This is a genomic window from Sharpea azabuensis DSM 18934, assembly GCF_000702165.1.
Taxonomy (GTDB): domain Bacteria; phylum Bacillota_I; class Bacilli_A; order Erysipelotrichales; family Coprobacillaceae; genus Sharpea; species Sharpea azabuensis.
This window is the reverse complement of sequence record NZ_JNKU01000004.1, coordinates 1-57,671: the sequence shown is the minus strand read 5'-3', so window position 1 is coordinate 57,671 and position 57,671 is coordinate 1. Positions and strand designations below refer to the sequence as shown.

General features: G+C 34.3%; 56 protein-coding genes, 1 other RNA gene, 1 pseudogene and 1 riboswitch. Of the genes and pseudogenes, 30 read left to right on the top strand and 28 right to left on the bottom strand.

Going from position 1 to position 57,671, the window contains the following annotated elements; all coding sequences use genetic code 11:
* Positions 1-419: 419 nt before the first annotated feature.
* The 8 genes from T529_RS0101805 to T529_RS0101770 all read right to left on the bottom strand — a co-directional run bounded on the left by T529_RS0101805 (position 420) and on the right by T529_RS0101770 (position 8,132).
* The gene (locus T529_RS0101805; RefSeq protein WP_033161906.1) at positions 420-1,058 is read right to left on the bottom strand and encodes a hypothetical protein; all 639 of its coding nucleotides are present in this window, start codon (positions 1,056-1,058) and stop codon (positions 420-422) included.
* A gap of 4 nt (positions 1,059-1,062) precedes the next feature.
* Positions 1,063-1,707: an HAD family hydrolase gene (locus T529_RS0101800; RefSeq protein ID WP_033161905.1), complete on the bottom strand. Its 645-nt coding sequence runs from the start codon at positions 1,705-1,707 to the stop codon at positions 1,063-1,065.
* Positions 1,708-1,757: 50 nt separating this feature from the next.
* A complete protein-coding gene (locus T529_RS0101795; RefSeq protein ID WP_033161904.1) occupies positions 1,758-2,753 on the bottom strand; it encodes an SIS domain-containing protein in 996 nt (331 codons plus the stop codon).
* A gap of 34 nt (positions 2,754-2,787) precedes the next feature.
* Positions 2,788-3,636, bottom strand: coding sequence for a PTS system mannose/fructose/sorbose family transporter subunit IID (locus T529_RS0101790; protein WP_051646792.1), 849 nt, complete (start codon positions 3,634-3,636; stop codon positions 2,788-2,790).
* Positions 3,626-4,402 carry a PTS mannose/fructose/sorbose/N-acetylgalactosamine transporter subunit IIC gene (locus T529_RS0101785; protein WP_238560767.1) on the bottom strand — a complete coding sequence of 259 codons (777 nt, stop codon included), beginning with the start codon at positions 4,400-4,402 and terminating at the stop codon, positions 3,626-3,628. Before T529_RS0101785 ends, T529_RS0101790 begins: the two co-directional genes overlap by 11 nt.
* 15 nt (positions 4,403-4,417) lie before the next feature.
* On the bottom strand, positions 4,418-4,885 hold the full coding sequence (locus T529_RS0101780) for a PTS sugar transporter subunit IIB (RefSeq protein ID WP_033161903.1): 468 nt from the start codon (positions 4,883-4,885) through the stop codon (positions 4,418-4,420).
* Positions 4,886-4,902: 17 nt separating this feature from the next.
* Positions 4,903-5,316, bottom strand: a complete 414-nt coding sequence (locus T529_RS0101775; RefSeq protein ID WP_033161902.1) for a PTS sugar transporter subunit IIA — start codon at positions 5,314-5,316, stop codon at positions 4,903-4,905.
* 128 nt (positions 5,317-5,444) lie between these two features.
* Positions 5,445-8,132: a sigma 54-interacting transcriptional regulator gene (locus T529_RS0101770; protein ID WP_238560766.1), complete on the bottom strand. Its 2,688-nt coding sequence runs from the start codon at positions 8,130-8,132 to the stop codon at positions 5,445-5,447.
* Positions 8,133-9,222: 1,090 nt separating this feature from the next.
* On the opposite strand from T529_RS0101770, the gene rpoN reads away from it, so the two are divergent.
* A complete protein-coding gene (rpoN, locus tag T529_RS0101760) occupies positions 9,223-10,446 on the top strand; it encodes an RNA polymerase factor sigma-54 (RefSeq protein ID WP_033161899.1) in 1,224 nt (407 codons plus the stop codon).
* Positions 10,447-10,716: 270 nt separating this feature from the next.
* On the opposite strand, the gene T529_RS0101755 is transcribed toward rpoN, so the two are convergent.
* From T529_RS0101755 to T529_RS0101730, 6 genes are all read right to left on the bottom strand, one after another.
* A complete protein-coding gene (locus T529_RS0101755) occupies positions 10,717-11,463 on the bottom strand; it encodes a DeoR/GlpR family DNA-binding transcription regulator (protein WP_033161898.1) in 747 nt (248 codons plus the stop codon).
* Positions 11,464-11,551: 88 nt separating this feature from the next.
* Positions 11,552-11,755, bottom strand: a complete 204-nt coding sequence (locus T529_RS0101750) for a hypothetical protein (protein ID WP_033161897.1) — start codon at positions 11,753-11,755, stop codon at positions 11,552-11,554.
* 132 nt (positions 11,756-11,887) lie between these two features.
* Positions 11,888-13,201, bottom strand: a complete 1,314-nt coding sequence (gene lysA / locus T529_RS0101745; RefSeq protein WP_033161896.1) for a diaminopimelate decarboxylase — start codon at positions 13,199-13,201, stop codon at positions 11,888-11,890.
* A 21-nt stretch (positions 13,202-13,222) separates the two neighbouring features.
* On the bottom strand, positions 13,223-13,969 hold the full coding sequence (gene dapB / locus T529_RS0101740) for a 4-hydroxy-tetrahydrodipicolinate reductase (RefSeq protein ID WP_033161895.1): 747 nt from the start codon (positions 13,967-13,969) through the stop codon (positions 13,223-13,225).
* Positions 13,970-13,972: 3 nt separating this feature from the next.
* Positions 13,973-14,872, bottom strand: a complete 900-nt coding sequence (dapA, locus tag T529_RS0101735; RefSeq protein ID WP_033161894.1) for a 4-hydroxy-tetrahydrodipicolinate synthase — start codon at positions 14,870-14,872, stop codon at positions 13,973-13,975.
* On the bottom strand, positions 14,872-15,336 hold the full coding sequence (locus T529_RS0101730) for an ACT domain-containing protein (protein WP_033161893.1): 465 nt from the start codon (positions 15,334-15,336) through the stop codon (positions 14,872-14,874). The genes dapA and T529_RS0101730 overlap by 1 nt, the downstream gene beginning before the upstream one ends.
* A 65-nt stretch (positions 15,337-15,401) precedes the next feature.
* Positions 15,402-15,568: riboswitch (Lysine riboswitch) on the bottom strand.
* 91 nt (positions 15,569-15,659) lie between these two features.
* Between T529_RS0101730 and T529_RS0101725 the strand changes: the two genes are divergently transcribed.
* Positions 15,660-16,742, top strand: a complete 1,083-nt coding sequence (locus tag T529_RS0101725) for a metallophosphoesterase (protein WP_033161892.1) — start codon at positions 15,660-15,662, stop codon at positions 16,740-16,742.
* Between the two features lie 136 nt (positions 16,743-16,878).
* A complete protein-coding gene (locus T529_RS0101720; protein ID WP_033161891.1) occupies positions 16,879-17,559 on the top strand; it encodes a BglG family transcription antiterminator in 681 nt (226 codons plus the stop codon).
* Between the two features lie 24 nt (positions 17,560-17,583).
* On the opposite strand, the gene T529_RS0101715 is transcribed toward T529_RS0101720, so the two are convergent.
* From T529_RS0101715 to rpmH, 9 genes are all read right to left on the bottom strand, one after another.
* Positions 17,584-17,844: a hypothetical protein gene (locus tag T529_RS0101715; RefSeq protein WP_143122796.1), complete on the bottom strand. Its 261-nt coding sequence runs from the start codon at positions 17,842-17,844 to the stop codon at positions 17,584-17,586.
* Between the two features lie 134 nt (positions 17,845-17,978).
* Complete coding sequence (locus T529_RS0101710) at positions 17,979-18,383, bottom strand: PH domain-containing protein (protein ID WP_033161889.1); 405 nt, start codon at positions 18,381-18,383, stop codon at positions 17,979-17,981.
* A 122-nt stretch (positions 18,384-18,505) separates the two neighbouring features.
* Positions 18,506-18,721 (bottom strand): hypothetical protein, encoded by a 216-nt coding sequence (locus T529_RS0101705; RefSeq protein WP_156032135.1) that lies wholly within the window; start codon positions 18,719-18,721, stop codon positions 18,506-18,508.
* Positions 18,722-18,729: 8 nt separating this feature from the next.
* Positions 18,730-20,064 (bottom strand): tRNA uridine-5-carboxymethylaminomethyl(34) synthesis GTPase MnmE, encoded by a 1,335-nt coding sequence (mnmE, locus tag T529_RS0101700; protein WP_033161887.1) that lies wholly within the window; start codon positions 20,062-20,064, stop codon positions 18,730-18,732.
* Positions 20,057-21,232, bottom strand: a complete 1,176-nt coding sequence (locus T529_RS0101695) for an MFS transporter (protein WP_033161886.1) — start codon at positions 21,230-21,232, stop codon at positions 20,057-20,059. The genes mnmE and T529_RS0101695 overlap by 8 nt, the downstream gene beginning before the upstream one ends.
* 72 nt (positions 21,233-21,304) lie before the next feature.
* The gene (locus tag T529_RS0101690; RefSeq protein WP_033161885.1) at positions 21,305-21,910 is read right to left on the bottom strand and encodes a Jag family protein; all 606 of its coding nucleotides are present in this window, start codon (positions 21,908-21,910) and stop codon (positions 21,305-21,307) included.
* A 12-nt stretch (positions 21,911-21,922) separates the two neighbouring features.
* Positions 21,923-22,804, bottom strand: a complete 882-nt coding sequence (locus T529_RS0101685) for a YidC/Oxa1 family membrane protein insertase (RefSeq protein ID WP_033161884.1) — start codon at positions 22,802-22,804, stop codon at positions 21,923-21,925.
* Between the two features lies 1 nt (position 22,805).
* Positions 22,806-23,141, bottom strand: a complete 336-nt coding sequence (gene rnpA / locus T529_RS0101680) for a ribonuclease P protein component (RefSeq protein WP_033161941.1) — start codon at positions 23,139-23,141, stop codon at positions 22,806-22,808.
* 42 nt (positions 23,142-23,183) lie between these two features.
* Positions 23,184-23,318 (bottom strand): 50S ribosomal protein L34, encoded by a 135-nt coding sequence (gene rpmH / locus T529_RS0101675; protein ID WP_033161883.1) that lies wholly within the window; start codon positions 23,316-23,318, stop codon positions 23,184-23,186.
* 452 nt (positions 23,319-23,770) lie between these two features.
* Here rpmH and dnaA point away from each other — a divergent pair, with 452 nt between their 5' ends.
* The 10 genes and pseudogenes from dnaA to T529_RS13700 all read left to right on the top strand — a co-directional run bounded on the left by dnaA (position 23,771) and on the right by T529_RS13700 (position 35,251).
* Positions 23,771-25,111 carry a chromosomal replication initiator protein DnaA gene (gene dnaA, locus T529_RS0101670; protein WP_033161882.1) on the top strand — a complete coding sequence of 447 codons (1,341 nt, stop codon included), beginning with the start codon at positions 23,771-23,773 and terminating at the stop codon, positions 25,109-25,111.
* A 177-nt stretch (positions 25,112-25,288) separates the two neighbouring features.
* Entirely contained in the window at positions 25,289-26,392 is a 1,104-nt protein-coding gene (gene dnaN / locus T529_RS0101665) for a DNA polymerase III subunit beta (RefSeq protein WP_033161881.1), read from the top strand.
* A 119-nt stretch (positions 26,393-26,511) separates the two neighbouring features.
* A complete protein-coding gene (locus tag T529_RS12440) occupies positions 26,512-27,510 on the top strand; it encodes an endonuclease/exonuclease/phosphatase family protein (protein WP_051646790.1) in 999 nt (332 codons plus the stop codon).
* A 159-nt stretch (positions 27,511-27,669) separates the two neighbouring features.
* The gene (locus tag T529_RS0101655) at positions 27,670-27,882 is read left to right on the top strand and encodes an RNA-binding S4 domain-containing protein (protein WP_033161880.1); all 213 of its coding nucleotides are present in this window, start codon (positions 27,670-27,672) and stop codon (positions 27,880-27,882) included.
* Positions 27,873-28,964 (top strand): DNA replication/repair protein RecF, encoded by a 1,092-nt coding sequence (gene recF / locus T529_RS0101650; protein ID WP_033161879.1) that lies wholly within the window; start codon positions 27,873-27,875, stop codon positions 28,962-28,964. The genes T529_RS0101655 and recF overlap by 10 nt, the downstream gene beginning before the upstream one ends.
* Entirely contained in the window at positions 28,964-30,892 is a 1,929-nt protein-coding gene (gene gyrB, locus T529_RS0101645) for a DNA topoisomerase (ATP-hydrolyzing) subunit B (protein WP_033161878.1), read from the top strand. The genes recF and gyrB overlap by 1 nt, the downstream gene beginning before the upstream one ends.
* Before the next feature lie 14 nt (positions 30,893-30,906).
* Complete coding sequence (gyrA, locus tag T529_RS0101640; RefSeq protein ID WP_033161877.1) at positions 30,907-33,396, top strand: DNA gyrase subunit A; 2,490 nt, start codon at positions 30,907-30,909, stop codon at positions 33,394-33,396.
* A 106-nt stretch (positions 33,397-33,502) separates the two neighbouring features.
* A complete protein-coding gene (serS, locus tag T529_RS0101635) occupies positions 33,503-34,789 on the top strand; it encodes a serine--tRNA ligase (RefSeq protein ID WP_033161876.1) in 1,287 nt (428 codons plus the stop codon).
* Positions 34,790-34,860: 71 nt separating this feature from the next.
* Positions 34,861-34,917, top strand: a pseudogene (locus T529_RS13855) (AAA family ATPase); the annotation flags it as partial.
* Positions 34,918-35,050: 133 nt separating this feature from the next.
* Complete coding sequence (locus T529_RS13700) at positions 35,051-35,251, top strand: AAA family ATPase (protein ID WP_081823033.1); 201 nt, start codon at positions 35,051-35,053, stop codon at positions 35,249-35,251.
* 393 nt (positions 35,252-35,644) lie between these two features.
* On the opposite strand, the gene T529_RS0101630 is transcribed toward T529_RS13700, so the two are convergent.
* Positions 35,645-38,182: a translation factor GTPase family protein gene (locus T529_RS0101630; RefSeq protein ID WP_033161875.1), complete on the bottom strand. Its 2,538-nt coding sequence runs from the start codon at positions 38,180-38,182 to the stop codon at positions 35,645-35,647.
* Between the two features lie 104 nt (positions 38,183-38,286).
* Here T529_RS0101630 and ffs point away from each other — a divergent pair.
* Together ffs and T529_RS0101625 are read left to right on the top strand one after the other, a co-directional pair.
* Positions 38,287-38,374: signal recognition particle sRNA small type (ffs, locus tag T529_RS12700), an RNA gene on the top strand.
* A 14-nt stretch (positions 38,375-38,388) separates the two neighbouring features.
* Positions 38,389-38,826 (top strand): nucleoside deaminase, encoded by a 438-nt coding sequence (locus T529_RS0101625; protein WP_033161874.1) that lies wholly within the window; start codon positions 38,389-38,391, stop codon positions 38,824-38,826.
* Between the two features lie 16 nt (positions 38,827-38,842).
* Here the strand turns inward: T529_RS0101625 and T529_RS0101620 are convergent, their stop codons facing one another.
* Positions 38,843-39,193: a Spx/MgsR family RNA polymerase-binding regulatory protein gene (locus tag T529_RS0101620; protein WP_033161873.1), complete on the bottom strand. Its 351-nt coding sequence runs from the start codon at positions 39,191-39,193 to the stop codon at positions 38,843-38,845.
* Positions 39,193-39,711 carry a flavodoxin gene (locus tag T529_RS0101615; RefSeq protein ID WP_033161872.1) on the bottom strand — a complete coding sequence of 173 codons (519 nt, stop codon included), beginning with the start codon at positions 39,709-39,711 and terminating at the stop codon, positions 39,193-39,195. Before T529_RS0101615 ends, T529_RS0101620 begins: the two co-directional genes overlap by 1 nt.
* Before the next feature lie 123 nt (positions 39,712-39,834).
* Between T529_RS0101615 and T529_RS0101610 the strand changes: the two genes are divergently transcribed.
* The 8 genes from T529_RS0101610 (at position 39,835) to rsmI (ending at position 47,429) form a co-directional block, all read left to right on the top strand.
* The gene (locus T529_RS0101610) at positions 39,835-40,722 is read left to right on the top strand and encodes a LysR family transcriptional regulator (protein WP_033161871.1); all 888 of its coding nucleotides are present in this window, start codon (positions 39,835-39,837) and stop codon (positions 40,720-40,722) included.
* A 37-nt stretch (positions 40,723-40,759) separates the two neighbouring features.
* Positions 40,760-42,598: a DNA polymerase III subunit gamma/tau gene (gene dnaX, locus T529_RS0101605; protein WP_033161870.1), complete on the top strand. Its 1,839-nt coding sequence runs from the start codon at positions 40,760-40,762 to the stop codon at positions 42,596-42,598.
* Positions 42,599-42,609: 11 nt separating this feature from the next.
* Positions 42,610-43,203 (top strand): recombination mediator RecR, encoded by a 594-nt coding sequence (gene recR / locus T529_RS0101600; protein WP_033161869.1) that lies wholly within the window; start codon positions 42,610-42,612, stop codon positions 43,201-43,203.
* 75 nt (positions 43,204-43,278) lie between these two features.
* Entirely contained in the window at positions 43,279-43,899 is a 621-nt protein-coding gene (gene tmk, locus T529_RS0101595) for a dTMP kinase (RefSeq protein WP_033161868.1), read from the top strand.
* A complete protein-coding gene (locus T529_RS0101590; RefSeq protein WP_033161867.1) occupies positions 43,896-44,873 on the top strand; it encodes a hypothetical protein in 978 nt (325 codons plus the stop codon). The genes tmk and T529_RS0101590 overlap by 4 nt, the downstream gene beginning before the upstream one ends.
* Complete coding sequence (locus T529_RS0101585) at positions 44,866-45,873, top strand: PSP1 domain-containing protein (RefSeq protein ID WP_074781716.1); 1,008 nt, start codon at positions 44,866-44,868, stop codon at positions 45,871-45,873. Before T529_RS0101590 ends, T529_RS0101585 begins: the two co-directional genes overlap by 8 nt.
* Positions 45,860-46,588 carry a tRNA1(Val) (adenine(37)-N6)-methyltransferase gene (locus T529_RS0101580; RefSeq protein ID WP_033161866.1) on the top strand — a complete coding sequence of 243 codons (729 nt, stop codon included), beginning with the start codon at positions 45,860-45,862 and terminating at the stop codon, positions 46,586-46,588. The genes T529_RS0101585 and T529_RS0101580 overlap by 14 nt, the downstream gene beginning before the upstream one ends.
* On the top strand, positions 46,581-47,429 hold the full coding sequence (gene rsmI / locus T529_RS0101575; RefSeq protein WP_033161865.1) for a 16S rRNA (cytidine(1402)-2'-O)-methyltransferase: 849 nt from the start codon (positions 46,581-46,583) through the stop codon (positions 47,427-47,429). Before T529_RS0101580 ends, rsmI begins: the two co-directional genes overlap by 8 nt.
* Positions 47,430-48,160: 731 nt before the next feature.
* Here rsmI and T529_RS0101570 read toward each other — a convergent pair.
* Positions 48,161-48,670, bottom strand: coding sequence for a GNAT family N-acetyltransferase (locus T529_RS0101570; protein WP_033161864.1), 510 nt, complete (start codon positions 48,668-48,670; stop codon positions 48,161-48,163).
* Between the two features lie 89 nt (positions 48,671-48,759).
* Between T529_RS0101570 and T529_RS0101565 the strand changes: the two genes are divergently transcribed.
* The 4 genes from T529_RS0101565 to T529_RS0101550 all read left to right on the top strand — a co-directional run bounded on the left by T529_RS0101565 (position 48,760) and on the right by T529_RS0101550 (position 51,522).
* Positions 48,760-48,966: a DUF1146 domain-containing protein gene (locus T529_RS0101565; RefSeq protein WP_033161863.1), complete on the top strand. Its 207-nt coding sequence runs from the start codon at positions 48,760-48,762 to the stop codon at positions 48,964-48,966.
* 72 nt (positions 48,967-49,038) lie between these two features.
* Entirely contained in the window at positions 49,039-50,028 is a 990-nt protein-coding gene (mreB, locus tag T529_RS0101560; protein WP_033161862.1) for a rod shape-determining protein, read from the top strand.
* Positions 50,029-50,084: 56 nt separating this feature from the next.
* Positions 50,085-50,867 carry a Cof-type HAD-IIB family hydrolase gene (locus tag T529_RS0101555; RefSeq protein ID WP_033161861.1) on the top strand — a complete coding sequence of 261 codons (783 nt, stop codon included), beginning with the start codon at positions 50,085-50,087 and terminating at the stop codon, positions 50,865-50,867.
* 49 nt (positions 50,868-50,916) lie between these two features.
* Positions 50,917-51,522, top strand: a complete 606-nt coding sequence (locus tag T529_RS0101550; RefSeq protein WP_033161860.1) for a DUF2812 domain-containing protein — start codon at positions 50,917-50,919, stop codon at positions 51,520-51,522.
* 31 nt (positions 51,523-51,553) lie between these two features.
* Here the strand turns inward: T529_RS0101550 and T529_RS0101545 are convergent, their stop codons facing one another.
* Positions 51,554-52,645, bottom strand: coding sequence for a DUF871 domain-containing protein (locus tag T529_RS0101545; RefSeq protein WP_033161859.1), 1,092 nt, complete (start codon positions 52,643-52,645; stop codon positions 51,554-51,556).
* A gap of 203 nt (positions 52,646-52,848) precedes the next feature.
* Here T529_RS0101545 and T529_RS0101540 point away from each other — a divergent pair, with 203 nt between their 5' ends.
* From T529_RS0101540 to T529_RS0101530, 3 genes are all read left to right on the top strand, one after another.
* Positions 52,849-54,477 (top strand): MraY family glycosyltransferase, encoded by a 1,629-nt coding sequence (locus T529_RS0101540; protein ID WP_238560765.1) that lies wholly within the window; start codon positions 52,849-52,851, stop codon positions 54,475-54,477.
* A 63-nt stretch (positions 54,478-54,540) separates the two neighbouring features.
* Positions 54,541-55,335, top strand: coding sequence for a MerR family transcriptional regulator (locus T529_RS0101535; protein WP_033161857.1), 795 nt, complete (start codon positions 54,541-54,543; stop codon positions 55,333-55,335).
* Between the two features lie 141 nt (positions 55,336-55,476).
* Positions 55,477-57,408 carry an oxidoreductase gene (locus tag T529_RS0101530; RefSeq protein WP_033161856.1) on the top strand — a complete coding sequence of 644 codons (1,932 nt, stop codon included), beginning with the start codon at positions 55,477-55,479 and terminating at the stop codon, positions 57,406-57,408.
* The last annotated feature ends 263 nt before the right edge of the window (positions 57,409-57,671 follow it).

Genomic DNA, 57,671 nt, shown 5'->3' with positions numbered 1-57,671 from the left:
ATGTTTGTTTTGTCACTCACATTTTATCATTGAACCCATGAACTTTTTTATTCTTATAGGTTGTTGCACTTATTATCTACGCAAAAAAGCTATAAGGTTCATTTTATTGAATTCTTATAGCTTTGCTATAAATGATGTTAAATTGTATTTCTAATCATCAATTATTTCTCAGAGTCCATTGAAACCACGACCAATAAATCGGACAATACCCATATTTTTAATGTGACGTTTTATAGTCTTGGAACTTACTCCTAACGTCATTGACATTTTTTGTACTGATTTTATTATCCTTTTTTATCATATTCAATATTTGAATTTCCAACGGATTGGTATCTTTTTTCTGAGGGATATTGTAATTTAAATTTGGCATCACAACTGTAATTAGGCTGTCTTTCCGGTAAGGAATCTTTTCAATCATCCTAATAATTTTGATAATGAATTAAAGATTCATATATAGTTCCTTTACTATCTTCTAAAGCTTTATTCTTATATTCCTTACTCTTTGATTCATTACCCATATTCTTATAGATAACTGATAATAAGAATTCAAGATAGGGAGTATCTTCATTGTTTTTAGTATATTCTACATCTGCAAGATTAGATTTTAGTTCGTCATAATACTTATTTCCACCCTTAATTAAAGTATCATTGACCATATCCATCTGTCTACATAGGGCATGATTATTTGTTGTGCTAACCATTTCCAACAAATAATCAATCATAGATGCATTTTTCTTATCTACATATCTATAGAATACTGATTGTGCAAGAGCAGACTTCTGCTTAGAATTCATAGGAACATGATCCATTATATTGTTTACTAGAGTATCTATTTGTTTGTCATCATTTATCTTTAGATAAACATTTAAAAGTAAGTATTCTCTATTAAATTGGGGAATACATATCTTAGCTAGTTTAGTTGCCATTAAGTCTTCTATTGCCTTAATATCATTGTTTTGGAGTAATGTTAGATAATTATTTAGGAGTTTCTTTCTGATGATTACTGGAATAGTACCAATAATAGCAATCACTATAACGACAATTAACATAGCATTCATACTTTTATGACCCTTTCTCTATAAACTTTATAATATCATTTAATTCATCAATAATTATATCTGCCTGGCTCTGATCCAAGCCAAACTTATCATCTTTTAAAGCTAATACCTTAATACCAGCTTTATTTGCAGCTAATATTCCTTTAGGTGAATCCTCAATAATAACAGCTTCATCTTTATTCACATTTAACTCTTTGATTGTATGTAAATATATTTCTGGATTTGGTTTACTTTCTTTGAATTGTTCACCACTTACTATAAGTGAAAAGTACTTTCTTAAACCAGCCTGATCCAATGCATTATTAATAGTATATAACCTAGAAGAGGACGCTAATGCTATTTTATAATGTTTGCTTAAGTGTTCTAAAACGGAATAGATCTGAGGTCTAACTACCGCTTTATAATCACGATCTAATGAACGAAAATATTCTTGAAGCATATTTTTAAATGTCATGAAATCAATTTTTCCATTCCACATTGTGTATGCATGTTCATAATATAATTTACTATCAATACCAATGAGAGGAATACAATCACTTACTTGTATTTCTATATCATGCTGTTTAAAAAATCTTATCAAATCATTTATATACATGGTTTCACTATCAAAGATCACACCATCCATATCAAAAATAACAGTTTTAATCATAATTATAAATACGAGCAGGCATTATATAATGCCTTGCCCGTTTTCTCTTTTTAGTATTCTAAGCACTTATAGTATCTTCTGATGTCTAATGGATGACGTCTGTTGTGTTCTAGATGAACATTAAGTCTCATGAATGCTGATCTCATTACGATTGGAGATAAGATACCTCTGAATTCATCTCTGATACCAGGTAATTCAAAGTTCTTAGTATCGATAGTTGTAACATTTGCACAAATTTTACCAACAAAGTTTTCAACACGATCCATTTCTGGTCTAGTCTTATCTTCACCCTTGATTAATAATACTGTAGTATCTCTTTCGATAACTTCTAATAAACCATGGAAGAAGTTAGCTGCTGAAATAGGACGTGTGCGCATCCACTGCATTTCTTCCATAATACACATACCATAACATTGAGCCCAGTTTTCAAGGTTACCTGAAGCTACTAAGTATGTAAGTGATGAATCACAGTATTTATCTGCATATTCTTTCATCTGAGCATCTGCATCTTTATATACCTGAACGATATCTTTTGGTAAGTTCTGCATATCAGATACTAATTCATCATACTTATCGAATTGTCCAGCATTCTTCATGAATCTTAAGACAACTGTATACCACCAGTAATATTCTCCACCTACTGTTGTAACTAATTCATCAACTTTGTTTGCGATTGGAGTATCAACTACTTCTACATAACCAATAACTCTAGCACCTACTTCATGTGCTTTATCAATAGCCTGTTCTACTTCTACTGTATGACCAGATAATGAAGCAACAACTACTACTGAATCTTTTGTAAAGTTTGCATCACCTTCATATAAGAAGTCTGTAGCATTAGTTAAATATAATGGTAAAGAGCATCCTAACTGTCTAGCTGTATGGAAAATTTGTCCTGCATATAATAGTGTTCCACCAATACCAACTAAGAAGATATTCTTATATCCATCTTCACAAATTTTATCTACTACCTTTTCTACCTGAGGAATCATATTTACCCCATTCAAATGATCTGTATAAACTTTCTTTTCATCAAAATTAAACATAAAATTTTCTCCTTTTTTATTTATAAATATTTTTTTAAGCTGCTAAGATTCCAAATTGTGCACAGATAATGCCAAAGATGGCTGTACCAATAATCATAAGAATGACATTTGTCTTTTTCTGTAACAACTTATAATAGATTGCAGTTGCCGCTAAAGGTAATAAGCCTGGCATAATACCATCTAATACACTTTGAATCTGTGTAGCTGACTTACCACTACCGATTTTTAATGCTGTTTTAGCTACAACTAGTTCGTTTGTCATACCACCAATGACCATAACCCCTAAAATTGCAGCTGCTAACATGAATTTTTCCATCAAACCAGAGGCCTGAACTTTTTCTAAATAGTTAGCTCCTAATTCATATCCTTTAATTGCACATACATAACGTAAGATGAAAGTAGGAATATTGAAAATTAAGAAGAATAGGATTGGTCCAAGAATATTACCCTTAATAGCAAGAGATGTACCAATACCTACTGCTAATACACGAAGAGTTCCTAAGATAAGTGAATCACCAATACCACTTAAAGGACCCATTAACGCAGCTTTTACTGCATTGATAGATGATGCATCAAAATCATCATTTGCTCTATTCATCTCTTCCATAGCTAGTGTGATACCACCAATGAAAGGTGTGACATGAGCTGTACAGTTAAAGAATTCCAAGTTTCTATGTAATGCTTCTTTTAATCCTTCAGGATCATCTTTATAAATCTTTTTAAGAGCTGGACCTACCATGAATTCAAATCCCATATGCATCTGTCTTTCATAGTGCCATGAGAATTCCATTGGTAATGATCTCCAGAACATTCTAACTAAATCTTTTTCTGTAATAACGCCACCGTTTTCAGCATTGATTGGTGTGCCTACTTTAGAAGTCATCGTCATCATCCTCCTCTACTACATCTGTTGCTAACTGTGTTTTTTTACCTGTGAAATCAATTGTTGTAAAAATGATAATAAGACCTAAGAGTGCGATACCAACTACTGGTAATTTGAAGTATGCTGATAATACAAATCCTAAGAAGAAGAATGGTACGACCTTCTTATTCATGATCATCTGAGCTAACATAGCAAACCCAATGCCTGGTAATAAACCTGTTGCGATAGTTAATCCGTTAGTAATAACAGCTGGAATAGCTTCTACAAATTTCTTCATTGCATCTGAGCCAACTGAGAATCCAATGAACACCATTAAAAATAGTACTGTGCATGTTAAGAACCCTGTAGCCATATGAATGACACTTACCATATGTACATTACCTTTTTCAGCATAGTTATCAGCTACTTTACCAAGCAATGGTCTAACTAATGAGAAGAAGATATTATCAATTGCTACTGCAAGTAAAGCGATTGGGAACGCCATTGTAAATGCAACTGCAGGTCCCTTACCTGTAACAATCGCAAATGCTGTTCCTAATACACCACCAACAATAACGTTTGGCGGAATAAATGCACCAACTGAATAAGAACCTAAGAATGCTAGTTCAAGCGTTGCACCAATCTTAATTCCTGCATCAAGATCACCTAACACTAACCCTACTAATGGGCCCAAAATAATAGGTCTTTGTAACTGATTTGTACCTGTAGCTAAATCACATTTCCCTAAGAATGCGATACAGCCTAGTAAAAACGCCTTCAACATCATAATCTTTTTCCTCCTTTATAGAACGTTTTTAGCTAACATCTTTTTATCTGTTGGAACCATTCGAATTTCAACTTCGTCACCTCTCTCGATTAGTTCCTTTACTAATGAAATTTCTTCATCAGTTAGATTCACTGCTTTAGAAATATTCTTTGTTTCATTTGTAGCCTTTGTTCCACCAAGTGTTACAGAATGAATATCTGCTTTTGTCATCAATTCGTAAGCATCTTTTACGCTTTCAACAATAATAAATAACTTGTATTTATCTGTTACTCCTGAATTTAATGCTTTGATTGAATCTTCAATATTCTTAATAACTAATTTTGTTCCTGCTGGCTTTGCCATTTTAATAGCTGTTTTTCTAAGATTATCATTAGTAACTGCTGTATTTGCAATCAGGATGCAATCAGCTCCTAATGCACTTGTCCAAGAAAATGCTACCTGACCATGCAATAAACGATGATCAACTCTTAACCCTACTAACATAAATCCACCTTCCTTTTTTAGAAATCTTCGTCTTCTGTATTAACGACAATATTATCTTTATTTTTTAATTGAATTCCTTCTTTTCCTTCTTTTAAGGCATTATCAACATCAATACATCCGCTACTGTTTTTAATAACTAATTCTAAAATTATATTCATGTTCATTCCTGAAATAATTTCTACATTATCCATATCCAGCAACTGGATTAAAGCGTTATAAACGCTACCCCCTTTGATATCACATACAATTATGAATTCTTCTAAAGAAGTACTGATCCTTTCTTTTAATTCATTGACATATTCGTTAGGATTGCGTCCTGGTAACAAACTATATGTTTCTACATCAGCAGCTAATTCCCCAACAATCATTTTTACTGAATCAAGCATTCCTGAAGATAATCCTCCATGTGATGCAAGTATGATTTTTGCCATGATTTACACTCCTTTCCACTCATCTTAGTTCAAGCAAACTTCGTGCCAGTTTATAGATTAGTTACGCTTAATCTGTAGAACTAGCTTCCACTTTTAAACAAGCAAAAAGTGTGCCAATTAATGGCACACTAATCATTAATAATATAGTTGTATATATATTCTATTTCTTCATCTGGAATCTCAACGTTGTAGTATGTCTTAACTTCTTTCATTGAGATATTTACTTGATCTATAAATTCTTGATGCTTTTCTTTAAAGTCAAGATCAGTAAAGTTTGAAATAGGTTGTCTTGTCACTAATCTTTCTACAAGACAACAAATATGAACATATAACCCAAAGCATGTTCTATTCTTAAATCTCTTATGTAGGATATTCTGTAAATAATCAATTGCTTTCGCAACATGTTCAAGTAGTTTATCTGGATTTAATATAGTCAAGTTATTCATGACATTGGATAATGTGAAATTACGCAAGATATTCTTTTCGAATATCTCCATCTGAACTTGAGTCATATACTTTCCAAAATATACTTCTATGGCATTCTGACTTTCGTTAATAATCAATTCTTGTATGCCTATATATTTCATAGATTCAATGTTTGGATCAAGTGTTCCAATGACACATACAACCTCATAATCATTCATTAACTGATCATATACCTGTTTACGTATTAAAGCAGGATAATCATAAGTAATAATCTTTAGATTAGAATCTTCAGGTAAAGAATTGAATAAGATTTCTTTGATCTTATCAGCTGTTCCAAGACCTGATGCACAAGAACAAATCACAATAGGTTCTTTCTTTTTCTTAAGTTCTACATGCGTTTTATAGATGTTTTCCTTAAGAATAGAATCGATTACTTCAGTCACTGTTTTATTGAGTTTAATTCCCTGTCCTATTTCTAGCGCACATTTAGTATTAATATTGTTTACTAAGGCAATATCCGCATTACTTGTATCTAATCCCTGATATATTTCTTCAAGAGAACCCATATCAACCAATAAATAAAGCTTTGAGATATTACCAACATATGCAATGTAATCATTGATCTTTCTTGTAATGGTTTGAACATCCACATCTAACGGCATATCAATCGCATCAAATATATAACTATTCAACATTCTATTGGCTGCTTCTGCAATAGAACTTGCAGTTGAATAACCATGTGCAATAATAATCGCAATTGTGAGATCTTCACCAGAATGTACAAAATACTTAATCATACAAATACAGATAATACATTCTACAAAGTCATCAATACCCTGATTCATATTATTCTTTAAGTAATGAGAAACATCCTGTCCTATTTTATATTCACGATGAAGTTCAAGTTTTAGATATTTCTTTAAGTTTTTTACTTCATCATAATTCTCATTGATCCAGTTATTTGTGAGATATGTATTTTTAGAGAATTCTGAGACATATGTAGCCAATGCAATCAACTCATTATGTGAAGTCCTAAAGCCATAATGTTCAGTGATATTATTAAATATCTTTTCTAGATAGTTTGTAAGATAATCAATTGAACCAGCACGATTATCATTAAATATAAGTTTCTCAAAATATCTATCTACAGTATTCTGTGCATTTACTGCAAATGACTGATCTCTTTTAAGATTAATTAATGATTGATAAAAATCTTTAACAATACCCTGATCTGATACAGGAAGAAGTGTGTTAAGAGAGACAAGCTTATGCTTCTTCATAATCATAGAGGAAACATCCATACTATTTCTAATATTTTCAGGTAAATCATAAGCATGAATTTCTAACGTATTTGAATTACTTTTATATAATGCACTCACACAGCTTGCCTGAATAGTATTAGTCAGTTCACCAATATTACCTACAAATGTGTGATTCAATAACAACTCATAAACGTTAGATGAAATAAGAATTGTTTTATTCACACGCTTCTCTTCGTTCTTCAAAAAGCTATACATGAGTTCTAGCTTTTCATTTTCTCCTCTTTGTGCAAGAGATGGAATTGTAAGAATAACTGGAATACGTCTAAGGAATGTTTTTAATAATGCTTTTTGTGGCTCTTCTGTTGTCGCAAATATAATTCTACATTTTGATTTATACCATTTATTGTTGTCACCTACTAAATGATAGATTCCCTGGTCCATATAAAGAAATAATTTTTCTTGACATTCTGCATTTAAACAATGCACTTCATCTAAGAATAATACACCACCATCCGCAAAATGTAATAAACCTAAGTTATCACTATCTGCACCTGTAAAAGCACCTTTTTTATAGCCAAACAGATTAGCTGTGAGTAATTCTGGGTTATTTGCATATTCTGAACAGTTCACCTGTACAAAATTCTTAGATGCATCAATTAGGCCTGTATCTACACAATACTCATACGTAAGTTTAGCCATAAATGATTTACCAGTACCAGTCTGTCCATAAAACAACATAGGTAATCCTACTGGTGGGTAAGATACTGTTGCCTTAATCTTCTCTACAATCTGATACATGCTTTCATTAGACCCAATAAGCTTTTCAAAGTTCTTTAATTCTGTCTGATTGTTTAATTCAGCTTCCAATTCATCTAATGATTTGTATTCATCTGATAAAAGCTTCTTCTTATATTTACTTTCAAGAGAACCTCTTGAAAGATATAAAACAGGGCTTGTTTTGATTTTAATAAGCTTCTTGTCATTAAATAGTTCATTTAATAGTTTTGTTACTTGGTTTCTGCTTAGTTTCAATTCTTTTGATAATTGTACAGATTGACATTCTTCATATGAATTTTGATCCATTCTTCCAATGATCAACAACATGATTTTTTCTTTCAATGAAATCACCTCATAGTTCATGATAAAACAAATAAAACATGTGAGCAACAATAGTTATTCGGTATACTATTTTGATAAATATCTAGATAATAATTGGCACGAATTTTGCTATATAATCGGTAGAGTAAACAGTTTATGAAAACCAGGTTCAGGTGCCTGTTTCATGACTAAATTCACTCAGATAGTTCTTCCAAAACTGGTTTCAACTTGATTTTGAAAATTGCTAAATTCAATGCATCTGCTGAAAAGATAAAAAGCGTCCGAAACAGGGCATAATGAAGGTATCGTCTGTCCGGAGGCTATTTCCGGCAAGCATATGTTCAGGAAATCTTCATGCTAGAACTCCATTGCATAGTCAGTGCCATTGATATGGTAGAAGAGCTGATCTGCATTGTAGATGGGGTTCCCATCGGTTATGAACACCAGGTCGTCAGGAATCTCATCGTAGTGCATGAGTACGTCGTGAATGGACTTGACGGCATTGAGGGTGTCACGCTGAGGCGTCTGACTTCTCTTATTGGCTCTCCGTGCTTTTCAATGTGCTCCCTGTTGTAGTCATCGAAGCTCATCTGCCTGTATGTCTGGGATTCAGGTTTTCTGAACACAGGAGGCCTGCTGTCAACGGTAAAGTCGGCATACTCCTGCATGCGTTCCTTAGATCCAAGTGACCGTGCCCAGATCTTACGGCAGGATTGATTTTTCTGTCGAAGTAATCGATGATCCATGAGATATGATTGTGCGCTTCATCAATGTGATAGATGAGGTCAGTGTCCTTGAGAGCGTTACTGACGTTTTCAGGAATGTTCTTCACGAGAAGCAGAAGCTCAATGAACTTAAGGAACTTGAAATTCTGCTTAGAGAATTTATCAATTACTTTCTTAATCTGTGTTTTACTAGCCATGTGGGTTATCCGTCTTTCTTGATGGTTTAGTTGCTAACAAGTATAGCACGGATAATCCATTTTTGTTTTGGAAAAACATAAACCTGACAGGATAAGTACAGTTAACAGCTGCTTATATAGAGAACATTGAGGGGTAGTGAATGTTCATTGCATCATGCAAACTTTTGACACTACCTATAATAGTGAGGGTGGATGAATATGAAACAAAAAATGCAATATATTCAAACATTAAAGCAAACATTAAAATTAAATCAAAAACTATTAAAATCGTTAGATTTCCTTACTGACAACATTGATGATATCAATAAAGTTGTTCAACAAGTATTAGAAACCAATCCTTTTTTAGAACTGAAATCACCTAAAAACTATGATACACAGCAGTTTATTGAAAGTATTTCTAATAAACGTTCTTTAAAAGATGATCTCTATTTACAATTAAGTGCATGTACTCGTCCATATAATGAAGATTTGATGGATTATTTGATTGAATCATTAGACGATAGTGGGTTCTTATCCTACCCTATTGATCAATATATCACTGACTTGAATATAGATAGAGAAATTCTTAATGCTCATTTAGATATATTACATTCTTTTGAACCAAATGGTGTTGGTGCAGCTGATGCGATTGATTCAATTATCATTCAATTAAAAAATAATAATAAAACAAAAAGCTATACACTATTTAGAGATTATCAGGATGTGATCTTAACTCAGAACTATTCACTCATTAAACAGAAAACAGGATTGAAAAAAGAAGAAATAGACCATTTATTTTATGAAATACGTTCTTGTAATCCTTTCCCATGTAATATGTATAGTTCATCCCAGGATGATTATATCTCACCAGATATTTTAATAGAGGTAGAAGATTCCAATATCATGATTACCCCTATCAATCAACCTGAACTCATAGTAAATAATCTTCTTTATGAGAAGGTAAAGAATGATGAGAATATGAAAGCTTATTTTAATGATGCACATTTCTTAATTGAAAATCTTACAAAGAGAAATCAAACAATATTATTTGTCGCAAATGCTTTAGTTCATATCCAAAGTGGTTATTTCTTATACGATGATGAGTTATATCCATGTACTTTATCACAACTTGCAAGTGAAACAGGATTCCATGAATCTACTATTTCACGTACATTAAATAATAAGTACTACAGCTATAATGGTGAGGTTTATCCTCTTAAACAACTTCTTGTTTCTCAAACTGCCTCAGGGGATAGTAGTGATTCTATTAAAAAGGCTATTGTGGAATTAGTTGATAGTGAAGATAAAGAACATCCACTTTCGGATAATCAGATTCTTAAAAAACTAGAAGAATTAGAACTACATTGTTCACGTCGAGTAATTGTCAAGTATAGACAACAATTGAATATTCCTTCGTCTACTAAACGTAAGGCTATTAAATAAGTCAGTGGCTTATCTAAACTGGTTCAAAAGTCAAGGACAGAATGTTGAAAGTCCCTGCTAAATGAGCATCACCGTAAGGTATTACTCATTTTTTCGCGCCCTCTATCACGCTTTTTCCACAAGATAAATTATCACAATAAGTGCAACAGCCTATAAGAATAAAAAAAGCTATTATTGAATAGGCTTTGAACAAACAACATTCTTATTAAACAAAAGTAAAATTTAGATTGCTTAAAATGTATGAAAAAAGTGCTACTTTATATAGCACTCTTAGTCAACTTTGATGACTTCTACATTCATTTCATTGAGATAGATTTCATCTTCTTGAGGAATATGGGTATCCGTGTAAACCTTAGCGACATTTTTTGTATCCAGGAGATTGACTGTACCGATATGGCCAAACTTCTCACTTTCTGTCACGATTATAACCTGGGTTGCCTGTTTTGCCATTTCTCTGACAGTCTCAGCGCGTAAATAGTCCTTTCCTGTAAAGCCTGATTTCTCTGAAAAGCCATCTGCACCAATAAAGTACTTATCGACAAAGAAATTCTTGGCATTATTTATTGTGATTGGTCCAACAAGAACCTGGGATGATGCTTGATATTCACCACCAAGCAAGATAACTTTAACTTCTTCATTACGTATGTAATCAGCAATGAAAGCTGAGTTAGTAATAATGGTGATGTTTTTCTTGCTTTGGGCAATCTCTAATGCAACGAGTGCACAACAAGAACCTGATTCTATCATGATGGTTTCACCATCATGGATATCTTCACATACTTTCTTAGCTATGCGCTGTTTCATTTCATAGTGATACGCTAATCTATTATTCATATCATCACTGTTATTTAATGTCGCATAGCCATGATTACGGATAATGAGACCTTGTTGTGTTAGGGCATCTAAGTCTTTACGAATAGTGACTTGGGAAACTTCCATCATTTCTGCAAGTTCTTTGACTTCTAGTTTTTCATGCTTTGTAAGAGCGTCAAGAATACGATTTTGTCTTTCTTTCATATTGTTTTACCTCTTTTGTATTCTAACACATTTAGTTTCATTTGAAATATGTATAAAAGAAAAAGTCCATAATTTGGACTTTCTGTTATTATTTTTGATTCAGTTCTTCTTTAATCTTTTTAAACTGCCTGTCTACAAAGATTAAGATTGGGATAAGGATCAGAAGTGTAATAATGACTTCTACCTCTAAAGACCAAGATAGCTTTTCACCTAATGTACGCATTAGAACCAATACTAATGGATAGGCAAACATAATGACGGATAAGATATTAGCTCTTGTTTTCCCTTTCAATATAATGACCTCCTCCCATAGCTAATACTTTCTTACTTATAGTATATATGATAATTATTGATTCTATGTTGTCTTTTTTGCTTTTATTTTTGCATTTTTCAACACAAAAAGGTCGATTGCTCGACCTTAAGCTTACTCATATGCCTGATCTTCATCATATTCAACAAGATCATCAAATGTCTGTCTTCTAATGACAACTTTACTTTTACCTTTATACGTAAAGACAACAGCTGGCTTAGGTAACTGGTTGTAGTTAGATGACATTGTATAGTTATAAGCACCTGTTGAGAAGACGGCAAAGATATCACCTGCTTCAATATTGCCTGTGACATGGAGATCCTTACAAATCAGGTCCCCAGACTCACAGCACTTACCGGCAATTGTGACAACTTTTGTCTTTGTCTCACCAGCTTTATTAGCTACAACGCCATCATACTTTGCATCATAGAGTGGGGTACGAATATTATCAGCCATACCACCATCAATGGATACATATGTACGTACATCAGGAATTTCCTTAATCGCACCAACAGTATAAAGTGTAATACCGGCATTGCCGACAACCCAGCGACCTGGTTCAATTAAGACCATTGGTCTTTCCCAGCCACGTTTTTCATAAGCTTCACTGATGACATTCATGATTTCTTCTGTAATAGTTTCAAAGTCAAGAGGGTGGTCTAGCTTATTGTAGGCAATACCATAACCACCACCAGCATTGATCTTCCTAACAACAACCCCAAATGTCTTATAGATTTCATCAACAAATCCCATAAATGTACGCATCGCTGAAATATAAGCATAGAGGTCAAAGACCTGAGAACCAATATGGGCATGTAAGCCTTCAAATTCCATATTCTTACTATCAAGAATCTTTTTGATCGCTTTGAGATAAATACCATAATGACTAGAGAAGCCAAATTTTGTATCAACATGGCCAGTCTGAATGAAGTTATGTCCACCTGCTTTAATACCTGGAACAACACGTACTGTTGCTTTAACTACAGTATCTAATTCACCTGCAATCTTGTCACATAATTCTAGTTCATAGAAGTTATCAACGACAAAGTGTGTAACCCCGTGTTTTAAAGCATATTCGATTTCACTAGGTAATTTGTTGTTGCCATGGAAATAGATTTTATCAGGATCAAAGCCTGCTCTTAGGGCAATGCTGATTTCACCTGCAGAGACACAATCAATTCCAATGCCATATTCACTTGCAAGTTTATAGATGGCAAGACAGCTAAATGATTTGGATGCAAATAATGGTAATGTGTTTTCATATTTGTCCATGAACTTCTCTTTGAGTTCATTCATTTGATGTCTGATATGTCCTTCACTCATAACATAGAGTGGAGTACCATATTTTTTCGCTAAGTCTGTGGCTTTAACGCCATCGATATAGAGGTCGTTACCTCTTATATCCGCAAATTGTGTTTGTAATACCATTTTTGCATTTCCTCTCATGTATTAATTATATAGTGTTTCTAAGTTATAGAATCCAACTTCTTTTTGTGATAAAGCTTTCAAGGCGCTAACTGCACCTTTTGCAAAGATGTCTCTGCTTAAGGCAGTATGTTTAATTTCGATCAGTTCATCATCGCCACCATAGAGAACAGTATGTTCACCATAAATTGTCCCCGCACGAATAGACTGAATACCAATTTCATTATGTTCTCTTGCGACATGTTTAGATTGACGATCATAAACAGGATGAGCACCATCAATAGAGCTAGCTGCGGTATTGTAAAGCATTACAGCTGTACCACTAGGGGCATCAATCTTACGATGATGATGAGCTTCAGTAATCTCGACATCAAAATTGTGATTGTAGAAATCCTGTGTAAATTCTTTGACCATCTTGTTAAGCATGGCAACACCATAAGATGTGTTATAGCTCTGGAAGACAGGAACTTCTTTAGCTAAGTCATGAATAGCTTGAAGCTGTTCTTCACTAAAGCCCGTTGTCGCAAGAACTACAGGAATCTTATGTGCACGGACATAAGTCATAATGCTTTCTAAATTAGCAGGATGTGAGAAGTCAATAACAGCATCAGCTTCTTCTTTCACATCATTGATATTTGTATAATAAGGGACTTCTGGTGTTTGATCAAAAACAGGAGATACAACTGCTGCAAGTGTTAATGTCTCATCTTCATTAACAGCCTTACATACCTTCTTTCCCATCACACCATATCCAACAACAATAACTCTCATAAACTACCATCCTTTACTTTCAAAAGATTTCATCGCATCAAACAACAACTGTTTATTCTCATTTGTCGTAGGAATAAGTGGTTTTCTTAATGCTTCTGATTCAATATAACCCATATGTTTTAATGCAGCCTTAGGCATAATTGGGTTTGTATCAATAAATAAGTACTTAGAAACATCATTGAAATCTAAAGCCATTTCTCTTGCTTTTTCTAAGTCTCCCTTTAATGCATATTGGGCAAACATTTCTGTTTCTCTTGGATAAAGGTTAGCAAGAACTGAGATCACACCTTTTCCTCCAGCAGCAATAAATGGCAAGATATTGTCATCACAGCCAGAATATAAATTAAAGTCCATGTCTCTTGTACGTGTTAAGACTTCCATGGCATAAGCAATATCATCTGTAGCATCCTTCATAGCGACAATATTAGGAACTTTCGCTAATTCAACAACTGTATCAACACTAATCTTCATGCCTGTTCTACCTGGTACATTGTACATAATGAGTGGTAATTCAGGGGCTGCTGCGGCCACTGTCTTATAGTGATCAATTAAGCCACGCTGGCTTGTCTTATTGTAGTATGGTGTAACGACCAAGTTGGCATCAGCACCAACAGCGGCATTAAATTTTGCCTTTTCTACAGCCACAGCTGTATTATTTGAACCACCACCAGCAATAACCTTAGTCTTTGTACCTTTACACATATCAACAGCAATCTTCGTTAATTCCTGTTCATCTTCCCATGTAATCGTTGCTGGTTCACCTGTTGTCCCATTGACAAGAACAGCCTGCTGTCCACCATCAATCATACGTTGTACATGTTTCTTAAATCCTTCAAAATCAATACTGCCATCATCATGCATAGGCAAAATCATAGCAACTGCACTACCTTCAAATAATGCCATTATTCAATTCCCTCCTTGATTTCTTTTTGTGCCTTCTTGAGATATTTCTTATCAATAACTAAAGAAATAGAGATTTCACTTGTCGTGATCTGATAGAAAGGAATCTGGGCTTTACCGAGAATCTGGAAGACTCTTGCAGCTACACCGGATTCATCCTTCATATCTTCACCCTCAACTACTAGTTTACCAGTATTCTTGCTGGAATACACTTCCATTCGTGGGTGATCCTCTAAAATCTGTTTTATGGCCTGATTAAGTTTGGACTGGTCTTTAGCTTCACAGGTGAAATCAATCTGCATTTCATTTTCTAAGTTTGCACTAGAAATCATATCGATATTAATATCATGACTTGCTAGTACACCAAAGATCTGTCCGACAAATAATGAATTCTTTTCAACATTCTTCATTCTTACCTGAATAATGTCTTCATCAATTTCAACACGTGTAATAACCTTCTTATCCATTGTCATTCCTCCTGATATATAAAAAAGTACAATAGATGAGGGCTACTGTACTTGAAAAAACATATAAGTTCAATAGCACTCCACATTCCTGTGACAGTGAAGTAGATATTCTCTAAATCACCAGGAAAAACAAGTTTACAGCCTCATTCAACCTTCGGCGGTTTCTCCTCCAACAATACCTGTCTGTAAACATTGATACTGTCTTCTTAGCACCCGCGCCTCTATTTAGGCAAATACTAACACAAAGCGTATGAAAATACAATGAAGCATTTCAAATATCTTGAATAAGTGCTGATTTTATATTGTATAATAGGAGTGAGGTGATGATCTTGAAACTTGTACAAATCATACTCTATATCTTACTTGTCATTATTCCAATGCTTTACTTTTTACATCTCTTAAAAAGAGAAAGCCTGTTCTATAAATGTCTTGTTGTATTGATTGCCTTATTTTCTGGCAATGGCATATGGCTGAAGTTCTACTTTCATCCCAATAATCTTCTCTTTGAATATTTTGTCATTGCGACCCAGGTACAGCTCTGGTTCCTCTATATTCTCTTCTTGATTATTGTTCTTTACCGCTTTCTCTTTACATTTATTCGTCATAAACCATTTCGTAAAGGCCATATCTTAATCATCATTCTAACAATTACTTTAACTGCTTCAGGCTTCACTGAACACTATATGAAAAGGCGTCATCACTATGATGTCACCATCAATAAACAAAGCAGTATGAAAAACTTAAAGCTCTGTGTTGTTTCTGATTTTCATATTGGTACTGGTTCTTATCTCAAGACAGTTGATAACTTTGTCAATCGTGTCAATGGTGAACATTATGATGCCATCTTGATGGTGGGGGATATCTTTGATGAAAATACACCGGATGCACTAATTCCACAATGTCTTAAATCCTTCAGTCATCTTAAAAGCACCTATGGCACATATGCGATTGCCGGCAACCATGAGTACTACCGCAAGAATACAAACTTCCTGAACGACCTCAACAAGTATCATATTCATTACTTACGTAATCAGTATGTTGAGGTTGATGGAAAATTTAATATTGTTGGCTTTAATGACCATACAAGTCATGACCACTACAACATCAATCAAGTTATCGCCAACATGAACAAGAGCCTCCCAACAATCACCCTTGATCATAACCCCGATCGTTATAAAAAATACCATGACTTTACAGACTTACAGCTTTCTGGTCATACCCATAATGGTCAGATCTTCCCCGGCAATATCTTCATGAACCTTTACTTTGATTATTCTTATGGACAACATCAATATGGTCATGAAGATATCATTGTCACTAGTGGGATGGGGAGCTGGGGATTCCCATTCAGACTTGGTACCCAAGCTGAATATTGTGATATTAACCTTCAATTTAGTAAAAAGTAAGTGACACATTCAAATAAGTGTGTGAACGCTTACAAAAAGACGCCCTTTTTACGAAAAAGCTATAGACAACCTCTCTAAAAATCGTTATAGTACTAGCGAAGTTAATCAATACATACTTCAAAAGAGAGGGTATTATATGACTATCACAGTACAGAAAGAATTCGAAAATATCGAAAAAGATGTCACAAAAAAAATAGATAAATATATAGAAGAATATAATCTGTCCGTTGAACAAAATGCCAAAGAAAATCTAGCCATCCACCTCGCACTCTCAATCACAAGAGAATTATCAGGTAACTATATTCAGACAAGTCATTCACAGTTAGAAAGCTGTAAAGACTTACCTACATATCCTATCGCTAAGAAATTAGTGATGGAATTGGCAGATGATTATAATACAGGCGCAAGTGAACTTGACTTCTATACCGCAGCTATGTATTTATCCAATCTTGATCAATGGGATTTAGAATTTAATTCTACATTTGATATTATTGATGATGAAATGGGTTCTATTATGGATGAGGCTCTTGATGAAATTAAAGATAAGCTTGGTGTTGATCTTAAGCTTAATGACACATTCTATAAAGGCATGACATTACATTTCTATCCTGCATTAGAGAGATTAAAACATAATAATCAGTTAATGGACAACCCATTAGTAGATATGGTATCAGCCAGTCATGAAAAGGAATATCAGTGTGCTGAAATTCTGAATAATATTGTCAAAAAGCATTACAACAAAGATTTCAATGAAAATGAACTTGGCTATATCACACTACATTTCGGAACAGCATTCTATAGTCCAGAAAGTCATTAGAGGATTCCTGACGGAATCCTCTTTTTATTTAATGAGATAGGCAAAAATATTTAAGAAGATAACCACACACCCTACAATAAAACTATTCTGGATGATTTCATGACGATCCTGTTTATAGGTATAGTAGATTGTGCCTAAGCCAAAGAATATCTCCATAAAAGCAAGCCTTTGAATATAATGTGCTATAAAATGATATTTATTCGTATTCAAGAAATAAACCATGACAAAAAAGATTACAAGTATAATACTAAAACAGTTCTTGAAGAAACCTAACTTATTCTTCACAATCATCACTCCCTGTATGTATTGTGACATTATTTCTACCACAAATTCAATATCTATTACAATGCAATATTGCCATAATCCATTAGTACCTATATTAATGTTATAATGCTATTTCTATTGAATTAATTCTACTTTCATTTTAATTGTTTTATTTTTGAAAATACTTCGTTTGTTTTTAAATTAAATATAAATATTTTATCATTTGACTTTATATATAAATACCTACTATCTTCCACATCATTACATGATATCAAATAATAATCTCCATATTCGGCATTATTGAACCATCCTGCTGTGTAATTTTTATTAAATACTCCCTTTATTTTCTCACCATAATCCAAATCATTGATATATTTTATCTCACTAATGTCTGAATAATAAATACTTTCTTCGCTACATAATGGTGCCTTCATTGAAATTTTTTCATTATCATAGTTAACAACTGGTTCTGACTGAAAATCTACTATAGTAAATACAATTATCATAAAAGGAAAAAAAAGAATAAAAATAGAAATTAGTATATTATTTTTTTTTGACATTTTATAGTCCCCCTTTATATTTTCTATTATCTTTTTGTTAAACCTCTTTCATATCTATAATTGATATTTCATTAAAGGTATCTTTTATAACACATCACATGAAAAACTGGGAATAGTCCCAGTTAATGGACAATCTTAGAGAGGATAAAGAGAATGGTGGCTTCAATACCTGTCGCCACTGAGAGAAAGAGCGTGAGTAAGCTAATATAGTAGAGATAGGGGTTGTTTCCTGTATTGATGGCTGTAGAAATGAGAAAAACAAGTAGTGCTGGAATGAAAACAAAGAGCACTTTCTTACTATAATCCTTATAGCGTTCTCCTGGTGTTTTATACTGCATATTCATACCTACTTTCCGATACAGAAACGGGCAAAGAGCTCATCTAGTAAATCTTCTTTTGCCTGTTCGCCTAAGATTTCTTTGAGTTTTTCCCATGAATCATAGAGATCAGTGACAACTAGATCAGGTGGTACCTGCATGTTCATGGCGCTAATCGCACGGTTAAGTGCTTGTGATGCTTGTTCTAAGAGCAGTAGCTGGCGTTGATTGGCGAGGACTTTGGCATCACTTCCTGATAATGCTGAAAAGTCAAATGTATGCTTGATATAATCTGTTAAGGCATCAATGTTGTTGTCTTTTGCTGAGATATGAATGCCTTCTAAATCTACAACACAGCCCTTGTCTGCTTTATTGATAATGATAATACGATGAGTATCCTGTGTTTTCTCTAGAATAAGCTCATCTTCATGATCTAATGGCTGACTGCCATCTACAACAACCAATACTAAGTCAGCTTGATCAATAAGGGATAGAGATTTCTCTACACCCATTCTTTCAATCTTTTCATCTGTTTCATGAATACCTGCTGTATCAATCATGTTAAGTACAATGTTATCTAAACGTATTGATCCTTCCACAACATCTCTTGTTGTACCGGCAATATCTGTTACAATCGCCTTATCTTCCTCAAGTAATGCATTCAATAAAGAACTCTTACCGACATTAGGTTTACCGACAATAACTGTTGAAATACCATCTTTCACAAGACGAATATTCTTACTTTTAGTGATAATCTTATCCATCTTACTTCTCAGTGTTGTACTCATGGGAATGAGTTTCTCGTTTGTCATGACTTCAATATCTTCATATTCTGGATAATCAATATTGACTTCAATATTGGTAATAATCTGAATCAGATCTTCTTTCAAATCTTTGATAAAATGCGAAATGTTGCCCTGAATGCCACGTAAGGCGAGTTTGCTGGCTTCATCATTGGTTGCTGTGACCATATCGGAGATGGCTTCGGCCTGGGATAAGTCAATCCGTCCATTTAAGAATGCACGCTTGGAGAATTCGCCATGTTCAGCCATTCTTGCGCCTTTTCTTAAAATGAGGGAGAGCACTTTATTGGTGATGAAAACACCCCCATGGCAATCAATCTCAACCATTTCTTCACCTGTAAATGTATGTGTTCCACGATAGATGGCAACCATCACTTCATCAACTTTTTCATCACCATCCATAATATAACCATAGTTGATGGTATTGGATTTCTTGTTTGTCAGATTGCCTGAGAAGAAGGACTGTACAAAGGCAATACAGTCTTTTCCTGAGACACGTATAATGGAAATAGCGGCTTCTAAACGACTTGTCGCTACTGCTGCAATAATATCATCATTCATGAATAGACCTCCTTAAATATATCATTGAAAGTATAAGTGCTAAGGCAAAAGTCACTGCCCCTAAGATAAATGGATTCATCACATTAATAGAATAAATCATTCCGGCAATATAAGCCCCTAAAATCATACCAAGAGACTTTGTCGCTTGATAGAAACCAAGGACCTGATTACGGGTCTTTTTTTCTCCCTGATTGGTAATAAGTGTTTGGGTAAGTGGGATCATGATGGCATAAAAGCCATAGAAAATCATAATGGCGATAATGAAGTGAAGAGGGGACTTCATGACTAATGAAGCACTCACACTTAACATGCCCAAGAAAAGGATCACAATATTGCTTTTACGAATATCTGTTTTCTTCATCAGATAAATACAGATTGTCATATTGAATATTAATGAAACAAGACCAACCGTTCCCTTAATCATACCATTATAACGACTCGTAAACTGAAAAACATCTTTCAGATAATAATTGAATGACTGATCAACAGCTGTATAGCCTAAGAAGATGAGTGTTGAAAGAGTAAAGAGTAAAGCTAAAGACTTGGTCATAAAAAGACGACCATCAATAAAGGCTTTAAAGGGATTTGAAGCTTTAAGCACTTCTGGTAAAGTCATATCATGTTCTTCTAAATCCTCATCTAAGACAAAATAGACAAGTATGCCAGTGAAAATCAATTGAATAACTTGAATGACAAAAGAAAGATAGACACTTATTTCACCAAGCATCCCGCCGACAAAATAACCGATAGCCCCAGCAACAGTCTGAATCGTTGCATTAAGAGTGAGATAACTGCCACGTTCATCTTCAAGCGACATGTTGGCAATATATGTCAAAGCTCCGACAAAGAATGCCCCACAGGACAAGCCAGCGACAAGTCTGGCAATCCCAATAAAGAATGGTATGCGTCCAAAGCCAAAGAAAGCCTGAGCAATCCCATAACCAATCCCACCAATAGCCATGGCACTTTTCGAATTGATCATCCCCGTCATTTTACCCCAGAAAGGCGAAGAGATAAACATCCCTGCTGACATCAAGGCAAATGATATACCAAACATGCTGGCAGGAAATTGCAACATCTTAAATAGAGTAGGGGTGACAGGATGGGCATAGTTTGCCGCCAAATTAAATAATATCATACATAGAAAAAAAGGTATTTTCTTCTTCATAAATATCTCCTTTATGCCATTATAGCGAGAGTGAGATTTTGAGGCAAAAGAAAAACCTCTTGAATAAGAGGTTTAGTCTTCGACATAGTAAATCGTAATGAATCGATCTTTACCTTCGCCCTGTGATTCTGTTCTTAAATGATCCATCTGGGCAATCGTTGAATGAAGGACTTTTCTTTCATCAGCAGGCATTGGATCAAGCTTGACATCGACATGTGTACGCTGTACTTGTTTGCCAAGACGCTTGCCTAAAGCTGCAACTTTCTTGAAACGTTCTTCTTTATAACCATTGATATCAACAGAGATTTCTAATCTTTCACCAAATTCTGTTTGTACGGCATGCTTTGTGACAAAGTTCAAAGTTCTTAAAATCACGCCGCCCTTACCGATGAGAATAGAGTTGTTGTCAGTATCGATATTACAGTAATAACGCTGATCCTGGAAGAATGTTGCCGTTTCGACTGTAAAGCCCATATCTTCAAGAATACGTCTGATATAAGCACTCATATATTCTTCAACCATCTGGTTATCAAAGCATTCAATAACAGTTTTCTTTGAGAAAAGACCTTTCTTTTCTTCAATGACTTTATAATGTAATTCTTCTAAAGTGATTCCTAAATCTAAGCAAGCTAAATCAACAGCTTCTTCTTCTGTTTTTGCTTCAAAAGTTTTTTTCATATCCACGCCACCTTATCTTACAACATTCTTTTCTTTAGCAGCCTGTTCTTTTTCAATGTAATGAATCTGGATATAAACTGTTCTTAAAACAGTGATGATATTTGTCGTAATCCAGTAGAATGACATAGCTGTAGGCATGACTAAACCAAAATAGATAATCATGACAGTCATGACAATATTCATAGACTTCATAGAATTCTGTGTACTTGAAGGTTTATAGTTCTTGTTTCTCTTAAGCATGATGTTGTTGATTTCAATCGCACCAAACTGAGAAAGACCCATAATCGCAACAAGAATCACATAAATAAAGTGCCCTTTAGTAATCTGAGACATAGGTGTTAAACCTAAGTTCATTCCAAATACTGTTGTAGAATAGAGAATTTGTACTCTCTGGACTGCCTGCCACATCGCAAACATAATTGGTAAAGTAATAAATGTGATGAATGAACCAAACATTGACACATTGTTCTTTTTATAAAGTGCCATGATTTCATTTTGCATACGTAACTGACTTGTCTGATCATTCATACCACGATACTTATTCTGGATCTTTTCCATTTCTGGCTGAATAAGCTGCATCTTCTGTGTAGAAACAGTTGATTTAATCATGATTGGCAAAATAATCAAGTTAATGAGAATTGTCATAATAATGACACCCCATAATACATTACCTGTTAACGAATTAATAAATAGAATTCCCTTCGCAATAGGGATTACAAGTAAGAAATCAAAAAATCCAGCATTAATAGACCACTTAGTACTCTCTGTAATTGCTCTATCAGCAATTAGTTTACCTGACTTATCAAGATTGTTAGCACAACCTGCAAGAACAACCATAAAAGCGATCAATGCAAAGACTTTAAGATATTTCTTTGTACGATTGTCTAATACCATCTTATTTACCCATCCTTTTCTTTGTTTTCTCATATAGAGAAAGCAGGGACTGCTTATTTGTCGCATAATCTTGTGTTAAATAATGCTGTCGCACAATAATGACATAATCACAAGCAAGTTCATGATCAAATGCTTCATGAACCATCATTCTTACCTGACGCTTAATCTTATTACGAACAACCGCATGTCCAAGCTTCTTACTGACAGAAATGCCAGCTCTTAAATGACTCTCATTCTTCATGTAATAGAGAACAAAATCTTTATTGGCAACACTTTGGCGTTGATGAATGATTTTCGTAAAATCTTCGTTTTTCTTAACTCTATATGCCTTTTTCATACTTTTTTTTAGAAAAAAAAGCCACATTAAAGTGGACTCTTTTTAAACAGTTAAAGCTTTTCTTCCTCTTTTTCTTCTTCTTGCAATAACTTTTCTGCCACCAACTGTAGCCATTCTTGCTCTGAAGCCATGAGTCTTAGCTCTTTTTCTTTTATTTGGCTGATATGTTCTTTTCATTTTATTCACTCCTTTAGATTGCTTTTTTCATTGCTTTATACTTCGTTAACATATGCTCCATCATTATATTCAAGAATTATTTATTCGTCAACCTCAAATCCCTAAAAATCCCCATCCTAAGCACTTATTCACCGCTTAATCACAACTTACGCACATATGCATAAAGTGATTCACAATGGTGAATAACTCATTTTCCCATCCTTATTATATATAGAGAGGTGTGCATAAGGGTGTGAATAAGAAAGTTATCCACAATTTTTAAAAGTTACGCACAGTGCATTTTTATCTTATGCACATTGAATATTTAGGCACAACTTGTGAATAAGTGAGAAAATGTTGCTATATATACCTCTCAATTGTGCATAACTATGTGAATAAGCTGTGAATAACTTTTTTATTCTTCAATTTTATTCACAATTACTCTATAATAGATGGGAAAGGTAAGGTGCATTATGACTACATTAGAATCGAATTGGGAGAAAACCCTCAATATCTTTGGTCATAACTTTGAAGATAAGGTCATTTTTGAATCTATCATCACCTTATTAAAGGCTCAGGAAGTTAATAGTCATGAGCTTATTGCAACAATAGAAGCTGAATTTAATGTTCCTATCGTCAGTGAGTATGCTGATGAACTTGAAAAGATCTACAATGAAATCACCGATAGCCATATCAAGCTGACAATCATGAGTGAAGAGGCTTATTTAAAGCAACATGCATCAACCAATACACCAGTGCATTTTGAAGATCACTTAAGACCGGATTTCACATTCACGAACTTCGTTGTAGGGAACTCCAACCGTATTGCCCAGAATGCCTCTCTTGCTGTGGCAATGAAACCAGGTGCAGCCTATAGTCCGTTGTTTATTTATTCGAACAGTGGACTTGGTAAAACGCACTTATTGAATGCGATTGGGAATTATATTAAAGAAAAAAAGCCCCATTTACAGGTGCTTTATTCAACTTCTGAACAATTTGTTAATGACTATATTTCATCTTTATCAAATCATACAATCAATGACTTCAACTTTCGCTATCGTAATGTTGATGTCCTTTTGATTGATGACATTCAGTTTATTGCAACAAAAGAATCAAGTAGTGAGATGTTCTTTAATATCTTTAATGCGTTACAAAATGATAATAAACAAATCGTCATATCATCCGATAAACCACCAAAAGATCTTAAAGGTATGGAAAACCGTCTCGTTTCACGTTTTACCAACGGACTAACTGTTTCTATTGATACGCCTGAATTTGAAACTGCCAAAGCTATCTTACGTAAAAAGATTGAAATTGAGAAAGTGGACTATCCGATTGATGAAGAAGTCCTCGATTTTATTGCCTCACACTTCAATCGTGATGTTCGTGAACTAGAAGGCAGTTTAAAGCGTTTATTCTTCTATAAAGTCGTTACAGGTCAGGAATATGATCATATCAATATGGAATGTGCTCTTGAAGCATTCAAAGAGGACTACCATACAACGATCAATACTGCTAAAAATGAAGAACTGAGTGTTGATAAGATTAAGAAAGTGGTTGCCGAGTACTATAATTTATCTGTACAGCAGATTAATTCTAAATCGCGTACATCCAATCTTATTGTGGCAAGACATATTGCCATGTATTTAGTAAGAAATCTTATTGAGAGTATTTCTTATATCCAGATTGGGAAGGAATTTGGTGGTCGTGATCACTCAACTGTTATGAAAGCCTGCGATAAGGTGGAAAAGAATATGAAAAAAGATCCTAATTACCGTAAAGCGGTTGAGGAAATAAAAAGTAAGCTTGTTTAAAACTGTGAATAACTTTTTAAGTTACGCACCGTTATTCACCACTTATTCACACCATAAATCACAGTATTTCTTCTCTATTCATCATGATATTTTGAGTTATGCACATAATTCACACCCTATTATTATGATTATTAAAGTTATAGAGAAATAAATAAAAAAGAAAAAAGGAGATTTGAAATGAAATTTAATATCAAACGAACAGTTTTACTGAATGCCCTGTCTAGAGTATCAAGAGCTGTCTCATTAAAGAGTCCACTTCCTGTACTTACAGGTATCAAATTTGATTTACAAACTGATGGTCTTGTATTAACTGGTAGTGACAGCGATATTTCTATACAGACAAAAGTAACTGATGATATTGAAATTATTGAAACAGGTTCTGTTGTTTTATCATCAAAATATATTTTGGAAATTGTGCGAAAAATCGCAAGTGATACAATTAGCTTTGAAATTTTAGATGGTGCTTTAACACGTATTGATGGAGGAAGCTCTCAATTCAATTTAAATGGAACACCAGCCTTTGATTATCCAAGAATTGATTTTGCGAAAAAGGGGACTTTACTTCAGGCAGATTCAGCTATTCTTAAAAGACTTATTGAAGAAACTTCCTTTGCGACAAGTGAAAATGAAACACGCCCTGTATTGACAGGGGTTAATTTCCATGCTGCCAACAATCAGTTAACATGTATTGCGACAGATTCTTATCGTTTAGCCCAGGCTTCAAGTCCTTTATCTGAAGAAACAGTTTTTAATATTATTATTCCAAAGAAATCTCTTGTCGAAATTTCTCGTATTATTGAAAAAGATGAAACTGTGGATATTTATGTAGAAGACAAGAAAGTATTATTTATTATTGATGATTATATGGTTCTTTCACGTTTAATTGATGGTACATTCCCAGATACTTCACGTCTTATTTCAGATTACTATGATTTTGAAATGACTGTATTGTCAACAGCATTGCTTGGAGCAATCGATAGAACAACACTTTTATCCGATGAAGCAAAGAATCTTGTAACCCTCACAATGAATCCTGATCGAGTTCTTATGACATCTAATAGCCAGGAAGTCGGTTCTGTAGAAGAAGATTTGCCTAAAGCTTTCTATAAAGGTGATCCTCTAAATATCTCATTCTCCGGTAAATATTTATCGGATGCCATTAGATCAATTAACTCTGATAAAGTCAAACTTGAATTCTCTGGACCAATGCGTCCATTCATTGTCAAAGACTTAGAAAAAGATGATAATATTCAGGTAGTTTTACCTGTACGAACTTATTAAAGGTTTCTCCCAAAAGAGGTCTGTTTAAAAGATCTCTTTTTTGCATTTATCCAAGACATATTGCCTATTGATTTTACGTTTGATAATCTATGGATACTACAAAAAAAGAGGTAAACACGATGCATAAGAAATCCATACTAATGCTTATACTCATGACTATCCCGCTCTTAATAGCTCTTCCTTACAGCCTTTTTCCTTCTTCTCCATTTAATCAAAAACTCACAACAACACTTCCATTTACTTATATTTATGCATTTCCATTATTATTTGGTTGTCTTTATATCGCTATTCTCTTTGTATGTGCTATATATGCTTATAAGCATAAGAAGAATATGAGATTTATCATGATGGCCATCATACTCATGATATTCCTTAGCGTAACATCAATGCCTTTTCAAGAATCTAAAACGACGACTTCACAAAAAGGATTACGTATTGTGTCTTATAATGTCGGTAATCACTTAACATATAAGAGCTTAGATAAACTGCTAAAAGGTAATGATGTTGTAGTCTTATGTGAATATGGACAATATGATGCCCAGAATGAAGCTGACTTCACTGCTGTAAAAACATTGATGAAACAGGCAAATATAAACATCAATAACTATGATCTTTTCATGTCAAAGATAGTCCTAGGAACAGCGGATGGTGCTATTGGACCTGTGACAGTCATCACAAGAAAGTCATTGAACTATCAAATGGATGATAACTTCACCTATAGTACAACCTTTGGTACTCTTCATTTAAAGAGTAAGCATGCTCCTGAAATAATTGCCTTGCATACAGCACCACCTTTAGCCATGCTGAAAAATGAATGGCAGAATGATTTACAATTGATCAGTGAGAAATTGATTAAGAAGTATCCTGATGCCATTATTCTTGGTGATTTCAATGCAACCATGCGTCATAGTAGCTTAAGTACTATTAAGACACATAAAGATGTCCTTAATGTTTTACCATTCTGGAAGAGGGGGACTTGGCATACCAAGATGCCTTGTTTTATTCGTTCTTCTATTGATCACATACTTATACCAAGTGATAGTAAAGTGAAAAATGTTTCAGTGATGGATTTAGGAGAGTCTGATCATTGTGCTATATATGTTGAATATAGTTATTAATTTATGAGAATAATGTTTGAAAAACGCTTAAATTTCTTTTTTAAGCGTTTTTTGGGTAAAGTAATGGTGGAATATGGTTTTCATAGAATGCTTTTTCTGTACTAAAATACGCATTTTTGTGCTATAATGGGCGAGTATGAGAAAGGATAGTGTAGTTTCATGAAAGATTTAGAAATATCAACTGAATATATTACATTAGGACAAGCGATGAAGCTTTCTGGTGCTGCTTCTTCTGGCTTTGAGGCTAAGGCACTCATTCAAGAAGGAGAAGTCACTGTGAATGGTGAAGTTGATACTCACCGTGGTAAGAAGCTTCATGATGGTGATGTATTTGGTTATGATGGCGAAACGTATCGTATTGCATGCAAGTAAATGAACTGAAACTTAAACATTTCAGAAACTATGACCAAGAAACATTTATCTTTGATCCCCATATCAATATCTTGATTGGTAATAATGCTCAGGGTAAGACAAATGTTTTAGAAGCCATCTACCTCCTTTCTACAACAAGAAGCTTTCGTACGCATAAAATCAAAGAATTGATTCAATTTGAATCAGAGTTTGGTTTTGTAGAAGGACAGGTTGAAAGTAATAAACACGACTATGATATGCGTGTTGTCGTGAGTAAACAGGGCAAGAAAGCCTTTATTAATCGTAAAGATATTGCAAGAACAAGTGATTATATTGGTTATTTAAATGCGATTCTCTTTGTGCCTGAAGACTTATCTTTAGTTAAAGGAAGTCCAAGCGCAAGAAGACAGCTCTTAGATCAAGAGATTTCTAAGATATCTCCTATCTATATGTATAACATCACCAAATATCACAAGCTTCTTAAAGAACGTAATGCCTTCTTAAAGATGCTCAAAGAACAACATAAAGAGGGTGATCTCTATCTTGATGTGTTATCTGAACAGCTTGCTGAACTATCAGCTGACTTAATCAAGCGGAGAATGGATTTTGTCGCTCTTTTAAATGAGATGAGTGGGACAATGTATGATTATCTCTCAGCTGATGAGAAGCTTACAGTTAGTTATCATACAAGCTATAAAGAAATCTCAAAAGAGGCTATTCTTGCGAAATATCACAAGACTTACAAACGCGATATCATCTATATGTCGACCGTGGATGGTTTACATAAGGATGATTTAAAATTTCAATTGAATAACAATGATGCTTCGCTCTATGCTTCACAAGGCCAACAGCGTTCCATTGTTTTAGCAATCAAGACAGCTTTACTTGAAATCGTTAAGAAGGAAATTGGGGAATATCCAATTCTCTTACTTGATGATGTCTTAAGTGAGCTTGATGATCAACGTAAAATGAAGATGATGAATTTAATAGACCATAAGGTCCAGACATTCATCACCACAACATCAATAGAAGGTATGCAACATGCCTCTATTGCAAAGGCAAAGAAAATCAAAATAAGTCATGGAAATAAGGAGGACATATAATGGACGAAGATACTAAAGTGCATCATTCCTATGGGGATAATGATATTCAGGTTCTTGAAGGTCTTGAACCAGTACGTAAAAGACCAGGTATGTATATTGGTACAACTTCTGGCAGGGGACTTCATCATCTTGTCTGGGAAATTGTCGATAACTCTATTGATGAAGCCTTAGCTGGTTTCTGTACAAAGATTATTGTCAAAATCAAACCCGGTGACATTATTGAAGTTATTGATAATGGTCGTGGTATGCCTACTGGTACAAATGCGAAAACAGGCAAGAGTACGATTGAAACAATCTTTACAGTCCTACATGCCGGAGGTAAGTTTGGTGAAGGTGGCTACAAGGTCTCTGGTGGCCTACATGGTGTAGGTGCTTCGGTCGTTAATGCGCTCTCTAGCTGGCTTGAAGTCTATGTCCATCGTGATGGCCATATTTATCACCAGCGCTTTGAAAATGGTGGTAAGCCAGTTAAGGATCTTGAAGTTGTTGGAACATGTGATGATACAGGTACAACAGTTGTCTTTAAACCAGATCCTACTATTTTCACTGAAACGACAGTTTATGATTTTGAAACATTAAATCAGCGTATTAGAGAATTGGCTTTCCTCAATAAAGGATTACGTCTTGTTTTAATTGATGAACGTGGAGATAAGCCAAGAGAAAATGATTATATGTATGAGGGTGGTATTAGAGAATATGTTGCCTACCTCAATAAGAATAAAACAGCTTTACATGAAGAAATTATTGATTGTGAAGACTCTATTGATGGTATTTCTGTCGAAGTGGCTTTGCAGTATAATGATGGCTTTACAAGTAATATTTATTCTTTTGCAAATAATATTCATACCGTTGAAGGTGGTATGCATGAAGAAGGTTTTCGTGCTGCTTTAACCCGTGTCATCAACAACTATGCAAGAAATAATGGTTTCTTAAAAGAGAAGGATGAGAACTTATCAGGTGAAGACTGTCGTGAAGGTTTAACTGCAATTATCTCAGTGAAGCATCCAGATCCACAGTTTGAAGGCCAGACAAAGACAAAACTTGGTAATGCCGAAGTACGTAAGATTACCCGTACAATTGTCTCTGATGCCCTTGAAAAGTTCTTCTTAGAAAATCCTGATACAGCACGTATCATCATGGATAAAGTAACCCTTGCCTCAAAGGCAAGAATGGCCGCAAAACGTGCCCGTGAAATGACAAGAAGAAAGACAGCTCTTGATATTGCCGATCTTCCAGGTAAGCTAGCCGATTGTTCTTCTAAAGATCCAACAGAATGTGAAATCTATATCGTCGAAGGGGACTCTGCCGGTGGTAGTGCAAAAACTGGTAGAGATCGTCGTACACAGGCTATTCTTCCTTTAAGAGGTAAGATTCTGAACGTTGAAAAAGCGCGTCTTGAAAGAATTCTTGGTAATGCCGAAATTCGTAGTATGATTACAGCTTTTGGCACAGGTATTGGTGATGAATTTGATATTAGTAAGCTGAGATATCATAAGATTGTCATTATGACCGATGCCGATGTCGATGGTGGACATATTAGAATCTTAATGTTGACATTCTTATATCGTTATTTAAGACCATTAATTGAACAGGGTTATGTCTATGCGGCACAGCCACCACTTTACTTATTGAAACATGGTAAAGATGACCATTATCTGTATTCAGATTATGAACTTGACAAGTTAAGAGAAGAACTTGGACCTGATGCGAAGTTTACAATTCAGAGATATAAAGGTCTAGGTGAAATGGATGCAGAACAGTTATGGGAAACAACCATGTCACCTGAAAATAGAGTATTGAATCGTATCAATATTGATGATGCGATGGAAGCAGATCTCTTATTTGATATGTTGATGGGGGAAAAGGTAGAACCTCGTCGTGATTTCATTAGAGAGAATGCGAAATATGTAGAAAATCTTGATATTTAAGGAAGGAGTATGAAATGGACGATCAACACAATATTGAAGAAAAAGGCGTTCGTAATATTAATCTTACGAGCGAAATGCGTAAGTCTTTCCTTGAATACGCAATGTCAGTTATTATCTCTCGTGCCCTTCCCGACGCGAGAGATGGCTTAAAGCCAGTTCAAAGACGTATTATTTATGGCATGAATGAGCTTGGTTGTTATAGTGATAAACCATTTAAGAAGTCGGCAAGAATTGTCGGGGATGTTATGGGTAAATATCACCCTCATGGAGACAGTTCCATCTATGAAGCCCTAGTCCGTATGGCGCAGGATTTCTCTTATCGTTATATGCTTGTCGATGGGCATGGTAACTTTGGCTCAATCGATGGTGATGGTGCAGCCGCTATGCGTTATACCGAATCACGTATGAGCAAGATTTGTATGGAAATGGTCAGAGACATCAACAAAGATACCATTGACTTTGTCCCTAACTATGATGGTGAAGAAAAAGAACCATCCGTACTTCCTTCAAGAATACCAAACTTGCTTATTAATGGAACAACCGGTATTGCCGTCGGTATGGCAACAAATATGGCTCCACATAACCTAGGTGAAGTTGTTGATGGATTACTGGCATATTCAAAAAATAGAGATATGTCAGTAGCTGAACTGATGGAATATATCAAGGGACCTGATTTCCCAACAGGTGCTTATATTCTCGGTAAGTCAGCTATCAAGAAAGCTTTTGAAACAGGTCAAGGCCTCATTGTCATGCGTGCAAGATCTGAGATCGAAGATATTGGTTCAAACAAGAAAGCCATTATTGTCACAGAAATTCCATACATGGTCAATAAAGCAAGACTGATTGAAAAGATAGCTGAACATGTTAAGAATAAAAATATTGATGGTATTACAGAATTACGTGATGAATCAAGTAGAGAAGGTATTCGTATTGTCATTGAACTACGCCGTGACGTACAGCCAGAAGTTATTCTCAACCAGCTCTACAAACTCACTTCACTCCAAACAACATTTGGTGTCAATAACACAGCTATTGTCAATGATGAACCAAAGACATTAACACTTAAAGATATGTTGGATATCTATCTGAATCACCAAGAAGATGTTATTCGTAGAAGAACAGCCTTTGATTTAAAGAAAGCAGAAGACCGTGCACATATCTTAGAAGGCTTAAAACGTGCCATTGATAATATTGATGCCATTATTGCCTTAATTCGTTCTTCTCGTACGACAGAAATCATCCAACAAAGATTAATGGATGAATTCAATATGTCTGATCGTCAGGCTAAAGCTATTCGTGAAATGCAGTTACAGCGTCTAGCAGGTTTGGAAAGAGAAAAGATTGAAAATGAATTAAAGGCGTTATTAGAGCTTATTGCGGACTTAAAGGACATTCTTGCGAATGAAGAACGTGTTCTGGAAATTATTCGTGATGAACTTACTGAAATCAAAAATAAATATGGTGATAAACGTCGTACAGAAATCATTCAAGGTACATTTGATATCGAAGATGAAGATCTTATTCCAGAAGAAGACGTTATTATTTCGATGACGACAAATGGCTATGTCAAGAGAATGCCAGTAGATACTTATAAAGCCCAAAACAGAGGCGGTAAAGGTGTCAAAGGTATGGCTACAAACAATGATGATGTTGTCAAAGATATTATCAACATGTCTACCCATGATGATTTACTTGTCTTTACGAACTTTGGTAAGGTTTATCGTATGAAGGGATATAATATTCCTGAATTTGGACGTACGGCTAAAGGATTACCAATCGTTAACCTTCTCAACATGGATAAAAATGAGAATGTCAAAACTATGATTTCTATTCATCGTGATGAAGTCAGTGAAAAATGCTTCTTATTCTTTGTCACAAAGAATGGTATTGTCAAACGTACAAAGATTACTGAATTTGAGAATATTCGTACATCAGGTAAGATTGCAATTAGCTTAAGAGATGATGATGAGCTTGTTGATGTGAAATTAACGAATGGTGAATCTGAGATTCTCTTAGCTGCCTCAAATGGTAAAGCAATTCGCTTTGATGAGAATGATGTCCGTGAAATGGGCAGAACAGCGAGTGGTGTGCGTGGCATGAATGTTGATGGCGCACATATCGTTGGTGTGACAACATCGCTTGAAGGCAGCAAAGTGCTTGTCGTAACGGAATATGGTTATGGGAAGATTTCACCTGCTGATGAATATCGTCTCGCTCACCGTGGTGGTAAGGGTGTTAAGACACTTAATGTTACAAGTAAGAATGGCGATCTTGTAGCGATTAAGGCTGTTGAAGGTAATGAAGACCTCATGATTATGACAAGTGAAGGTATTGTCATTAGATTACCAATGGAACAGGTCAAAGAAGCAGGTCGAGCAACACAAGGTGTACGCCTCATTCGAGTTAATGGTGGTTCTGTTGTCTCTTCCATTTCTGTTGTTGATAAAACAGATGAGTCTGAAGAAACAGCACAAACAAATGAAACAGAAGAAAGTCAGGGATAATATCTCTGACTTTTCTGTTTATATGAAATTGAGTTCAAGATAACTGTCTTTTTTTTTAGATATGATTGTTGTATAATCATCATGTATATAGTCAAAGGAGAAAGTCATGATTGATATTGCAAGATTAAGAGAAGATCCTGAATCTGTCAGAGAGAATATTCGTAAAAAGTTCCAGGATCATAAATTACCATTAGTAGATGAAGCATTAAAGCTCGATCAGGCTAAAAGAGCTTCAGAAACAGAAGGTTCTGAATTAAGAGCAGAAAAGAATAAGATTTCTAAGTCAATTGGTCAGTTGATGAGAGAAGGCAAGAAAGAAGAAGCTGAAGCTGCCAAGGCTAGAGTTAAGGAAATTAATGAAAAGCTTCCTGAATTAGAAGCAACACAGAAAGAAACAACACAGAAACTTCTTGAAGTGATGTACCAGATTCCTAATTTCATTGATCCATCAGTCCCAATTGGAAAAGATGATTCAGAAAATGTTGAAGTGGAAAGATTTGGTGAACCTGTTGTTCCACCATATGAAATTCCTCATCATGCCGATATTATTCATAGAGTCAATGGTATGGATAAAGAATCTGCAGGTCGTACTTCAGGTGAAGGATTCTATTATTTAATTGGTGATATTGCCCGTTTACATGAAGCCATGATTGCCTATGCAAGAGACTACATGATTGATAAAGGCTTTACTTATTGTGTACCACCATTCATGATCAGAAGTAATGTCGTTAATGGGGTTATGTCTTTTGAAGAAATGGATGCCATGATGTACAAGATTGAAGGAGAAGACCTTTATTTAATTGGTACATCAGAACATTCTATGATTGGCCGTTTCCAAGGACAGATCGTGGATTCAGATAAGCTTCCAATCAGAATGACATCTTATTCACCATGTTTCCGTAAGGAAGGTGGCTCACATGGTCTAGAAGAAAGAGGTCTATACCGTGTTCATCAGTTTGAAAAGGAAGAAATGATTGTTCTTTGTGAACCAGAAAATTCAATGGAAGAATATGAAAAGATGTGGCGTTATACTGTCGATGTCTTTAGAAATATGGACGTCCCAGTTAGACAGTTAGAATGTTGTTCTGGTGATTTAGCTGACTTAAAAGTGAAATCATGTGATGTTGAAGCATGGTCACCACGTCAGCAAAAGTATTTTGAAGTAGGCTCATGTTCTACCCTTGGTGATGCACAAGCAAGAAGACTTGGTATCCGTGCTAAGAACGAAAAGGGCACATATTACTTACATACATTAAATAACACAGTTGTAGCTTCTCCTAGAGGTATGATTGCAGTTATTGAAAACAACTATAATGAAGATGGATCAATCAACATCCCTAAGGTATTACAGCCTTACATGGGTGGTAAGACAAAGATTGTTCCTCAGGATTAATAAAAAAGAAGATTCGCTTGAATCTTCTTTTTATAATGTTTCAGGGTATGATATTAGAGAAATGGTGATTCCTATTTTTTAGTAGACCTAGAAGATTTGGAAAAAGCTTATTTGTATCAAAGCTTTAATCTTACTTTGAATGAAAGAAAGAATTATTCAAAGGGTTTTATATTGATCAGTATGAATATAATTGTGATCAATATCCTATTCTTTTTTTTCATTGTCAGGAGAGGAATATAATATTTCTCATGGGGATTAGCTATTGTACTGAATTATGTCTTAGAGAAAGATATAACCCAATATCACCTTACTTTAATAAATACTGAGAATCAGAATCTTTCTTCCCAATTTTGCAGAGATATTGAAGGATTATATCAGAAGACTTGTAAAAAAATCGTTATTCTTGTCGATGAATATGATAAACCTCTTATCGATACAATGTGTGTAAATGGAGAACAGTAAGAGTTGAATCGAAGACTCTTCTCAACAATGAAAGACATGGATGACTATATTCAATTTAGTTTTTTACAGGCGTAACTACGTATTCTAATCTCTCAATCTTTAGTGATTTCAATACCCTTAAAAACACATACTTGTTTCTAGCATTCTTGGTTGAAAGACTTAGAAAATCTACTGTTGATTTAGAATCAATTTAAACACAAATATATCTTATAACGCATACACTCCTCATTCTACTGATCTTATACCACTCTTATTTTTCTCCGACTATTTAACAATTAATGATTATGATACTATGACAAGAATGTATTCTCTTGGATACCATAATACTGATGTGATGGATAATTTTCGCAATTATTTGAAACTTTATATATATAATGAATAAAAAAGAAGGATTTAGTCCTTCTTAAGATGATCCAATGGTGTATCAGGCACGATTGGATTTTTTCTATGATATTCAGCTTGTTCATAGGCGTTTGTGTGTTCAACAAGTTCCTTGAGTTCTCTTGAAGAGACACGTGTGGCGCCATGTCCTACTACGATTGTTTGTTCGGCATTGTCGCTTGTAGCGACAACAACACGATAGTGATTGGCTATTTCTTTTGTCGCTTTTTCAATATAGGCATCAGCTGTTTGTTGTTCTTTGGTATAGACGACATAGAGATTATGATATTGTGTTTTTGAACCTGGATTTCCAGGAATTTTATACGCATCAAATACAACAATCACAGTATTATCACGATAGCCTTGATAACTACTCATGATATCAAGAAGTTTATCTCTTGCAGCACCAAGGTTTGTCTTTGCAATCTTATTGAGTTCATCCCAGGCGAAGATGATATTATAGCCATCTACCAATAAACATTCAGGCTTTTGTTGGTATGTGTTGCTTGAAACAGTAGGGGTATGTTCTTTCTTTTTTGAACCATAGAAATCTTTCGCAAGTTTTCTTTCCTGCTTTCCATAAGTATTTTCAAATACGCGTTTCACTTCTTCATCGCTAATATGCATTTTACGATGTGTTATAGGAGCAGCTTCTTTTTCTTCTTTGATGAAATAATCAAGATGCATTTTCTCTTCAACCATCTGCCAAGGGACATAATAGCCTGCACCATGCGTGCAGAAAATTGAACCAGTTGGGTTCTCTAAATCTTGTTCTGGATTGTAATGGAATTGTTCAATGATTTCTTCTGGTTCTTTAACTGGAGCATAGTAGGTTTCTTCAATAGAAAGGCTGCCTTCTCCCTTTGTATAATTCAGAACTTCTTGAGTATAGTTTGAAAGCATTTCTATTGGTGCTTGTCCTTTTATTGTGGCTGTTGTGCCATTATCATCTGTGATGATAGGAGGTTGTTCTGAATCAAGATCATAGAATGCTTTAGAGATAAAGGCAGAAGGAATCTTCAAGACATATTTTCCATATGGTTCTAGTAGAATGGACGTTGTACGTATTAATGCATGTCTTACAGCACGATAAGTCGCTTCTCTAAAATCACCACCAACTGTATGTTTATCATGAGCTTTTCCACCTAATAAAACAAAGCGGATATCTGTTAAAGGGGAACCTGTAAGGACACCTAAATGCACTTTCTCTTGTAAATGTGTCATGATTAAACGTTGATAGTTTTCAGGTAAGTTATTCATACAACGATTCTCATATTCAATACCACTTCCAGTTGGTAGTGGTTCAAGAAGAATGTGGACTTCAGCATAATGACGTAATGGTTCAAAATGACCAACACCTTCAACGGAATCCAAGATTGTTTCTTTATAAGAAATTTGTTTAGAATCAATCGTCACTTCTTCATGATATCTTTCTCTAATGATTTCTTTGAGTATTTCTATTTGTATTTCACCCATCAACGAGACTTCTATGTGTTGTGCATCTTGAATCTTCATATTCAATAGAGGTTCTTCCTGAGCTAGTAACTTTAAGTTTTCCAACATTTTGCTTTGGTTCTCATTATCGGCAAGATGTAACTGATAATGCATATAGGGTTGGAGATAGCTCGTATGCGGTTTACCTCTACCAATAATATCTCCAGATTGAGTTTCTTTGAGGCCGGTTAATACGACGACACTTCCTGCTCCTGCTTCTTCTAGTAATGTATATTTGTTTCCTTGATAGAGTCTGATTTGATTGATCTTTTCTTCGTTGATCAATTGTTTCACGTGAAGCATTCCATCATAAATACGTACATACGTTAAGCGTTCACCTTTATCATCATGATCTATCTTGTAGACAGAAGCAGAGAGTTCATTTTGCGTAGAGTGGGGTATTGTATATGTATCCAACATATCCAGTAACTCTTGTACATGATCATTTTTAAGTGCTGAACCAAAGATGACAGGGAAGAGTTTTCTCTCTTGAATAGCCTTTACGAGACTTTCTTTAGAGAGAGCATTTGTCTGCATGTATTCTTCTAATAAAGCATCATCAGCCATAGCCATTTCTTCATAATTCATCTTTTCTATATCAATGATGTTATCGGATAATTCTCGAAGATTATCGAGAAGTTCATGTTTTGTATAAGGACTAATATCCATTTTATTGACAAAGATAAATGTAGGTATTCGATAGTGTGATAGTAGTTTCCAAATTGTCTTTGTATGGGCTTGAAGGCCATCAATACCTGAAACAATTAAAATAGCATAATCAAGAACGGATAAAGCACGTTCCATTTCACCAGAAAAATCGACATGACCTGGGGTATCTAGAAAAGTGAAATGTGTATCCAAATAGTTAATATTGGATATCTTGGAGAAGATAGTAATACCTCTATCTCTTTCTTGTTGATCAAAGTCTAAAAGCGTATCTTTATGATCAACACGTCCTTGATGTCTTGTTGTATGAGTTATATAGAGGAGGCTTTCTGATAATGTTGTCTTACCTGCATCAACATGGGCAACAAAACCTGTTACGATATTTTTCATGATTATATCTCCTTTGAAAGAGTTTGATTATTGATTATTTTAACATAGTCAAATAGGACTTCAAACATCTAATTGACAACACATAAATGTATGTTATAATATTTCTTGCCATTACAACGGACATATCTGAACCGTGTCAGGACCGGAAGGTAGCAGCACTAAGGATCCCTGTTCGTGTGTAGTGGCCTTTTTGTTAGGAGAAGAATATGACTGATGAAGAATATATGCAAGAAGCCATAAAGGAAGCTAAGAAAGCAGCTTCAATCGATGAAGTACCTGTAGGATGTATTATTGTCAAAGATGGCATGATTATTGCGCGTGCTCATAATATGAAAGAACACCACCAAAATGTCATTGCTCATGCCGAAATGCTTGCTATAAAACAAGCCTCTTTAGAACTCCATAACTGGCATTTAGATGGTTGTGATATGTATGTGACATTGGAACCGTGCATGATGTGTAGTGGGGCAATCTACCAAAGTCGTATTCGCCGTGTCATTATTGGGACAAGGGATACGAGATGGCCTGGGCTCATTAATTATATGCGCGATTATGAACTGAACTATATTCCACGTATTGAAATTAGTAAGCTAAGTGCTATTTGTCAGTCATTATTAAAATCATATTTTCATGAAAAAAGATGATCATTTCGATCATCTTTTAACGTGGGATAAAGCTTCTAATTTCTTCTGCATTATAGCCTACCTGGAAACGTCGATCATCAATCATGATAGGTCTTTTGAGTACAGTTGGGTTATCTTTAATAAAATGCATCAATTCATTAAGTGACATTGAATCAATATCGACTTTTGTTTCGTTAATGACTTTAGATCTTGTAGAAATAAAATCTTCAGTACCGTTTTCTGAACGTTTAAAGATCTCAAGGATATCACTATCCTCTAGAGGAGTACTTACAATATTCTTTTCGTTGTATGGAATGTTGTTTTCTTTAAACCAATTAATAGCCTTTCTAGAAGATTGGCTACCGGGACTTGTGTAAATCTTAACCATTAATCATGACTTCCTTTCTTGACCCATGTTTCGATGGCACTTAACTGGCATTTAATGTGTGTACATTTCAAGGATAAAGGCTCAGTTATCGTGGCATGTGGGCATAATGTTTTTATATCGGTAAGACTGTTGCCATAATCACCACCATCATGAGTAATGAAGGGATGAATGACTACGTTGTTATCATCTAGCTCTTTTAGAAAAGAAAATACTGCTCTTGGCATTGTTCCCCAGTAGTTTGGAAAGCCAAGATATATCTCGTCATAATGGTCATGTAGATAGCCTTTTAATTGGGGGTAGGCTTTATTGGCAAGTTCCTGTTGTGTGATATTTAAGTACTCATAGAAATTATCTGGGTAATTTGATTCTGATTCAGGCTCAATTCTAAATAAGGGAAGATGACTTACACAGGCAATCATATGAGCTACTATTTCTGTATTTCCTTTTTCTAAATATTTTACTTTTCCATCTACGCAGTTATAACCACGATGGGAAAAATATGCGATTACTGATTTCATTGTCTTACCTCGTGTCTACAATGTACCATTAAATTGCACACAAGTGAATTTCATAAAAGTTCTTATAGTACTAACCTTTAGGTGTGTACTTATGATATAATACTAAAGAAAGGGTGGGTAGGTATGTATAATCATCATCTTATAACTTTTATAACAGTTGTGGAGGCAGGGAGTTTTATTAAGGCTGCACAAAGACTCTATATTTCTCCTAATGCCGTCACAAAACAAATTAATATTCTTGAAGATCATTTAGGATTAAAGCTCTTGAATAGAAGTCATCGTGGTGTCACTTTAACAGATGAAGGAAGAATTATTTATAATGGTGCAAAACATATTATTGAAGAGAGTAATCGTATTGTTGATGAAGCTAAACGACTTGAAGAAAATAAAAAGAATATTATAAGAGTGGGAGTTTCACTTGGACATTCATATGATATCTTATTAAAACATTGGAATAAAAACGCAGCCTATGCTAAAAACTTTGAATTCTCTTATGTCCCAATTAGTGATAATACTGAGGATTATTATAATTTGCTCAATCATTTAGGAGAGAAGATTGATATTATCTCTGATATTACGGATGCAAGTTATCTAAGAGATAGAGTCAATACCTTCCAGCTTACTCTATTACCTGTATTACTTGCCGTACCAATATCACATCCTTTAGCCAATAAAGATATCATTGATCCTAGTGAACTTATGCATGAGACCATTATTATTCCAAAAAGGGGCTTTAGTCCAACAATTGATAATATCTTTGATACCATAACTACAAAATGTAAGAATACTGTGCAGTTCGAAACAATAGCACATTATAATTATGAGACCTATAATATAGCCATTGCTCAAAATAAGCTGCTCTTTAGTCATGAAGCCTGGAAGCATACCCATCCAATGTTTAAACACATCCCTGTAAAGTGGGAATTTAAACAACCTTATGGCATTCTTTATCCACTTCATCCTACTAAAGAAGTTCTTTCTTTTATTATGGCTCTAGGTAGAAGAGCTTAGCAATATATATTATAATGAAGCAAGGAGCTGATAAAATATGGCATATAAATCATTATATCGCGCCTACCGTCCGCAGGTTTTTGATGATGTATCTGGACAGGAAGCGATCATTACTACATTAAAACATGCTGTTGAAGAAAATAAGATTGCCCACGCTTATCTCTTTTGTGGACCAAGAGGTACAGGGAAGACGACAGTCGCAAAGATATTTGCAAAGGCAGTTAATTGTGATCATGAACCAAAGCCATGTGGTGAATGTGAAAGCTGTAAGGCTATTGAAAATGGTACACACCCAGATGTAATTGAAATCGATGCCGCAAGTAATAATGGTGTTGAACAGGTCAGAGATTTAATTGACAAAGTTAAATATGCCCCAGTACAGGGACGTTATAAAGTTTATATTATTGATGAAGTTCATATGATGTCTTCAGGAGCTTTTAATGCCTTATTAAAGACACTTGAAGAACCTCCAGCTCATGTTATCTTCATACTAGCAACAACTGAACCACAACGTATTTTATCAACGATTATCTCTCGTTGTCAGCGTTTCGACTTTACTTCACTTACGGATGAAGAGATGATTTCACGCATGGAACATGTGATGAAGCAAGAAGGAAAGACTTATGAAGAGGGAGCTCTTGCACAAATCGCAAAACTTGCAAATGGTGGTATGCGTGATGCACTTTCAATACTTGAGCAATGTCTTGCTTATAATGATGATCATTTATCAGTTGATGATGTAAACTCCATCTATGGCATTCTTTCTATGGATGATAAACTGCGCTTTATTAAAGTTATGCTTTCACAAGATATGGAAGAGGCTTTAAAGCTTGTTGATAAAATGGACCATAATGGTACAGATATCAAACGATTAACATATGACCTTATTGATATACTTAAAGACATCATTATTTATAAGAATACCCATAATGATAGTATTCTCTTTAATCTTACAAAGAAACAGGCTGAAAGCTTAGCTCCTTATATTACAAGTGATGAAGCACTAGATTTTATTCATCTTTTTGTTGACGCCTCTGAGAAGTATGTACGAGCAGTTAACCCACATATTTATTTTGAATTAGCAGTTCTCAAGGTATGTAATCAGGACCATGATCATAAAGTTGTCAATATGCCAAAAAAACAAATAGCTCAAGTTAATGAAGACAGTCATGATGATGTGATTGATACTTTAACTACTGAAGAGATAGAACCAGTTACTGAACCTGAAGAAGTAATTGTTAAAGAGGATGTTCAGCCAATCACAAATCAAGCTGACAAACCAATGATAAATTCTATTGATGAAATTGATAGCCAGAAACCACCTGTTTTTCATTATGAAAATGAACAGGAAGATGAGACAACAGACTATTCTGATTTAGATATTCAGGTTGATATCGATGATATTATGAATATTCTCGTTCAGGCAGATAAACATGTCCTCTTAGATGTTCAGGAGAAGTGGCCTGTCATTAGAAACTATATGACACAATTAAAGGTTGCAAAGTATGCCAATATGCTGAGTGTTGGTAAGCCTGTGGCAGCCTGTAGCCAGGCGATTGTCATTGCTTATGAATTCATGCCTGATGTCAATGCAGTCAATTATTATAAGAATTATCGTGCTTTAGAATCATTGTTGGAAGAGGTATTTGGTAAAAAATATCGCTTTGTTGCAATGCAAATGGACCAGTGGTTAGAATTACGAAAACATTTTATTGTCCTAATGCGTCAACATAAACTTCCACAACCAGGACCAATTGCATTAAAGCATATTGATTCCCATAACTTAGATGACACATCCCAATTAAATGAAGCACAGAAGTTTGCTTTAGAGACATTTGGAAAAGAAATCGTTGAATTTACAGATGATGATGAATAGAAAGGAATAAAATGAATTATCCAGAATCTTTTGAAGAACTTATTGAATGTTTTAAGATGTTACCAGGTATTGGTAATAAAGGTGCAGAAAGATTAGTTTATCATGTATTAGAAATGGACAATCAATCTGTTGATCGTTTTTCTAATGCACTCGTGAATTTTAAAAAGAAAATTCATTATTGTAAGACATGCGGACATATATGTGAAGGAGATCAATGTGATATCTGTTCTGATCAAACTCGTGATCGTAGTGCTATATGTGTTGTTGAATCTCCTAGAGATGTCTTTGCGATGGAAAAGCTTAAAGAATACCATGGTCTTTATCATGTTTTGGGAGGAACTGTTTCTATCATGGATGGTAAGAGTATGGAGGATTTAAATATTCAAAGTCTTTTTGATCGTTTAAACGATGAAGTGAAAGAGGTCATCATTGCTACTAATCCAACTAGAGAAGGGGAGACAACAGCACTCTTACTTGCGAAACTTCTAAGTAAGAAGAATGTTACAGTCACAAGAATTGCTAATGGATTGCCGGTTGGAAGTTCACTTGATTATGCTGATGAACTAACATTATTGAGATCTTTTGAAGGTCGTCAAAAGCTTTAGAAGGTGTTACGACCTTCTTTTTCTTTGGCTTTATAGGTGAATTTTAGGTATAATAAGGTATGCGAGGTAGAAAATATGAAGGGAATTTTTATTACATTAGAAGGCGGAGAAGGCAGTGGTAAAACCACTATTGCGAAAATGCTTAAGGAAGCATTGGAACCCCAGAAACATGTTGTCATTACAAGAGAACCTGGTGGTGTAAAAATAGCTGAAGAAATTAGAAATGTAATTGTAGATGTTAATAATACAGAGATGGATGCACGTACAGAAGCATTACTTTATGCTGCAAGTCGAAGACAGCATCTTGTTGAAAAAGTGATGCCAGTGCTTGCTCAAGGCGGTATTGTTATTTGTGATCGTTTCATTGATTCATCACTTGTCTATCAGGGTATTGGTAGAGGATTGGGCATTGAGAATGTCTATAACATGAATCTTTTTGCGACAGAAGGTGTTATGCCTGACTTAACGCTATTCTTTGATATCAAACCTGAAGAAGCACTGAAACGTATCAATATGGATGATGAAAGAGAAGTCAATCGTTTAGATCTTGAAAGTCTTTCATTTCATCAATCAGTTTACAATGGCTATAAAAAAGTAGTGTCCATGTATCCTGATCGCATAAAAACAATTAATGCAGCACAATCTGTTGAAGAAGTGTTACAACAAGCCTTAAAGGAAATAGAGAAGGTTCTATGAAATATCAAGAAATATTAAAATCTACTCAACCTGTCTTCTATCGTATACTAACAAGAAGCTTTACTTCAGGAAATGTACCTCACGCATATCTTCTAGTGGGTAATAACACTGATGATGCTGCAACATTCATTGCTCAATCACTTGTCTGTAGAAAAGAGGTTCTAGCGTGTGAAGAATGTAATGATTGTCGTCGTATAAAAGAACGCTTATATCCTGATATGATAGTATTTGATGGAAATGAAACATCTATAAAGAAAGAAGATATAGAACATATTCAAACGGAATTCTATAAATCGTCATTCGAAAACAAAGCAAAAATCTATATTCTCAAGAGCATAGAAAATGCAAGTAATGTTGCAATGAATGCTTTGTTGAAATTCCTAGAAGAACCAGTTGAAGGTGTTTACGCCATTCTCACTACACGTAATATCAATAAAGTGCTTCCTACGATACAGTCACGATGCCAGGTCATTCACTTATTGCCAGAGTCGAAAGAGTCCATTAGACTATCGCTCATTAAAGATGGTGTGGCAAACGAAGATGCAAAAATCATGTCTCAGCTCTATACTTCTTATCAGGCAGCATCTGAAGCTAAAGATACCGAAGAGTATGCTTATGTAAAATTACAGGTGCTTAATTTTATTGAGGATTTATATGAACATCCTTATAATATAATGATTACCCAGCAAATACACATAGCGAAGGATTATAAGAATGATAAGAATGTTATAAGGCTGTATTTGAACATGCTTGTACTTGCATTGCGAGATGTGTTTCACGTGAAACATTCTGTTCCACTTACATTTGAGGAACACAAGAAGATATTTGATAAATGTCCAGATGACGTGTATATTACAAATAGAATCGATGAAGTACTTAATACACTTTATCTTATCGATACAAATGCAAATATTGGGCTATTGTTAGATGGAATGGCCTATAAAATAACGAGAGGAGAACTAATGAATGGATAGATTAGCAGCTATACGTTTTAATAATAGTGCGAAGAGCTATTATTTTTCTACAACCTTGGATCTCATCAAGGGTGATAAAGTTGTAGTAGAAACAATTAGAGGATTAGAATTAGGCGAAGTTATAGCTGATCTTAAAGATATGTCTGAATTCAATCTGAATACAGAATTAAAAGAAGTTAAGAGAAGAGCTAATAGAGCGGATTTAGAAGTCTATGAAATAAATAAAATAAAGGCGGAAAAATCATTCCAAATCTGTAAAGAAATTGTCAGTGAAAGTGGACTAGATATGCGCATGATTAGTTGTGAGTATACTTTAGATGCTTCAAAAGTTATTTTTATGTATACGGCTGACGAAAGAGTAGACTTTAGAGAGTTGTTGAAAAAATTAGCGGCTGTATTCAAGTGTCGAATTGAGCTTAGACAAATCGGGCCAAGAGATAAAGCAAAGGTTATTGGTGGGTTAGGAACTTGTGGCTTACCATTATGTTGTAATTCATTTCTTGGTGAGTTTGATGGTGTATCTATTAATATGGCAAAGAATCAGCTTTTAGCTATTAACATAGATAAGATTTCAGGTGCTTGTGGGAGATTACTCTGTTGCTTAAAATATGAAGATGAAGCCTATACAGAGTTAAAGAAAAAGTTCCCAAAGATTGGGTCAAGAGTTAATTATGATGGCAAGAGTGTTAAGGTTGTTGGCTTAAATGTCATAAGTGATTTAGTTAAGATTGATGATAATGGTAACATTTCATTTATTGGCTTGGATGAAATTGAAAAAGAAGCAAAGCCTCATAACAATGAAAATAGACATAAGAAGGAAGAAAGAGAATTTAATAAGAAACCTCGTAATAAAGATGCATTAAAGCGAACAGAACAGCCTTTAGAATCACAATCAAAGAAAACTGCATCAACAACAAAACAAAATCCTTCTCATCGTCCACATCACAACAACCACAAAAAACATCATCCAAAAGGTAATAACACAAATGGAAGAAATTAATTATCTTTTAGGCTTTAAGAATATGCATATCATTCAAAGAACTGATATGTTTACATTTTCTCTCGATACAGTATTGCTAGCTAATTTTTGTTCTATTACAAAGGATGTAAAAGAAATAGTAGATTTTGGTACAAATAACGCTGCTATTCCACTTTTATTATCAAGAAGAACAAAAAAGCATATAACTGGAATAGAAATTCAAAAAGAAGCTGTTGAGGTAGCTAAAAAAAGTGTAGCTATCAATAAATTAGAAAACCAGATTTCAATTGTACATGCCGATATAAAAGACTATGCTGAAAATCATAAATCTAGTGTAAAGATGATTGTATGTAACCCACCATTCTTTAAAGTAGATGAGGAAAGCAATGTAAATGATAATGAATATTTACGTATAGCAAGACATGAGATTGCGATCAATCTTGAAGGTATTATCAAAGCAGCGAGTCAGATGTTGTCTTTTGGTGGTAAATTTGCAATGGTACATCGACCTGATCGTATGATTGAAATATTGGATTTCATGAAAAAATATGATTTAGAGCCTAAACGAATAAGATTTGTTTATCCAAAGCCACACAAAGACGCTAATGTTTTCTTAATAGAGAGTGTTTATAAAGGTAATACAGGGCTTAAGATAGAACAGCCACTATATGCTCATAATGAAGATGGAAGTTATACTGATGAAGTAATGAAGTATTTAGGAGATCAAGATGATTAGACAAAAGAGTTTTGAAAATAACATGCCAACGCTATACCTTGTTCCAACACCCATTGGTAATCTATCAGAATTTAGTGAACGTGCTATACAGGTATTGAAAGATGTTGACTATATTGCTGCTGAAGATACAAGAAATACCATAAAACTACTTAATCATTTCGAAATACATACGCCAATGATTTCCCATCATGAGCATAATACCAATGTTGCTATCCCTAAAATAATTAATATGTTGAAAGATGGACATAACGTTGCATTAGTGAGTGATGCTGGTTATCCAGCTATCAGTGACCCTGGTGCTGAACTGGTCAAAGCAGTGATAGATGAAGGGTATAAGGTAGTACCAATATCTGGCTGTAATGCTGCTCTTGATGCATTAGTAGTTTCAGGTATTACACCTCAGCCGTTTGTTTTTTATGGTTTCTTAGCACATGATGACAAGACCAAAAAGAAGGAACTTGAAGCTAATAAAAACATTACTATGACGACAATCTACTATGAAGCACCTCATCGTATAAAAAAGACATTATCACTCATGTTACAAATATTTGGTGATCGTAATATAGCATTATGCCGTGAACTTACAAAAAAACATGAAGAAATCATTAGGGGACATATTAGTGAAATACTTGATATTGTTAATGAACTTAAGGGTGAAATGGTTGTTGTAGTTGAAGGCGGCACAAAAATCGAGGATGAAGTTGTCTTTGAGCAATCTATTACTGAACATGTTAATGAATATATTGCTAAGGGCATGTCAACAAAGGATGCTATCAAAGAAGTAGCAAAAATTAGAAAAGTAGGTAAGAACGAAGTCTATGCAGAGTATCATAAAAAATGATGCTCTTTTTTGTTTCACGTGAAACAATGAAATATAATAAATATGTTATAGAGTTCAATTGTAGAAATTAGGCACTATAAAAATGACCTGTATTTGAAAGATACTGAAAGATTTACTTGCTTTCTTAGTCAAAGAAAAAGGATGAATTTTCAGGCTCATAATAACAACCAGCCATTTCATATGCATATAGAAGTACTAAGGCCATTAATGTAGACTAAGTATAGTAATCATTAGAGATAATGATATTTCATTTAAATTCAATCATTTAAAAATAATAATCAAATTCATTTAGGTTATCTAATTAAACAATCATTTCTGCTTATATAAAAAGATTAACTTTATTGAAGAAATAAATATTGTAAAGTTATAATTCTTAAAAGAATTCTTTCAAGCAATAGGAGGTGAAATTAACACAATTAATAATACGAAAGCCTAAATGAAGTATAAAAATGTCTTTAAATGATATGATGGACAAAGAATAAGAAAAATGCACCTTCTCATTAGATTGACATGATAAATTTCAATAGTCATAGATATATGAGACGTTCCTACTTCTTATAATTGGATAATATTGATACTTATTAACAGATAAATTTGAATAAGATATAAGAGATATGTATGAGTGGGTAGAGCAATACAAAGTATAAAAAAACTGCAAAGATAAGCAATACTACTTATTTTGCAGTTTAATCGAATTCTGTATATAAAATTTAACAAATAGCTGTAAAAAATTAGTCTAGAACGAATTCATAACCAATTCTTGGATCACCATTTGCAAGATAGATTCTGCCACATTGTTTAAATCCATTTTTCGCTAGGAATCTTTGCATAGAAAGGTTATCATCATGAGTATCCATTCTGATAGAATGAATATGTTCTTTATGGCAAATGTCAATGAAATAATTAATGAACATTGCAGCTAAACCTCTACCTTTATAGACGTCTGAGATAACAACGCGATGAATAACAAAATATTGTTCGCTTTTTGTTAGCCACTGACCATTTTCAATATAGTCATAGTTAGCTTCATGCTCATATGCACCATAACAGTAACCAATTACATGATTTTCATCACAAAGAACAAATCCTTTCTCTTGTTCAATGTCATGCATTAAGCTCTCTTTGTTAGGATAGCCATCTTGCCATTGATTAATATCATTTGCTTTAAAATAAGCTTTTGCTGCATCAACAAGCTGAAGTGCTTGATCGATATCTTCCATTTTTGCCTTTCTAATGTCCATATATTCAAATTCTCCTTTTCATTCTTAACTGTAACTAGTATATATGTTAAATTTAAGGTTGTAAAATATTTAGAGGTAGGTGATATGTCATGACATATTATGCAGTTAATTTAATTGTTTATATTATTTCCATTTTTCTAGCCATGATTGCATTGAATTGTTTTCATTTTGATCGTTTTTTAAGAAAAGGAAAACAGAAAGAATTCTATCTATTTTATATAATGGCATCTTGTGTATTTGGGTATTTATTTGCCCAATTTATTTTGAGTTTTGGTACCTTCAGTAGTCATTTGTAACAAGCAAATAATTTGCTTGATTTACAAAAAACATAAGGGTACAATAAGAATGCATTATAGGAGGAAAAAAAGATGAAATTATCAAAAGAAATCGGTATTGACCTTGGTACTGCAAACATCCTAATTTATGTAAAAGGTGAAGGAATTGTAGTTAATGAACCAAGCGTAGTCACAATCAATACTGAGACTAATAGACCGGTTGCTGTTGGTGAAGAAGCACGTGAAATGCTCGGTAAAACTCCTGGTAAGCTTCAAGCCATTCGTCCTTTGAAGGATGGTGTTATTGCAGATTTCCAGATTACTGAAATTATGCTGACTCACTTTATCAATAAATTAAATTTAAAAGGTATCTTCTCAAGACCAACAATCTTGATTTGCTGTCCATCAAATATCACTTCAATTGAAAAGAGTGCCATCCAGGACGTAGCTTTAAGATGTGGAGCAAAGAAAGTATATATCGAAGAAGAACCAAAAGTTGCTGCTATTGGAGCTGGCTTAGATATTTCTAAACCATCTGGTAATATGGTTATTGATATTGGTGGTGGTACTACTGATATCGCAGTATTATCATTAGGTGATATTGTTACATCACAGTCATTAAAGATTGCTGGTGACAAGATGGACCAGGATATTATTAAGTATGTAAAAGATAAGTATAAGTTATTAATCGGTGAATCTACTGCTGAAGAAATCAAGGTTAATATTGGATGTGCTGTAGATGCTGATGAATCTAATACTTTCGAAGTTCGCGGTAGAGACTTAGTTACTGGTTTACCTAAGACAATCACAATGAATGAAACTGAAACACAGGAAGCATTAAAGGAAACTTGTGAAACAATCTTAATCTCATCTAAACAGGTTCTTGAACAGACACCTCCAGAATTATCAGCTGATATCGTCAACAAGGGTATCTTCTTAACTGGTGGTGGAGCATTATTAAAGAACTTAGATAAGTTCATGGAAAGACGTTTATTAGTACCTGTATTTGTAGCTGATGAACCTCTTGATTGTGTCGCTGAAGGTTGCGGCGTAATGCTTGAAAACACAGAATACTTACAGTAATATAAAAGATGACTTTCGGGTCATCTTTTTGTTTATTTTCATTTTAGGAGATTATTATGAGCGCAATATTTTTTGATATAGATGGAACGATTTTTGATGGCACAAAGATTCATCAAGAAGTCATAGATGCAATTAAAGAAACACAAAAAAGAGGACATTATTGCTTTATTGCCAGTGGAAGACCAATTAGCTTTTTGAATCAGGATGTTCTAGATATTAGCTTTGATGGATATATACTTGCGAATGGCGCAACGGTAGTTTTCGAAGATAAAATGATAACCAATAAGTATTTGCCTATAGATCCAGTTAAACAACTTCTTCACTATTGTGATTCACATCATATTGAATATATCTTATTGACTGAAAATGAAGGTTATTTACGTAAGGACTGTTCTTACTTACGTAAATTTTATCCGATGGCTCATGTTGATCCTACACACTTCATAACTGATTTTCATAATGAAGATGTCATTGATCATATCGTTAAGATTGAACTACATCCAGAATCAGAAGAGCAATACAAAACCTTTGTAGAAATATTAGGTGATGAATTTTTCATAATGTTGCCTAGTGGAAGTGGTGTAGCAGAGATTTCAAGAAGAGATGTAAATAAGGGGACTGCTATTAAAAATGTAATACAGTATTTGCATTTATCATTAAATGACAGTTATGCATTTGGTGATGGAGCAAATGATATTGGAATGTTTGAAGCAGTTGCTCATCCAATAGCAATGAAAAATGCTAGTGAAGATTTAAAGAGACAAGCTGAATTTATTTGTGAATCTGTTTATGATAATGGTGTTGCGAAAGAACTAAAGCGTCTGTTTTTATTAGATTGAAGATAGACAGTTTTAATGATATTATCATAGAGTACTGGAGGTAATAGCAATGTTTAGAATGATTCTAGTTCCAGAGGATGATTATAAAACATTACAGGATCGATTAAATAAAATAGGTGAGAAGGGATATATGCTGGAAGATATCTACTTCACACGTCTATTTAAATTTTCCAAGACAGATAAACCTGTTCATTATTTAGTTGATTTTAATTTAGAAGAGTTTAAGAAAAAAACACCTTATAGCATGCCGAAAAATTCAGAAATAAAGAAATATAGAAAGAATGGATGGGACTATAAAAATCACTTCCTCAAGTTCAACATCTTTACAACAACGAAAGATCGTCCTTTAGAAAGAGAAAAACAAGCAAAGAAAGATGAAGCCATTAAAACAATCTTTTCTAAAAGATATAGGAATAATGTGATTGCCTGGGCGATGATGTTTGGCTTTATTCTCTTTTCGTTCTTTATGTTTAAGCTTAGTAAGGCGGATATGATTATTGTCGTAAGCTTTGCTTCAATCTTTGCGTTATTATCTTTATTCAATTGGATACATGTTACACGTGAAACAAAGAATACTCTATATTACCCAATATGTGTATTAGCAGGGATAATCACTTGGTTTGCAATAGCCATATCATTATATTTCATAAAATAGTGAAAAGATGCTCAAACGAGCATCTTTTTAATTACTTTAACATTTTAAAATAAGCACCAGGCTGAATATAATCAAGAAGCATGAGTTCTTCTTCCTTCACATGACCAACACAATTCCGTTCACCATCATTAGGAATGTCTCTCAAAGCTATTTCAAGCTCACCACGATAGTGAGCAAGATTGTCATTGACAATAAGAATATCACCTTTCTTAAAATGATCCTGCTTATAGGGAACAGGTGGTATAGAAGTATCTTTGTAGAGAAGGCGGACCATAGAGCTTCTTAGAAAATAGGATGAATGATCATGACGATCCCAATGTGGAGCGTAGTCATAAACAATAGCACGATCAATATCCGTCATACTTTCTTCTTCATCAATTTTTAAACTTATACAATGCATCTCTACTTCAGATAAAGCTTTCAGTTCTTCTTCTGTTGCAAAGGCATTACCGATGATAATATCATCTACTAGTCCAGTTGCAAGATAGTATCTTGCTTGTAAATCAATTGGTAGACCACGCATTATTTCGACAGTAGGTAGACCACAAAAAACATTCCAAGGACCATGTGTTTTTACAGCATTGGAACTAACAAAAGCAGCAGTTGTCAAGTTGTATGATTTCCAATGTTTATTGAGCTTGTTGAACAGATCCCAATCTAATCCAGAATAGCGTTCAGGATAAAAATTATGGCAAATAGTCATTTGTTCGCGATTGGCACCATGTTCGACCATTAATCCTGCACCTTGATCAACAGAACCATTGAATTCAATTTTGATATGATAGGGGTTGTGTGTGATTTCGATATCTTGCGCTGTTCCAAATGAACCATCAAGGCGAAGTATATCAACACCCATTTTTGCAAAAGGTTCTAAGTTATTATATGAAGCATTGAGCTTCTTAAAAACTTCAGGGTTTGTGTCAACAGCAACTTCAAAGCCAAGTTGATGAGCTTGATTCATAAATTCAGTAAAATCTTGCATCATTTCATCAGCTGATTTCGTAACAGAAAGTAAACATGTAAAAATTCTAGTAAAGCCATAGTGAGATGCTAATGTGAGATAGTTATAAATTTCTTCTTTTGAAGACTTTTCTGGATAAACGGAAATACCTAGTCTATGCATTTTTTTCCTCCTATATATATCTAAATTATAACATTGAGGTGATTATGCTCAATAGAATAGAAGTACCATTTTCATAATAAATATATTATAATGATGTCATTAAAGGAGCTATTTACATGTCTATACATACAATATTATCATTTCTAGTGACCTTTATCATTTCGGCACTTCTAGTCCCGTTAGTTGGAAAGGTTACAAGAAACATGGGAATTATTGCTCACGAGAATAAACGAACCATACATCATGGTATTATTCCTCGAACTGGAGGCTATGCCATTTACATAGCTTTTCTTATTGGAGCAATGATCTTTTTAAAGACGGATGTTCAGATTAATTCCGTACTTATTGGTGGATTCATTATCTTCTTGGTAGGCTTTTATGATGATATTCATGAACTACCGCCAAAAGCAAAGGTAGCTGGGCAAGTCTTAGCAGCATTAGTGGTTATTCTCTATGGTGGTATATCACTCAAAGACTTCATGATACCTAATGTTCCAACAAATATCTCAACAGTCCTTGCAATTATTATTACAATAGGATGGATTATTGGAATAACAAACGCTGTTAACTTAATTGATGGTTTGGATGGATTATGTGCTGGTATATCAATTATAGTACTTGTGACAATTACCTTTACTTCAATCAGTACGGGGCGAAGTGATATTGCTTCATTAAGTATGCTTTTAGCTGGTAGTATAACAGGCTTTCTTCTTTATAACTTTCATCCAGCAAAGATCTTTATGGGGGATTGTGGAGCACTCTTTATTGGCTTCATGATTTCCGTTATTTCTTTACTTGGCTTTGGCTATAAGGGATCAACATTCTTTACATTAGGTGCACCAATAGTTGTATTAGCAGTACCAATTATGGATACGCTTATAGCAATTATAAGAAGAAAAGTTCATCATAAACGCTTTGATGAAGCAGACCGTGGGCATTTACATCATAAGCTCATGTTCTCCTTAGAATTAGGACAAACAAAATCTGTACTTATTCTCTATGCAGCAACAGCACTTTTCTCCTTATGCTCATACTTGAATATTAATCATCCTGATTATGCAAGAATTCTCTTTATTACTTTATTGATCGTCTTTGAAATCTTTGTAGAATATACCAATATGATTTCAAGAAAATATAAACCATTGTTGACTATTATTAATATTTTCTTACATCGTGATGATTTACCAAAGATTAAAGAAAGTGAGCCATATCGCAAGATTGTAAGAAATCTAAGAGGGAAGCTGAAATATTTATTATTAGTTGTCGCTGTTGTAATCGCAAGTTATTACGGTTATCAATATTACCATAGAGATACAGGTCCAAAGATCAAACCAATTACATATGTCGAAGTGACTGATGGCACGGAATTAATGAAAACAATCTACAAAGATATCGAAAGTACGCGTGATCGAACAGCTCTTCGTGAATATGTTGCAGCATACTTTGCAGCGGATTTCTATTCTCTTAAAAACAAGGAAAAAGATGAAATTGGTGGAATAAACTATTTCTATCAAGACAAGTTATCCGATTTCCAGGATTATGCAAAAAAGGATTATTATGCTACAGTCAATAAATTAATAATTGATGGCAAGAATACAGATAATATTGTTGCTTATGAAGTACTCTCAAATACTGAGAGTGAAACAAAGCTAGCTGGCTTAGAAGACTATAATTATTATGATGTCATTTTACATTTAAAATTTAATCATAAGAGTCAAATACTGGATACAAAAGATATGAGTGTGACAGTAAGATTGATTGATAAGAATCATAAATATTATGTTGTGTCATATAGTTATAATGGACCATATGTAAAAACAAATGATGATTAGGGAGATAGGTTTCTATCTTCCTTTTTTGTACATGAATTAGCTATAATAATAACGGTGATTATAATGAATTATAAAATAGGTGAAGTTTCAAAGATGTTTAATATCTCAAAAGAGATGTTACGTTATTATGAGAAGAAGGGCGTATTGCATCCTAAGCGTATTGATGAGAATAATTATCGTGTTTATGATGAGATGGATATCTTCTTGCTTTTTGAAATTGTTCAATATCAAGCTATGAATTTCCATGTTGCCGATATTGCAGAAATGCTTTCAAATAATTATATGGAAAACTATGCTGGATATCTTGAAAAATATGAAAGTAGTCTTAGAAAAGAGATTGCATATAAAATGATCCTGGAAAGACATATTCATGAGCTAACACAAAGAGCACAAAGTGCAAGATATAATATTGGTCATTACTATTTCCGTAAAATAAATCATTACAAATTAATTTCTATTTGTCATAGTCATCATGAACAATATAGTCGTATAGCGTTTGATCAGGAAACATCACAAATGCTTAACAGCAATAATCATATGGCCTTTGCAGAATCTCTCTGTTTATTTAAAGAGAACCAAGAGAATTGGTATTTTGGCTTTGATCAACAAGATATTAAAGACTTAGATATACAATATAATCAGTTTAAGGAATTAAAGGGTGGTTTATGTATATGCACAACAATAGATATGGGAGCAATTGGTTCATTTAGCTCTGCATCACTTTCTTCTATTATGAAATATGTGGAAGAAAACCACTATATTATTAATGGAGAGGTGCGTGGAGTAATAATTGGGCGTGGTTATGAGGCAGGAAAGTTTAGTAGAGTAATGGAAATACAAATACCTGTAGAACAGTAAACCCTCAAATACTTTCATACTTTTTTATCCAAATAATTCAAGAATTAGGAATATTTCACAAGAATACATGTGAAAAATCTCTCTTGACCTTCATAATATTTCATACCTTATACTTAAGATGTGAAATGTGGAGGAAAAGATATGTTTACAAAATTATTTACACCAATGAATATTGGTGATGTTGAAATCCCAAATAGACTTGTTGTACCAGCAATGGTCACAAACTACTGTACACCTAATGGCTTTTTAACAGAACGTTATATGGAATATATGGAAGAGAAAGCAAGAGGTGGTTGGGGATTATTAATCACTGAAGATTATGCTGTATGTGAACATGGTAAAGGATATGAAAGAATACCAGGTTTATGGAAGGATGAGCATGTTGAATTAAATAAAGAACTTACAAAACGTGTTCATAAACATGGTTCAATAATTTTCTGTCAGATGTATCATCCAGGAAGACAATCTAATCATAATATCAATGGGAATGTCATGCCTTTAGCTCCTTCAGGTACTAAAGATCCAATGTGTATGGATTTAGCAAGAGAAATGACTATTGAAGAAATCCATCAATTAGTAAAAGATTTTGCTATGGCTGCAAAGCGTTGTAAAGAAGCAGGTTTTGATGGTATCGAACTTCATTGTGCTCATGGCTATTTACTTGCGGAATTCTTATCTCCTTATGTCAATAAGAGAACGGATGAATATGGTGGATGCTTTGATAATAGAGTACGTATTGTTGAAGAAATTCTCAAAGCAATGCGTGAACAAGTTGGTGATTTCCCTATTCAAGTACGTATTTCAGGTAATGAATATGTCCAGGGGGGACGTACTGAAGCTGAAACATATCAGCTTGCCAGACGTCTAGAACAAATAGGATTTGACGCAATTCATGTATCGAATGGTGTCTATGCAGCAAGAGCAGTGAGACAAATTATTGCTCCTATGTTTACTGAACATGCACTTAATATGGAAACCGCTATGAATGTCAAGAAAGTTGTCAACATTCCTGTCATTCTCGCCAATAGAATTAATGAACCAGGTATGGCTGATATTCTACTTGATATGGAAAAGTGTGACTTTATTGCGATGGGTAGAGGTTCTTTAGCAGACCCATATCTTCCTAAGAAAGCCAAAGAAGGAAAGTTTGATCAGATTAATTACTGCATTGGCTGCTTACAGGGATGTGAATGGCCATTACTTAAAAATGAATCTGTGACATGTCTTGTCAATCCTAGAGTAGGAAGAGAATATGAATGTGATCTTACTCCTACAAATCAGCCTAAGAAGGTTATGGTTATTGGCGGTGGACCAGCAGGTTTGATGGCTGCAAGAACAGCTGCCATTAAAGGTCATCAAGTAGAACTCTTTGAAGCAAAGGATAGTCTTGGTGGTCAATTTAAATCAGCTGCTTATCCAATTGGAAAAGGTGAACTCTCTACAATGACATCCTCATATCGTGCTAATTTAGAAGCTCTCAATGTTCCTGTTCATCTCAATACAGAAGTAACAGAAGAACTTATTCAAGAAGTAAAACCTGATGCCATTATTGTAGCTACTGGTGCTAAACCATTAACACCACCAATTAAAGGCATGGATTTAGATCAAGTAGTCTATGCAGAAGATATATTACTTGGACATGTCGATATCGCGAATGGTCCTGTTGTTGTATGTGGTGGTGGTGAAGTTGGTGGTGAAACTGCTCATTATATGCAGGAAAAGAATCATCAAGTTACAATCGTTGAAATGCAGCAGGATATTCTTAATGATATGATGCCAATGACAAGAGAATGTCTCATGAATATGCTTCATGAATCAGGCGTTCAAGTACATACAAATTTCAAAGTCAAAGAAATTACAAGTGATGGTGTCGTAGGCGAAGATGCAAATGGTCATACAGCAACATTACCAGCTGTGCAGGTCGTCTCAGCATTTGGATATAAGGCTTATAACCCTCTTGAAGACATTGCGAAAGCTAACTGTAAAGAAGTATATGTCGTTGGTGGTGCTATTAAGGCAGGTAATGCCATAACTGCAACAAGAGAAGGAATGGAAGCAGCACTTAAGCTTTAAATTATTCAACAACTATTAGTGAAATAACTGATAGTTGTTTTTTTTGACTCTTCTGCACTATGTGTGGGTAGATTGTTATAAAAAATGATGAATATCTCCTTTAGTTATCGGTGATTATTGAAGGATTTGATAAATAAAAAACCATATGGTATTTTCTATAGCGTCCAAACTTAGAAAGGAATACCATATGGCACTTAAAAAATTACTAAAATCTATCCTCAATGTCAATTGTATCAAGATCAAAAATGTGGAGTTTGATCGAA

What these genes read in the sequence shown, in the direction of transcription:
- T529_RS0101805 (WP_033161906.1), bottom strand. Translation starts at nt 1,058, where the DNA reads ATGAATGCTATGTTAATTGTCGTTATAGTGATTGCTATTATTGGTACT.
- T529_RS0101800 (WP_033161905.1), bottom strand. Translation starts at nt 1,707, where the DNA reads ATGATTAAAACTGTTATTTTTGATATGGATGGTGTGATCTTTGATAGT.
- T529_RS0101795 (WP_033161904.1), bottom strand. Translation starts at nt 2,753, where the DNA reads ATGTTTAATTTTGATGAAAAGAAAGTTTATACAGATCATTTGAATGGG.
- T529_RS0101790 (WP_051646792.1), bottom strand. Translation starts at nt 3,636, where the DNA reads ATGACTTCTAAAGTAGGCACACCAATCAATGCTGAAAACGGTGGCGTT.
- T529_RS0101785 (WP_238560767.1), bottom strand. Translation starts at nt 4,402, where the DNA reads ATGATGTTGAAGGCGTTTTTACTAGGCTGTATCGCATTCTTAGGGAAA.
- T529_RS0101780 (WP_033161903.1), bottom strand. Translation starts at nt 4,885, where the DNA reads ATGTTAGTAGGGTTAAGAGTTGATCATCGTTTATTGCATGGTCAGGTA.
- T529_RS0101775 (WP_033161902.1), bottom strand. Translation starts at nt 5,316, where the DNA reads ATGGCAAAAATCATACTTGCATCACATGGAGGATTATCTTCAGGAATG.
- rpoN (WP_033161899.1), top strand. Translation starts at nt 9,223, where the DNA reads ATGAAACAAAAAATGCAATATATTCAAACATTAAAGCAAACATTAAAA.
- T529_RS0101755 (WP_033161898.1), bottom strand. Translation starts at nt 11,463, where the DNA reads ATGAAAGAAAGACAAAATCGTATTCTTGACGCTCTTACAAAGCATGAA.
- lysA (WP_033161896.1), bottom strand. Translation starts at nt 13,201, where the DNA reads ATGGTATTACAAACACAATTTGCGGATATAAGAGGTAACGACCTCTAT.
- dapB (WP_033161895.1), bottom strand. Translation starts at nt 13,969, where the DNA reads ATGAGAGTTATTGTTGTTGGATATGGTGTGATGGGAAAGAAGGTATGT.
- dapA (WP_033161894.1), bottom strand. Translation starts at nt 14,872, where the DNA reads ATGGCATTATTTGAAGGTAGTGCAGTTGCTATGATTTTGCCTATGCAT.
- T529_RS0101730 (WP_033161893.1), bottom strand. Translation starts at nt 15,336, where the DNA reads ATGGATAAGAAGGTTATTACACGTGTTGAAATTGATGAAGACATTATT.
- T529_RS0101725 (WP_033161892.1), top strand. Translation starts at nt 15,660, where the DNA reads ATGATCTTGAAACTTGTACAAATCATACTCTATATCTTACTTGTCATT.
- T529_RS0101720 (WP_033161891.1), top strand. Translation starts at nt 16,879, where the DNA reads ATGACTATCACAGTACAGAAAGAATTCGAAAATATCGAAAAAGATGTC.
- T529_RS0101710 (WP_033161889.1), bottom strand. Translation starts at nt 18,383, where the DNA reads ATGTCAAAAAAAAATAATATACTAATTTCTATTTTTATTCTTTTTTTT.
- T529_RS0101705 (WP_156032135.1), bottom strand. Translation starts at nt 18,721, where the DNA reads ATGCAGTATAAAACACCAGGAGAACGCTATAAGGATTATAGTAAGAAA.
- mnmE (WP_033161887.1), bottom strand. Translation starts at nt 20,064, where the DNA reads ATGAATGATGATATTATTGCAGCAGTAGCGACAAGTCGTTTAGAAGCC.
- T529_RS0101695 (WP_033161886.1), bottom strand. Translation starts at nt 21,232, where the DNA reads ATGAAGAAGAAAATACCTTTTTTTCTATGTATGATATTATTTAATTTG.
- T529_RS0101690 (WP_033161885.1), bottom strand. Translation starts at nt 21,910, where the DNA reads ATGAAAAAAACTTTTGAAGCAAAAACAGAAGAAGAAGCTGTTGATTTA.
- T529_RS0101685 (WP_033161884.1), bottom strand. Translation starts at nt 22,804, where the DNA reads ATGGTATTAGACAATCGTACAAAGAAATATCTTAAAGTCTTTGCATTG.
- rnpA (WP_033161941.1), bottom strand. Translation starts at nt 23,141, where the DNA reads ATGAAAAAGGCATATAGAGTTAAGAAAAACGAAGATTTTACGAAAATC.
- rpmH (WP_033161883.1), bottom strand. Translation starts at nt 23,318, where the DNA reads ATGAAAAGAACATATCAGCCAAATAAAAGAAAAAGAGCTAAGACTCAT.
- dnaA (WP_033161882.1), top strand. Translation starts at nt 23,771, where the DNA reads ATGACTACATTAGAATCGAATTGGGAGAAAACCCTCAATATCTTTGGT.
- dnaN (WP_033161881.1), top strand. Translation starts at nt 25,289, where the DNA reads ATGAAATTTAATATCAAACGAACAGTTTTACTGAATGCCCTGTCTAGA.
- T529_RS12440 (WP_051646790.1), top strand. Translation starts at nt 26,512, where the DNA reads ATGCATAAGAAATCCATACTAATGCTTATACTCATGACTATCCCGCTC.
- T529_RS0101655 (WP_033161880.1), top strand. Translation starts at nt 27,670, where the DNA reads ATGAAAGATTTAGAAATATCAACTGAATATATTACATTAGGACAAGCG.
- recF (WP_033161879.1), top strand. Translation starts at nt 27,873, where the DNA reads ATGCAAGTAAATGAACTGAAACTTAAACATTTCAGAAACTATGACCAA.
- gyrB (WP_033161878.1), top strand. Translation starts at nt 28,964, where the DNA reads ATGGACGAAGATACTAAAGTGCATCATTCCTATGGGGATAATGATATT.
- gyrA (WP_033161877.1), top strand. Translation starts at nt 30,907, where the DNA reads ATGGACGATCAACACAATATTGAAGAAAAAGGCGTTCGTAATATTAAT.
- serS (WP_033161876.1), top strand. Translation starts at nt 33,503, where the DNA reads ATGATTGATATTGCAAGATTAAGAGAAGATCCTGAATCTGTCAGAGAG.
- T529_RS0101630 (WP_033161875.1), bottom strand. Translation starts at nt 38,182, where the DNA reads ATGAAAAATATCGTAACAGGTTTTGTTGCCCATGTTGATGCAGGTAAG.
- T529_RS0101625 (WP_033161874.1), top strand. Translation starts at nt 38,389, where the DNA reads ATGACTGATGAAGAATATATGCAAGAAGCCATAAAGGAAGCTAAGAAA.
- T529_RS0101620 (WP_033161873.1), bottom strand. Translation starts at nt 39,193, where the DNA reads ATGGTTAAGATTTACACAAGTCCCGGTAGCCAATCTTCTAGAAAGGCT.
- T529_RS0101615 (WP_033161872.1), bottom strand. Translation starts at nt 39,711, where the DNA reads ATGAAATCAGTAATCGCATATTTTTCCCATCGTGGTTATAACTGCGTA.
- T529_RS0101610 (WP_033161871.1), top strand. Translation starts at nt 39,835, where the DNA reads ATGTATAATCATCATCTTATAACTTTTATAACAGTTGTGGAGGCAGGG.
- dnaX (WP_033161870.1), top strand. Translation starts at nt 40,760, where the DNA reads ATGGCATATAAATCATTATATCGCGCCTACCGTCCGCAGGTTTTTGAT.
- recR (WP_033161869.1), top strand. Translation starts at nt 42,610, where the DNA reads ATGAATTATCCAGAATCTTTTGAAGAACTTATTGAATGTTTTAAGATG.
- tmk (WP_033161868.1), top strand. Translation starts at nt 43,279, where the DNA reads ATGAAGGGAATTTTTATTACATTAGAAGGCGGAGAAGGCAGTGGTAAA.
- T529_RS0101590 (WP_033161867.1), top strand. Translation starts at nt 43,896, where the DNA reads ATGAAATATCAAGAAATATTAAAATCTACTCAACCTGTCTTCTATCGT.
- T529_RS0101585 (WP_074781716.1), top strand. Translation starts at nt 44,866, where the DNA reads ATGGATAGATTAGCAGCTATACGTTTTAATAATAGTGCGAAGAGCTAT.
- T529_RS0101580 (WP_033161866.1), top strand. Translation starts at nt 45,860, where the DNA reads ATGGAAGAAATTAATTATCTTTTAGGCTTTAAGAATATGCATATCATT.
- rsmI (WP_033161865.1), top strand. Translation starts at nt 46,581, where the DNA reads ATGATTAGACAAAAGAGTTTTGAAAATAACATGCCAACGCTATACCTT.
- T529_RS0101570 (WP_033161864.1), bottom strand. Translation starts at nt 48,670, where the DNA reads ATGGACATTAGAAAGGCAAAAATGGAAGATATCGATCAAGCACTTCAG.
- T529_RS0101565 (WP_033161863.1), top strand. Translation starts at nt 48,760, where the DNA reads ATGACATATTATGCAGTTAATTTAATTGTTTATATTATTTCCATTTTT.
- mreB (WP_033161862.1), top strand. Translation starts at nt 49,039, where the DNA reads ATGAAATTATCAAAAGAAATCGGTATTGACCTTGGTACTGCAAACATC.
- T529_RS0101555 (WP_033161861.1), top strand. Translation starts at nt 50,085, where the DNA reads ATGAGCGCAATATTTTTTGATATAGATGGAACGATTTTTGATGGCACA.
- T529_RS0101550 (WP_033161860.1), top strand. Translation starts at nt 50,917, where the DNA reads ATGTTTAGAATGATTCTAGTTCCAGAGGATGATTATAAAACATTACAG.
- T529_RS0101545 (WP_033161859.1), bottom strand. Translation starts at nt 52,645, where the DNA reads ATGCATAGACTAGGTATTTCCGTTTATCCAGAAAAGTCTTCAAAAGAA.
- T529_RS0101540 (WP_238560765.1), top strand. Translation starts at nt 52,849, where the DNA reads ATGGGAATTATTGCTCACGAGAATAAACGAACCATACATCATGGTATT.
- T529_RS0101535 (WP_033161857.1), top strand. Translation starts at nt 54,541, where the DNA reads ATGAATTATAAAATAGGTGAAGTTTCAAAGATGTTTAATATCTCAAAA.
- T529_RS0101530 (WP_033161856.1), top strand. Translation starts at nt 55,477, where the DNA reads ATGTTTACAAAATTATTTACACCAATGAATATTGGTGATGTTGAAATC.